Source organism: Peribacillus simplex, assembly GCF_001578185.1.
Taxonomy (GTDB): domain Bacteria; phylum Bacillota; class Bacilli; order Bacillales; family DSM-1321; genus Peribacillus; species Peribacillus simplex_A.
On the sequence record NZ_CP011008.1, the window covers coordinates 376,030 to 433,700 of the forward strand.

At 43.9% G+C, this 57,671-nt stretch carries 35 protein-coding genes, 9 rRNA genes and 4 riboswitches (2 of these 48 only partly in view); of the genes, 41 read left to right on the forward strand and 3 right to left on the reverse strand.

Features of this window, described 5'->3' with window-relative positions; translation table 11 throughout:
- Window positions 1–1,912 carry the 3' portion of a type VII secretion protein EsaA gene (gene esaA / locus UP17_RS01845; protein ID WP_061461253.1) on the forward strand. 1,016 nt of this gene lie to the left of the window's left edge, so only the last 1,912 of its 2,928 coding nucleotides appear in the window; its start codon lies off the left edge, out of view; the stop codon is at window positions 1,910–1,912.
- On the forward strand, window positions 1,899–2,381 hold the full coding sequence (gene essA, locus UP17_RS01850; protein WP_061461254.1) for a type VII secretion protein EssA: 483 nt from the start codon (window positions 1,899–1,901) through the stop codon (window positions 2,379–2,381). Before esaA ends, essA begins: the two co-directional genes overlap by 14 nt.
- A 242-nt stretch (window positions 2,382–2,623) precedes the next feature.
- On the opposite strand, the gene UP17_RS27250 is transcribed toward essA, so the two are convergent.
- A complete protein-coding gene (locus tag UP17_RS27250; protein WP_155727178.1) occupies window positions 2,624–2,776 on the reverse strand; it encodes a hypothetical protein in 153 nt (50 codons plus the stop codon).
- 327 nt (window positions 2,777–3,103) lie between these two features.
- Window positions 3,104–3,324, reverse strand: a riboswitch (cobalamin riboswitch).
- Between the two features lie 169 nt (window positions 3,325–3,493).
- Between UP17_RS27250 and UP17_RS01855 the strand changes: the two genes are divergently transcribed.
- The 14 genes from UP17_RS01855 to UP17_RS01920 all read left to right on the forward strand — a co-directional run bounded on the left by UP17_RS01855 (window position 3,494) and on the right by UP17_RS01920 (window position 26,249).
- Window positions 3,494–4,450, forward strand: coding sequence for an AAA family ATPase (locus UP17_RS01855; protein WP_061461255.1), 957 nt, complete (start codon window positions 3,494–3,496; stop codon window positions 4,448–4,450).
- Entirely contained in the window at window positions 4,450–5,643 is a 1,194-nt protein-coding gene (locus tag UP17_RS01860) for a DUF58 domain-containing protein (protein ID WP_061461256.1), read from the forward strand. The genes UP17_RS01855 and UP17_RS01860 overlap by 1 nt, the downstream gene beginning before the upstream one ends.
- The gene (locus UP17_RS01865) at window positions 5,640–7,844 is read left to right on the forward strand and encodes a DUF4129 domain-containing transglutaminase family protein (RefSeq protein WP_061461257.1); all 2,205 of its coding nucleotides are present in this window, start codon (window positions 5,640–5,642) and stop codon (window positions 7,842–7,844) included. Before UP17_RS01860 ends, UP17_RS01865 begins: the two co-directional genes overlap by 4 nt.
- A gap of 36 nt (window positions 7,845–7,880) precedes the next feature.
- Window positions 7,881–7,982: riboswitch (purine riboswitch) on the forward strand.
- 142 nt (window positions 7,983–8,124) lie between these two features.
- Window positions 8,125–9,681, forward strand: coding sequence for a glutamine-hydrolyzing GMP synthase (gene guaA, locus UP17_RS01870; RefSeq protein ID WP_061461258.1), 1,557 nt, complete (start codon window positions 8,125–8,127; stop codon window positions 9,679–9,681).
- A 224-nt stretch (window positions 9,682–9,905) separates the two neighbouring features.
- A riboswitch (purine riboswitch) is annotated at window positions 9,906–10,007 on the forward strand.
- Window positions 10,008–10,114: 107 nt separating this feature from the next.
- Entirely contained in the window at window positions 10,115–11,446 is a 1,332-nt protein-coding gene (locus UP17_RS01875; protein WP_061461259.1) for an NCS2 family permease, read from the forward strand.
- Between the two features lie 153 nt (window positions 11,447–11,599).
- Window positions 11,600–12,442 carry a glucose PTS transporter transcription antiterminator GlcT gene (gene glcT / locus UP17_RS01880; RefSeq protein ID WP_061461260.1) on the forward strand — a complete coding sequence of 281 codons (843 nt, stop codon included), beginning with the start codon at window positions 11,600–11,602 and terminating at the stop codon, window positions 12,440–12,442.
- A 214-nt stretch (window positions 12,443–12,656) separates the two neighbouring features.
- A complete protein-coding gene (gene ptsG, locus UP17_RS01885) occupies window positions 12,657–14,726 on the forward strand; it encodes a glucose-specific PTS transporter subunit IIBC (protein WP_061461261.1) in 2,070 nt (689 codons plus the stop codon).
- Window positions 14,727–15,137: 411 nt separating this feature from the next.
- Window positions 15,138–16,688 (forward strand): 16S ribosomal RNA (locus UP17_RS01890).
- 176 nt (window positions 16,689–16,864) lie between these two features.
- Window positions 16,865–19,798: ribosomal RNA gene (locus UP17_RS01895) — 23S ribosomal RNA — on the forward strand.
- A gap of 64 nt (window positions 19,799–19,862) precedes the next feature.
- Window positions 19,863–19,978: ribosomal RNA gene (rrf, locus tag UP17_RS01900) — 5S ribosomal RNA — on the forward strand.
- Window positions 19,979–20,524: 546 nt separating this feature from the next.
- A 16S ribosomal RNA gene (locus UP17_RS01905) occupies window positions 20,525–22,075 on the forward strand.
- A gap of 176 nt (window positions 22,076–22,251) precedes the next feature.
- Window positions 22,252–25,185 (forward strand): 23S ribosomal RNA (locus UP17_RS01910).
- A gap of 66 nt (window positions 25,186–25,251) precedes the next feature.
- A 5S ribosomal RNA gene (gene rrf / locus UP17_RS01915) occupies window positions 25,252–25,367 on the forward strand.
- Together the 16S, 23S and 5S rRNA genes form the textbook arrangement of a ribosomal RNA operon.
- A gap of 711 nt (window positions 25,368–26,078) precedes the next feature.
- Window positions 26,079–26,249, forward strand: coding sequence for a hypothetical protein (locus UP17_RS01920; RefSeq protein WP_155727180.1), 171 nt, complete (start codon window positions 26,079–26,081; stop codon window positions 26,247–26,249).
- A gap of 244 nt (window positions 26,250–26,493) precedes the next feature.
- On the opposite strand, the gene UP17_RS01925 is transcribed toward UP17_RS01920, so the two are convergent.
- The gene (locus UP17_RS01925) at window positions 26,494–27,051 is read right to left on the reverse strand and encodes a shikimate kinase (RefSeq protein ID WP_061461263.1); all 558 of its coding nucleotides are present in this window, start codon (window positions 27,049–27,051) and stop codon (window positions 26,494–26,496) included.
- A 1,056-nt stretch (window positions 27,052–28,107) separates the two neighbouring features.
- Between UP17_RS01925 and UP17_RS01930 the strand changes: the two genes are divergently transcribed.
- From UP17_RS01930 to purD, 16 genes are all read left to right on the forward strand, one after another.
- Window positions 28,108–29,658 (forward strand): 16S ribosomal RNA (locus UP17_RS01930).
- Window positions 29,659–29,833: 175 nt separating this feature from the next.
- A 23S ribosomal RNA gene (locus UP17_RS01935) occupies window positions 29,834–32,767 on the forward strand.
- Window positions 32,768–32,831: 64 nt separating this feature from the next.
- A 5S ribosomal RNA gene (gene rrf, locus UP17_RS01940) occupies window positions 32,832–32,947 on the forward strand.
- 501 nt (window positions 32,948–33,448) lie between these two features.
- Window positions 33,449–33,649: an NETI motif-containing protein gene (locus UP17_RS01945; protein ID WP_061461264.1), complete on the forward strand. Its 201-nt coding sequence runs from the start codon at window positions 33,449–33,451 to the stop codon at window positions 33,647–33,649.
- 74 nt (window positions 33,650–33,723) lie between these two features.
- Window positions 33,724–33,825: riboswitch (purine riboswitch) on the forward strand.
- A 179-nt stretch (window positions 33,826–34,004) separates the two neighbouring features.
- A complete protein-coding gene (purE, locus tag UP17_RS01950; RefSeq protein WP_061461265.1) occupies window positions 34,005–34,493 on the forward strand; it encodes a 5-(carboxyamino)imidazole ribonucleotide mutase in 489 nt (162 codons plus the stop codon).
- Window positions 34,477–35,613: a 5-(carboxyamino)imidazole ribonucleotide synthase gene (gene purK / locus UP17_RS01955; protein WP_061461266.1), complete on the forward strand. Its 1,137-nt coding sequence runs from the start codon at window positions 34,477–34,479 to the stop codon at window positions 35,611–35,613. Before purE ends, purK begins: the two co-directional genes overlap by 17 nt.
- Window positions 35,614–35,633: 20 nt before the next feature.
- Window positions 35,634–36,926, forward strand: coding sequence for an adenylosuccinate lyase (purB, locus tag UP17_RS01960; protein ID WP_061461267.1), 1,293 nt, complete (start codon window positions 35,634–35,636; stop codon window positions 36,924–36,926).
- A gap of 102 nt (window positions 36,927–37,028) precedes the next feature.
- Complete coding sequence (purC, locus tag UP17_RS01965) at window positions 37,029–37,748, forward strand: phosphoribosylaminoimidazolesuccinocarboxamide synthase (protein ID WP_061461268.1); 720 nt, start codon at window positions 37,029–37,031, stop codon at window positions 37,746–37,748.
- The gene (gene purS / locus UP17_RS01970; RefSeq protein WP_034306118.1) at window positions 37,741–37,995 is read left to right on the forward strand and encodes a phosphoribosylformylglycinamidine synthase subunit PurS; all 255 of its coding nucleotides are present in this window, start codon (window positions 37,741–37,743) and stop codon (window positions 37,993–37,995) included. The genes purC and purS overlap by 8 nt, the downstream gene beginning before the upstream one ends.
- Complete coding sequence (purQ, locus tag UP17_RS01975) at window positions 37,992–38,678, forward strand: phosphoribosylformylglycinamidine synthase subunit PurQ (protein WP_061461269.1); 687 nt, start codon at window positions 37,992–37,994, stop codon at window positions 38,676–38,678. The genes purS and purQ overlap by 4 nt, the downstream gene beginning before the upstream one ends.
- Complete coding sequence (gene purL, locus UP17_RS01980; protein WP_061461270.1) at window positions 38,662–40,884, forward strand: phosphoribosylformylglycinamidine synthase subunit PurL; 2,223 nt, start codon at window positions 38,662–38,664, stop codon at window positions 40,882–40,884. The genes purQ and purL overlap by 17 nt, the downstream gene beginning before the upstream one ends.
- Window positions 40,869–42,284 (forward strand): amidophosphoribosyltransferase, encoded by a 1,416-nt coding sequence (gene purF / locus UP17_RS01985; protein WP_061461271.1) that lies wholly within the window; start codon window positions 40,869–40,871, stop codon window positions 42,282–42,284. Before purL ends, purF begins: the two co-directional genes overlap by 16 nt.
- A gap of 42 nt (window positions 42,285–42,326) precedes the next feature.
- Window positions 42,327–43,352, forward strand: coding sequence for a phosphoribosylformylglycinamidine cyclo-ligase (purM, locus tag UP17_RS01990; RefSeq protein ID WP_061461272.1), 1,026 nt, complete (start codon window positions 42,327–42,329; stop codon window positions 43,350–43,352).
- Complete coding sequence (gene purN, locus UP17_RS01995; protein WP_061461273.1) at window positions 43,352–43,927, forward strand: phosphoribosylglycinamide formyltransferase; 576 nt, start codon at window positions 43,352–43,354, stop codon at window positions 43,925–43,927. The genes purM and purN overlap by 1 nt, the downstream gene beginning before the upstream one ends.
- Before the next feature lie 18 nt (window positions 43,928–43,945).
- On the forward strand, window positions 43,946–45,481 hold the full coding sequence (purH, locus tag UP17_RS02000) for a bifunctional phosphoribosylaminoimidazolecarboxamide formyltransferase/IMP cyclohydrolase (RefSeq protein WP_061461274.1): 1,536 nt from the start codon (window positions 43,946–43,948) through the stop codon (window positions 45,479–45,481).
- A 20-nt stretch (window positions 45,482–45,501) separates the two neighbouring features.
- The gene (purD, locus tag UP17_RS02005) at window positions 45,502–46,758 is read left to right on the forward strand and encodes a phosphoribosylamine--glycine ligase (protein ID WP_061461275.1); all 1,257 of its coding nucleotides are present in this window, start codon (window positions 45,502–45,504) and stop codon (window positions 46,756–46,758) included.
- A 67-nt stretch (window positions 46,759–46,825) separates the two neighbouring features.
- On the opposite strand, the gene UP17_RS02010 is transcribed toward purD, so the two are convergent.
- Window positions 46,826–47,092, reverse strand: coding sequence for a YgaP-like transmembrane domain (locus UP17_RS02010; protein ID WP_061461276.1), 267 nt, complete (start codon window positions 47,090–47,092; stop codon window positions 46,826–46,828).
- Window positions 47,093–47,237: 145 nt separating this feature from the next.
- Here UP17_RS02010 and UP17_RS02015 point away from each other — a divergent pair, with 145 nt between their 5' ends.
- The 9 genes from UP17_RS02015 to gatA all read left to right on the forward strand — a co-directional run.
- On the forward strand, window positions 47,238–48,983 hold the full coding sequence (locus UP17_RS02015) for an adenine deaminase C-terminal domain-containing protein (RefSeq protein WP_061461277.1): 1,746 nt from the start codon (window positions 47,238–47,240) through the stop codon (window positions 48,981–48,983).
- 43 nt (window positions 48,984–49,026) lie between these two features.
- Window positions 49,027–50,064, forward strand: a complete 1,038-nt coding sequence (locus UP17_RS02020; protein ID WP_061461278.1) for a DUF3048 domain-containing protein — start codon at window positions 49,027–49,029, stop codon at window positions 50,062–50,064.
- A gap of 25 nt (window positions 50,065–50,089) precedes the next feature.
- A complete protein-coding gene (locus UP17_RS02025; RefSeq protein WP_061461279.1) occupies window positions 50,090–50,404 on the forward strand; it encodes a YerC/YecD family TrpR-related protein in 315 nt (104 codons plus the stop codon).
- A 231-nt stretch (window positions 50,405–50,635) separates the two neighbouring features.
- Complete coding sequence (locus UP17_RS02030; RefSeq protein WP_061461280.1) at window positions 50,636–51,331, forward strand: heptaprenylglyceryl phosphate synthase; 696 nt, start codon at window positions 50,636–50,638, stop codon at window positions 51,329–51,331.
- Window positions 51,332–51,389: 58 nt separating this feature from the next.
- On the forward strand, window positions 51,390–53,636 hold the full coding sequence (gene pcrA, locus UP17_RS02035) for a DNA helicase PcrA (protein ID WP_061461281.1): 2,247 nt from the start codon (window positions 51,390–51,392) through the stop codon (window positions 53,634–53,636).
- 104 nt (window positions 53,637–53,740) lie between these two features.
- Window positions 53,741–55,747: an NAD-dependent DNA ligase LigA gene (gene ligA, locus UP17_RS02040; protein WP_061461282.1), complete on the forward strand. Its 2,007-nt coding sequence runs from the start codon at window positions 53,741–53,743 to the stop codon at window positions 55,745–55,747.
- 11 nt (window positions 55,748–55,758) lie between these two features.
- A complete protein-coding gene (locus UP17_RS02045) occupies window positions 55,759–56,928 on the forward strand; it encodes a CamS family sex pheromone protein (protein ID WP_061461283.1) in 1,170 nt (389 codons plus the stop codon).
- A gap of 387 nt (window positions 56,929–57,315) precedes the next feature.
- On the forward strand, window positions 57,316–57,606 hold the full coding sequence (gatC, locus tag UP17_RS02050; protein WP_061461284.1) for an Asp-tRNA(Asn)/Glu-tRNA(Gln) amidotransferase subunit GatC: 291 nt from the start codon (window positions 57,316–57,318) through the stop codon (window positions 57,604–57,606).
- 12 nt (window positions 57,607–57,618) lie between these two features.
- Window positions 57,619–57,671, forward strand: the 5' portion of a protein-coding gene (gatA, locus tag UP17_RS02055) for an Asp-tRNA(Asn)/Glu-tRNA(Gln) amidotransferase subunit GatA (RefSeq protein ID WP_061461285.1). The gene runs 1,408 nt beyond the window's last position; the window shows 53 of its 1,461 coding nt (coding positions 1–53); it begins with the start codon at window positions 57,619–57,621; its stop codon lies off the right edge, out of view.

Sequence of the window (57,671 nt, forward strand, 5' to 3'; positions counted from 1 at the left end):
CACCCAAGATCAACAAAGCTCGATTGAACAATTCAAACAATCTGAAGAGGCGGGTCTTGAAAACCTTCAGTCTACCTTGCTTATGCAAAGAGGAAATCTTGCAAGCGGCTCTGGTGATGGGGGAATTATTGGTGACGGAACGACATCTATAGAAGATATTGAAACGGAAACGGGTAAAGGTGAATCGGAGGCTGCTCCTTCAAAGAAGGACCCGATTGATGAACTGTCGCTACAGGGACTGCTGGATCAAATAAATGGCATCAACACGGCACTTGAAAGTTTGGTGCCGGCAGAGGGGAGTGAAGGAACTGCTGAACAAATCAATATTCTTACAGCAGAACTCCAAACTGAAATCAATAATCTTAGCGGAACGGTAAACGGCAGAACGGGAAATTATAATGAAGTGATAACGGAATTTAATACACTGGTAGATTCATATAATGATCTGCTTGCACAGTTTACGCAATTACAGACTGATTATAATGATCTTGGCACGAATTATAAGGATTTAGGTGATCAGTGGAAGAAGTCACAGGAAGATATTCAAAAATTACAGGATATCCAGAGTATGACAATTGACGAGACCATCACAGAGATCAAGAATCTCGAACAGGCACTCCTTGAAAAAGTGGGGGGAGAAAGGCGGGCAATGTTGGTGAAGGCCTTTGAAAAACCTATCACTAACCGGGATTCAACTACCCTCCTTGCCTATTATGGTTCACTCTCATCTTATGGAGAATTGGCTCAAAGAGTCACGGAAGCAAATGTAGAAAAGGTTTTTGCAGCCAATATAAAAGAATTGGAAAACTTGAAAATTGGGGTTTCCGGAAATGTAGATGAAGAAGCAAAACTCGTCAAAGCAAGTTTGGCAGGAGTCAATGAAAACTTTCGGATGTTCTCCGACTCCATTATGGGTTATATGAAGGAATATGATGCAAACGTCGAATCAGGGCAGAAAGCAACTTTAGCTGAATTGGCGGCAATTACCGAACGGGCTCAAGGAGTATCTGCCAATTTATCAGATCATATGGGAGATCCTGAAATAGGGACGGAACCTCCAGTGAACCTTGATGGTGAAATGTTTGTCTCACTTCAAGACAATACGGCAACAACTGTCGGCTTCATTTCCGCCCTTGTCAATTCTGTAGCGGAACGACAAGACACGGTTACGAAGGAAACGGCAGACCTGCAAGCGAAAGTGGGGTCCGTACAGGAAAGGGCCGATCAGCTTAATGATAATTGGTCCCAAAATGTAGACTCAACCGTAAAAATCAAGACGGACGTATATAGTGTCTTGAACAACACTCTAGTCGATGATCAGCAGAACGGGTATGTGTATGAATATTTAGCGAATCCCGTTCAAATCAGCGGGGAAGTCCTTCATCAGGAAAAGGTCAATATCCCGCCAATTGTCATGTTGGTGATCATACTCATTTCTGGGTTATTGATCGGTTTCTTCCTGCATCATTATGAAACCATGCCAATGATGGTCCATGCGGCTTTGTTTACCTTATTGAATCTGAGCGTAGGTTTAATAATCAGCATATATGGTTTGAAGATTTATCCACTGGGCGATATGCAGGAGATTAAATGGACCGTTTTCACTGTCCTGCTTTTATTCTTCTGTTCAGCGTTTACCCGGCTTGCCTTCTCAATTGGTCCGTTTGTCGGTTCTATCCTTGTGATTGGTTTAATCAGTTTCTTTACCATTCCATTATTGGATTTAATCATGCCTAATTTCAATGTCGATCACCCGGTTGCAGACGCATACATGTCCATTCAATTCGGTAATCAGTCGGCATTCATTCCGGCTATTATCATTTTGATTGTACTGACGCTTATCGGAACGGTCATTCCATATATAGTGAAGCGTCTTACAGAAAGAAGAGAAATGGCCCATGAAGTGGATTAAATACGTAATGGCAGTCTTATTCTTCATGTTCTTTAGCCATACACCGCATGGCGGGGCAGAAGAGGAACCCATGGTGGAGCCCAATGAATATCAAGAAAATGATATTGATATTCAAACGGAATATTTCCATGAGGAAGGATTGTTGGAGCAGAAGCGGAGATTGCCTGAAGAACAAAAGGACCTTACTTTTGAAAGAGGGAAATATGATGTCATGGATTCGGTGAAGGATTCACTGTTTCTTTCTCCGGTAACGAAGAATCAAAATAATACCATCGCTTCAAAATCAGAACAGCTTGGATTATTCTCGGAAGTCAGCATTCGAACGAGAAGCGAAGAAGAAACAGAGCCTTCCCTTAATTTTGACCTGACGATATTGCTCGGCATCGTTTTGGCACTTTCTGTTGTTTGTTTGTTTTTTATCCTTATCCCGAAAATGGGTAAGTTTAATGGAGAGGTTAAACGAAAATGAAAACAGCCCGAGTCCTGACTAATGTCAGGACTCGGGCTGTTTTTGCTACATATCCGTAATGGTTTTAATAAGCCCTAAAAGAAGGGCGGCTGCGAAGATCAAAATGAAGAATTTTTTATACATGTTCATCAGTTCCTCTTATATCTTATGAGTGGATTGCATTTATTTTAGCATAAACAAGAAAGAAAGGAAGTTGGTGCATTTTTAATTCCTTAAGATAAATAGATCATGTGAGGGTAGATTTATTGCCTAATGACCGGAGTATCCTTTCTTTCTGAGTTATTTGACCAGGTCGGGATAAGCGGTTTTTGCTCCGGGTTCAGCAGCTTCCCCGATCCTTGGTCCAGGACGGGATATGATATTTCATCAAGTAAATGGGTGTCATCATTTTTCACGGCCCTCCTGGTGTATGGATTTCCGGAGCAGGACTAATTTCAAATTATGTTTGTTCCTTTTCATTTAAAGTTTCCGCTTTTTCCTCGACACTTGCAATTTGGATTTGATATCCTTCACTAATTTACCCCCTTCCTCGGTAACGCCCATGACTTTTGCGATCTGCCCGATATCTCCATACACATCATCGTAGTTGGGTGAATGACCTCCGTATCGCTTTTTGCAGCAAAACAAAAAGCCGACCAAGAGGTTTGGCCGGCATCGGGCATCTATGTATCTGTAGTAGAAAAAAGGTGAAGGAGCCGTAGATCTCCTATCTTCCGAAGAGCATAATACGATAAAAAAAGGCAGGTCTCCTGGCTCGTGCGTCATTTTACTCTAAGAACCTTCCCGTTTGGGCTATGTGGCCGGCAATCGGCGTGTGATTACATCCTCGAATATGTGGTACGCATCTTATATCAGTAGCACTTACAGTTGCGGAAACAGCTTCGGTTTTAAACCGAATTCCCTAATAAGCTGACAAGGCAGCACCTATTAGCAACAGTTTGCCATACCTTATTCATTAAGCGGTATTAATATATTTAGAGAAATTCGTTTATGGATTACTGAATATCTAGTAAACTTACAATGTAAGGTTTAATTGGATCTTAATGTAAACAGCGTGTTGGCATTGATATAGAAAAGATATGAAATGAAAGGGAAATCTCAGGAGGTAGAGAATGAGTTATAAGCAGGTCAATCAGAAACTTGAAATGGTTCTGGGTAATATCGAAAAGGTGATTGTCGGAAAACGGGATATAGCAGAACTAAGCATCGTGGCACTTCTTTCCGGTGGACATGTCTTATTGGAGGATGTTCCGGGTGTGGGAAAGACAGTCATGGTAAGGGCGCTGGCAAAATCAATTGGTGCAAGCTTTAAGCGTATACAATTCACGCCTGATTTACTGCCTTCTGATGTAACGGGTGTTTCAATCTTTAATCCTAAGGAACAAGAATTCGTTTTTAGGCCAGGACCGATAATGGGCCATATTATTTTAGCCGATGAAATTAACCGGACCTCGCCTAAAACGCAGTCTGCCTTGCTTGAAGCCATGGAAGAGGCAAGTGTGACGATTGATGGTATCACAAGAGGATTGGATAAGCCCTTTTTCGTAATGGCGACACAAAACCCCAGTGAGTATGAGGGAACATATCCGCTTCCAGAGGCTCAATTGGATAGATTCCTATTAAAAATGAACATTGGCTATCCAGATGTGGAAGAAGAGATAGAGGTACTTCATAGGGCTCAATATATGGCACCGCTTGAAGAGCTGGAATCCGTCATCACCATAGTTGAATTGATATCATTACAGGCAGAGGTAAAAGCGGTGATAGTGGATGATACAATAAAACGTTATATTGTTGAATTGGCGAATCAAACCCGTACGCATGAAGGGGTTTATTTAGGGGTAAGCCCGCGTGGATCGATAGCGTTGATGAAGGCAGCCCAAGCATACGCTTTGATCCAGGGCAGGGACTATGTTTTACCGGACGATGTTCAATATTTAGTTCCATTCGTATTCTCCCACCGGCTTATTTTGAAACCCGAAGCGGATTATGATGGATTCGATACCGGGATGGTGATACATGAAATTGTCGCGATGACTCAAGTGCCTGTAAAGCGGGTTGTGACTTAATGGGCAAATTCATCAGCATTTCAAGGGGAAATATGAGTGTGATCGGACTGGTATCACTCATGGTCGTTACCTTTTGCTTTGCAATGTTTCAAGGTGGTTTTGTCAGTTGGTTTATTTTTTATTCGTTTTTGCCATTTTCTACTTACGCTGCGATCCTGCTGTTTTATCCGCTGCATGCCTTTACCGTTGAGAGAAAGAGCAATAAACGGGAATGCTATCCAGGCGATTCTGTTGAAATAGTCTTGACATTTACCCGTAAAAACCTAATGCCCCTATTATTTATGTTGGTGGAGGAGGAATTGCCTCAGAGGATGGAAGATAGCGGATTCCAAAGGAAAATAATGATCTTTCCCGGGTTCAAGCGTACCTTCAGTATGTCATATACATTGGAAAACTTGCCCCGCGGAGAACATTCGTTTCAATCGATCCGCTTCAGGATAGGGGATTTTTTCGGGCTCTTTGAAAAGGAGGCGATATATAGCTCACCTTTGAAAATAACTGTTTTCCCTCCATATCATGAGCTTGCCTACAGTGATCTTGATCGAGTGTTCAATCAGGGGGCGGTGGGTTCAACAAAGAAAACACAACGGGAACATTCAGTGGTCTCCGGGGTAAGGAAGTATCAGCCAGGCGATCAATTGTCATGGATTAACTGGAAGGCGACGGCTAGAACGAGTGAAATCATGACGAAGGAATTCGAAGTGCAGAAAAACCGGGATTTATTCATCGTGCTTGATAATAAGCCTTCGGATTTATTAGAAGAATCCATTGTAATGACGGCTTCCATCGCACATGCCATGTTAAAAAAAGGCATGGAGATCGGGTATGCAAGTATGGGATCGAGGGTAATTATACCGACAGGAGCAGGCAATAACCATAGACGAAAGATTTTTTACCGACTTGCTAAAGAAGAACCAAGTGAGGTAAACGCATTGGACGAAAAGATATGGAAGGGGATCCTTCCGGCAAACGCTGCTGTGATATTCATTGTTTCAGACTTAACCTTAGAAAAGGTGGACATGTTGAGTGCTTCCCTTGCTAATAATGGATTGATGTTATGTGTGAAGAAACCGGAAGATCTTACTGATGAGGAAAAAATGTCAAGATCTACAGCAGTCTCGAGGGGGATAAAGGTTAGCTTTTTTGAACATGGCCAACTAAAATGTGATTTATCAGAGGTGATGGCGGAATGAAAGTCACTACCGAAAAGTTGGAAAGGTTCATGCATGTCCTCCTATATATCTTTGGTCTGTTGTTGATCACTGAGTGGTTAAGGCCTGTCGATAAACTCACCGATACAGGGAATATCATCATTTTTGTTCTATTTTTGATTTTTTCCTTACTGCTGCACTATTTCCGCGTGCATTGGTCAATCCGGTTTATTCTCATTAGTGCTTATATAATGATTTCTTTACAGTTCCTTCATTCGAAAACCGCTTTATTTCAATTATCATGGTTGAAAGGATTTCTAGTGGATTTTTCGGGAAACCTAGGGTATATATACGATGGGAATTGGGAATTGATAACAAATCCATTTCGGACGTTTCTGTTTTTTACCCTTCTTTGGCTTGTATCGTATTTGATCCATTACTGGGTGATGGTGAGGCAAAGCATCTTTTTCTTTTTTATGTTAACGGTGATTTTCATTTCTGTACTAGATACATTCACTCCCTATGTGGGGGATAAGGCAATGATAAGAATCATCAGCATCGGGTTCTTGATGCTCGGTCTGCTGTCCCTGCTGCGTCTAACGATACAGGAGATGATTAGGTTTCCGATGGTTTCCATAAATAAATGGATCTTGATGCTGACCGGAATGATATCGGTAAGTGTCCTTGTTGGTTTCGGTGCCCCAAAACTCTCTCCGCAGTGGCCGGACCCAGTGCCTTATATTACTTCTTATTCTGATAAAGCCCTGAAAGAAGACGGTAGTTCGAAGGGGAAAAGTGTCGGATATGATGAAGACGATTCGGATCTTGGCGGTTCGATAGAGCCAGATAGTTCCACCGTTTTTTATAATAATGCACCTGCAGGACATTATTGGAAAGTGGAGAACAAGGATGTTTATACCGGGAAAGGATGGGTTTCCATACTGGAAAAGGACTTTCACTCTTTTTCCAACGGTCAGGATATGGCATCTTTAAATATTTATGACGTTCCTAAAGTGGTTAAAACAGAAGAAATGACAGCAAAACTGTCCATGACGGAATCATATTCCCATATAATTCATCCGCAGTCAGGGTATTTAAAAAAGATTGAGTCCAAAAGCGGAATCGATTTCAAATATTATCAGGGTATGGACAAGGTCATTTCTGAACGGGAAAATGGCGAAAGACTGGTCATGAAAGAGTATGAGCTGGTCTATGATATGCCGAGTTTTGATATAGCTGAGTTAAGGAAAACCACAGAACCTGACGAATCGATGGATTTGTTAATGGAAAAAAACACACAGCTTCCAGAGGGATTGCCAAACCGGATCTACGAATTGGGATCCCGACTTACAAAAAATGAATCGAATTGGTACGATAAAGCAAAAGCAATTGAGGATTATTTTGACGGACCTGAATTCATTTATTCAAAGGACGATATTCCGTATCCGGAGACAAATCAAGATTATGTCGATCAATTTTTATTCGAGACGCAGAAAGGGTATTGTGATAATTATTCAAGTGCAATGGTCGTTTTACTTCGTGCCGCCAATATACCTGCCAGGTGGGTAAAGGGTTATACGGAAGGGGAAAAATCAATCCATGATGGTGAATCTGTTTATAAGGTGACCAATAATAATGCACATTCCTGGGCCGAGGTTTATTTTTCAGGGATAGGCTGGGTCCCCTTCGAGCCGACAAAGGGTTTCGATGGGGAAGTTGAATTTTACGATTCGGAATTGAAACAGGAAGAGATCAAGAACTCTGGCCCAACTAAGGAAAGACAAACAAAGAAAGAGACCAGGGAACGCCAGAATACACCCGATAGGGAAACTCAAAGCTCAGGCAAAATGGGTATTGGGGGTATTGGGGGCATGGAAGGGCTCTTAAAATGGACTGCCATCACACTGTTAAGTGTAATGATTCTTGTTTCAATGGGTTATTTTTCCAGAAGGAAGTGGATTCCATATCTGCAGATTCTTCATTATAGAAACAAATCAGGTGCTCGTTTTACGACAGCATATTTAATATTACTGAAACAATTAAAGCGAGCAGGTTTAGTTCGTCCGGAGGGGCAAACTTTAAGGGAGTATGCCGCCTATGTGGATGTAGTGTACGATACAGATGAGATGAGTGAATTGACGGCTGCATACGAGTTAATGATATATCGTGGAGACGTGGAAGATCGCGAATGGAAACACTTTCAAAAGGGTTGGGAAAGCTTAATGAGAAAAACTAGCTCTTGACCAGGTTTTTATTATATTGATACAATAACAAAAACTAACTTAAACTAATATATCCTTCATATATCCTCGATAATATGGATCGAAAGTTTCTACCGAATCACCGTAAATGATTTGACTATGAAGGCGGATTTTAACAGGAAAGCTGAAAATCTGCCTTCGTCTATACTTTTTGTGTATTTTTGAGGGTGGATTTTTAGTTTTTCTTTTTTTATGATAATATTTTTTATAAGAAAGTATCACTCGATTTTATGAGTGAATTACATTAATAGAGGTGACGTTTGTGCCGGGGAAAACAGAATTGCAAAAGAACCAGGAAATGATCGTAGTACTTGATTTCGGAAGCCAATATAACCAATTGATCACTCGTCGTATCCGTGAATTTGGTGTGTACAGTGAGCTTCATCCTCATACAATTACTGTAGAGGAAATCGAGAAAATGAACCCAACGGGAATAATATTCTCAGGGGGCCCGAATAGTGTTTATGATGCAACTGCATTTGGTTGTGATGAACGCATATTCGAAATGGGCCTACCGATTTTCGGTATTTGTTATGGCATGCAGCTTATGACTAAACATTTTGGCGGAAAAGTGGAACCAGCGAAAAACCGTGAATACGGAAAAGCGGCACTTGCCATCCAAAATGAGTCCAAGTTATTCAGTGATCTGCCGAAAGAACAAATCGTCTGGATGAGCCATGGTGATTTAGTGGTGGAAACGCCTGAAGGTTTCAAGATTGATGGAACGAACCCATCTTGCCCAATTTCGGCCATGAGTGACGAGTCACGTAAATTGTATGCCGTACAATTCCATCCGGAAGTCCGTCATTCAGTTTATGGAAATGACATTTTGAAAAATTTCGTATTCGGCGTTTGTGGTTGCAAAGGTGACTGGTCAATGGAGAACTTCATTGAAGTCGAGATGGAGAAAATCCGTCAAACTGTCGGAAATAAAAAAGTGTTATGCGCATTGAGCGGCGGAGTGGATTCATCCGTTGTTGCTGTTTTGATTCATAAAGCGATTGGCGATCAGTTAACATGTATTTTCGTTGATCATGGATTACTACGTAAAGGAGAAGCCGAAGGTGTAATGGAAACATTCAGTGAGGGCTTCAATATGAACGTAATCAAGGTCGATGCATCAGAACGTTTCCTATCGAAACTTGCTGGCGTTTCAGATCCGGAACAAAAACGGAAAATCATCGGCAACGAATTCATCTACGTATTCGATGACGAAGCAACGAAGCTCGAAGGCATTGATTTCCTTGCTCAGGGAACACTTTACACAGACATTATTGAAAGTGGGACGGCTACTGCACAAACAATTAAATCGCATCACAACGTTGGCGGTTTGCCGGAAGATATGCAATTTAAATTGATCGAGCCATTGAACACTTTATTCAAGGATGAAGTGCGTGCACTTGGAAGTGAAATGGGCATTCCAGATGAAATCGTTTGGCGTCAACCATTCCCAGGTCCTGGTTTAGGCATTCGTGTATTAGGCGAAATTTCAGATGAAAAACTTGAAATCGTTCGTGAGTCTGACCATATCTTACGTGAAGAAATTAAAAAGAATGGTTTGGAACGTGAAATTTGGCAGTACTTTACAGTGCTTCCTAACATCCGTAGTGTAGGGGTAATGGGCGACGCCCGTACGTACGATTACACAATCGGGATCCGAGCGGTTACATCCATTGACGGAATGACTTCCGATTGGGCGAGAATCCCATGGGATGTACTTGAAATCATCTCGACGAGAATCGTTAATGAAGTAAACCATGTAAATCGCGTCGTGTATGACATTACGTCTAAGCCGCCTGCAACTATCGAGTGGGAATAGAAGATTGATCATCCAATCAGTGAAGGAATTTTCCTTCACTGATTTTTTTTGGTGAAAATAATTTTTGAATATGTAGATTAATTACATTTCCCGTATGTTGGCGAATATATAGCCATAATAAGTAAGGGATATATAGCGAAAAGCGAACATTGCCTAAAATTACATAAAAAATATTCGTTTGGTATATTGACGATTATTTTAGTGATTGGTACACTATACCTATAATAATAAAAAAACATAATTGTCGTATAATATTGGGGATATGGCCCAAAAGTTTCTACCAAGCTGCCGTGAACGGCTTGACTACGATGTGTATGGATTGGCGAGTTATGGATAAACCGCCACTTCTTTACATGACCGCAGTCAAGCCCCGTTCAAAAGTGAATGGGGCATTTTCTGTTGGCTTATGATTTTATGATAGGGGAGAGTCATAATGAAAAACTATTTTCGGTTTAATGAGCTGGGAACTAATTATCGCCGTGAAATACTTGGGGGACTAACTACGTTCCTTTCAATGGCATATATCCTGGTTGTTAACCCTGTGATGCTGACTTTACAAAGTATCGAGGACTATCCGGATGAATTGAGAATGGACTACGGAGCGGTTTTTGCCGCTACCGCCTTAGCAGCCGCAATTGGCTCGATATTGATGGGACTTATAGCCAGGTATCCAATCTCGCTTGCCCCTGGCATGGGATTGAATGCTTTCTTCGCTTTTACCGTTGTACTTGGTTTTGGGATTCCTTGGCAGACAGCTTTAACGGGGGTATTGATTTCAGGTATAATCTTCGTTTTGCTTTCCCTATCGGGGATACGTGAGAAAATCATTAATGCAATTCCGGTCGAATTGAAATACGCTGTCGGAGCCGGTATCGGTTTATTCATTACCTTTGTAGGGTTTCAGAATGCTGGAATCATCACGAATGATGATAGTGTACTTGTCGGACTGGGCGACTTGACATCAGGAAATACTTTATTGGCTGTGTTCGGAATTGTCGTAACCGTCATTTTGATGACGAGAGGCGTCAAAAGCGGCGTGTTCATAGGAATGGTCATTACGGCCATTGCAGGAATGATCTTTGGACAAGTTCCGGTGCCGGAGAAAATAATCGGTGCCGTTCCTAGCATAGCGCCAACATTCGGGGTTGCGTTCGATGCCCTCGGAAATCCCGGTGATCTTTTCACTGGTCAAATGTTAATCGTGATATTGACTTTCTTGTTCGTAGCTTTCTTTGATACAGCCGGTACGTTAGTGGCTGTTGCGCAACAAGCTGGACTGATGAAGGATAATGTACTTCCTAGAGTGGGAAAAGGATTACTAGCTGATTCATTATCCATCGTTTCAGGTGCAATTCTTGGTACATCCACCACTACATCATATGTAGAGTCTACATCAGGTGTTGCTGCTGGTGCTCGAAGTGGATTTGCTGCTGTAGTAACAGGTTTACTGTTTGTCCTATCCCTTTTCTTCTTCCCGCTTCTTTCAGTGGTGACATCTGCGGTGACTGCGCCGGCATTGGTTATAGTCGGAGTATTAATGGCATCTTCACTTAAAAACATTGACTGGCAGAAGTTTGAAATTGCGGTTCCAGCCTTCTTTACCGTTATCATGATGCCTATGACATATTCAATTGCGACAGGGATAGCTTGTGGATTCATCTTCTATCCGATCACTATGTCGATGAAAGGAAGGGCTAAAGAAGTTCACCCAATCATGTGGGGACTTGGAGTCGTCTTCCTTCTATATTTCATTTTCTTGAAGTAATAATGCGAGTAAGTTAGAAGAGCCCTGATTTTGGGGCTCTTCTTTCGTGTTGTAAGAGAAAGGTCTTATCGTGTATAGTAAAAGGACTAAGTACTAAGTACTTTATCCTGTATGGGGCATTGGGATGACTTTGGGAAAAAATGAGGGAGAAAAATGAATGGTTTTATCGTTGAAAAGGTTTTGAACAATAATGTGGTGATTGCCACGCATCCGTCGTATGGTGAAGTAGTTTCTATTGGAAAGGGCTTAGGCTTTAACCGAAAGAAAGGCGAAGAATTAAGTCCGGAACTTGCGGAAAAAACATTCGTTCTAAAAAATGTTAAGGAACAGGAAAGTTATAAAAAACTTTTACCGCAGATCGATCAAAGTCTTCAAGCTGCCATCATAGAATCCATTCATCTCATTAACGATCGAGTAACTGGAAAACTCAATGAACATATACATGTCGGTTTAACTGATCATTTACTGTTCGCCCTTCAGCGTGTTTCACAAGGAATGACTATCAAAAATCCATTCTTGAAAGAAACGATAACCCTTTATCCGTTTGAACATGATATTGCTGTTGATGTAATCGACTTAATTCAGGATAAGACAGGCATAGGCCTTCCCCAAGGGGAAATCGGTTTTATTACGCTTCATATTCATAGTGCAATAGCAAATAAAGACTTATCGGAAGTCAATCAACACTCACAATTAATCCACCATCTTATCCAAGTCGTTGAGGAACAGCTCAACGTACAAATTAATAAGGAAAGCATTGACTATACACGTTTGGTCCGTCATTTAAGATTCATGATAGACAGGGTGTTGGCTGGGGAAAAAGTAGATGAACCTGAAAAAATTGCATTGCTATTGAAAGAAGAATATCCCTTGTGTTACAATATCTCATGGAAGCTAATAAAAATTATGCAACAGAAATTAGGCAAACCGGTTTGTGATGCGGAAGCTGTCTATCTAACGATGCATATCCAACGATTACAAAAGAAAATAAAATAAAAATACATTAACTTACGTGTTACTGATTCGATCAGGCATAAGTGAGGAGAATGATTGTTATGAAAGAGGGTATTATATACCTGAATTTTCATTTCAATCCTATCTTTGCTTATGCCTTTTTTGTATTAGAACTCTGTTGCGTGGGAAGATGAATTCCATCATTAAATGTAACCGTTTTATTAGCATGGAAAAACAGTAAAGAGGAGGAAAACCTATGTTTAAGAAGTTGTTTGGCGTTTTGCAAAAAATCGGAAAAGCCTTGATGCTTCCAGTAGCCATTTTACCAGCGGCCGGAATATTGCTTGCGTTTGGTAATGCATTGCAAAACGAGACTTTATTGGATATCGCCCCGTTTCTTGCGAGTGGCGGAGTTGAAATGATCGCATCGGTCATGGAGAATGCCGGAAATATTATTTTTGGGAATCTTCCCTTGTTGTTTGCTGTGGGGGTCGCGATTGGGCTAGCTGGTGGAGAGGGTGTTGCCGGGCTGGCGGCGATTATCGGGTTCTTGATTATGAATGTGACGATGGGAACTGTCCTTGGAATTGACGCTGCCGACATTGAGAATAATGGTGCGGTGTACAGCAATGTTCTGGGTATCCCGACGTTGGGAACTGGCGTGTTCGGCGGTATTATTGTCGGTGTCATGGCTGCTGTTATGTATAATAAATTTTATGAAATTGAACTGCCTTCATATTTAGGATTTTTTGCAGGTAAACGTTTTGTACCCATTGTAACAGCTGCAAGCGCAGTTATTCTTGGGTTGTTGATGATTTTGATTTGGCCAACGATTCAATCGGGATTAAATGCATTTTCCGAAAATATGTTAGGTGCTAACCTGACACTGGGAGCTTTCGTGTTCGGGGTTGTGGAACGTGCGTTAATTCCGTTTGGGTTGCATCATATCTTCTATTCGCCATTCTGGTTTGAATTTGGCAGCTATATCCCTCAAGGCGGGGGAACGCCAGTCAGAGGTGACCAGGCCATCTTCATGGCGCAAATTAAAGATGGTGTACAGAATTTAACGGCAGGTACTTTCATGACTGGTAAGTATCCATTCATGATGTTCGGGTTGCCGGCTGCAGCTTTGGCCATTTATCATGAAGCAAGACCGGAACGAAAGAAAATAGTCGGAGGCCTGATGGCTTCGGCGGCACTTACATCTTTCTTGACTGGGATTACTGAGCCACTTGAATTTGCTTTCTTATTTGTTGCACCTGTACTTTTCGGAATCCACTGTCTGTTTGCAGGTCTATCTTTCATGACCATGCATTTACTGAATGTGAAAATCGGGATGACGTTCTCGGGTGGTTTGATCGATTACGTACTGTTTGGTTTAATTAATCCTCAAACCAATGCTTGGATTGTTATCCCGGTTGGTTTAGTCTTTGCACTTATCTATTACTTTGGATTCAGATTTGCAATAAGGAAGTTTAACCTTAAAACTCCTGGTCGTGAAGTGGAAGAGGACGATGAAACGGGGGGATCTGCAAGTACAGCTGGAAGTCTGCCTGGGGATATCTTGGATGCTATGGGTGGGAAAGAAAATATTTCTCACTTAGATGCTTGCATTACCCGTCTTCGTGTATCGGTGAATGACATCGGTAACGTTGATAAAAATAGGTTGAAGAAACTTGGAGCCGCTGGAGTGCTGGAAGTTGGCAATAACATCCAAGCGATCTTCGGACCTCGTTCAGAAACGATCAAAGGGCAAATGAAGGATATTATCGATGGAAAAAGGCCTCGTAAAGTAGAAACGTCTCCTGAAGAGGGCGTGGAAAAACAAATCGAGGATATCGTCCCGAAACCTTTACGGACGGAAGAAGTTTCCGAGCGCTTTATTTCACCTATTAAAGGCGAATTAAAACCGATTACGGAAGTGCCTGATGCAGTCTTTGCTGAAAAAATGATGGGTGATGGGTTTGCCATTTTGCCGGAGGAAGGATTGGTTGTTTCTCCTGTTGATGGCACGATCGTTAACCTATTCCCGACCATGCACGCAATAGGTATCGTTTCCGATGTTGGACGTGAAATCTTAATACATGTCGGGATCGATACAGTTAAGTTGGAAGGCAAAGGCTTCGAAGCACTTGTCGCTCAAGGAGACAAAGTGACAAGCGGACAGCCGTTGCTTAAAGTTGATTTAGAATATGTCAAAAACAATGCAGTTTCTATAATTACGCCAATCGTCTTTACCAACCTTTCGGAGGGTGAAAGTGTGAAGATTGAAAAGGCGGGGAATGTAGACAGGGAAGAAGCGGACGTAATTTCTATCGGCAAATAAACATTCAAGAACAGGAGGGTGGCTATAATTAGCTGCCCTTCTGTTTTTGTTTATTCATTAGCAGGGCTGGGCATTTGGGATATTAAAATCTTTATGCTTCAAAATAAAATGAAACAGTGTTTATATAGAAGGAGGTGGTAGTTCTTGAAAAAACAAAGAATTTTTAAAGATTTAATTGACTTGTCTACATGCAGGTGCTAATATATTAAATACACCGCTTGAGACAGTGAAGGCAAGCAAGAGAAATTAAAACTTGTTGTTGACATGAAGTTCGAAAGGTGTTACACTAATTAAGTCGCCGAATAAGTGATGGAAAATATTGCTCTTTGAAAACTGAACAAAACAAAGCGCCAACGTTAAATTTTAAGTGAGCACACACTATCAAAAAAGCAAATGAGCAAGTCAAACATTTCTTCGGAGAGTTTGATCCTGGCTCAGGACGAACGCTGGCGGCGTGCCTAATACATGCAAGTCGAGCGAATCGATGGGAGCTTGCTCCCTGAGATTAGCGGCGGACGGGTGAGTAACACGTGGGCAACCTGCCTATAAGACTGGGATAACTTCGGGAAACCGGAGCTAATACCGGATACGTTCTTTTCTCGCATGAGAGAAGATGGAAAGACGGTTTACGCTGTCACTTATAGATGGGCCCGCGGCGCATTAGCTAGTTGGTGAGGTAATGGCTCACCAAGGCGACGATGCGTAGCCGACCTGAGAGGGTGATCGGCCACACTGGGACTGAGACACGGCCCAGACTCCTACGGGAGGCAGCAGTAGGGAATCTTCCGCAATGGACGAAAGTCTGACGGAGCAACGCCGCGTGAACGAAGAAGGCCTTCGGGTCGTAAAGTTCTGTTGTTAGGGAAGAACAAGTACCAGAGTAACTGCTGGTACCTTGACGGTACCTAACCAGAAAGCCACGGCTAACTACGTGCCAGCAGCCGCGGTAATACGTAGGTGGCAAGCGTTGTCCGGAATTATTGGGCGTAAAGCGCGCGCAGGTGGTTCCTTAAGTCTGATGTGAAAGCCCACGGCTCAACCGTGGAGGGTCATTGGAAACTGGGGAACTTGAGTGCAGAAGAGGAAAGTGGAATTCCAAGTGTAGCGGTGAAATGCGTAGAGATTTGGAGGAACACCAGTGGCGAAGGCGACTTTCTGGTCTGTAACTGACACTGAGGCGCGAAAGCGTGGGGAGCAAACAGGATTAGATACCCTGGTAGTCCACGCCGTAAACGATGAGTGCTAAGTGTTAGAGGGTTTCCGCCCTTTAGTGCTGCAGCTAACGCATTAAGCACTCCGCCTGGGGAGTACGGCCGCAAGGCTGAAACTCAAAGGAATTGACGGGGGCCCGCACAAGCGGTGGAGCATGTGGTTTAATTCGAAGCAACGCGAAGAACCTTACCAGGTCTTGACATCCTCTGACAACCCTAGAGATAGGGCTTTCCCCTTCGGGGGACAGAGTGACAGGTGGTGCATGGTTGTCGTCAGCTCGTGTCGTGAGATGTTGGGTTAAGTCCCGCAACGAGCGCAACCCTTGATCTTAGTTGCCAGCATTCAGTTGGGCACTCTAAGGTGACTGCCGGTGACAAACCGGAGGAAGGTGGGGATGACGTCAAATCATCATGCCCCTTATGACCTGGGCTACACACGTGCTACAATGGATGGTACAAAGGGCTGCAAACCTGCGAAGGTAAGCGAATCCCATAAAGCCATTCTCAGTTCGGATTGTAGGCTGCAACTCGCCTACATGAAGCCGGAATCGCTAGTAATCGCGGATCAGCATGCCGCGGTGAATACGTTCCCGGGCCTTGTACACACCGCCCGTCACACCACGAGAGTTTGTAACACCCGAAGTCGGTGAGGTAACCTTTATGGAGCCAGCCGCCTAAGGTGGGACAGATGATTGGGGTGAAGTCGTAACAAGGTAGCCGTATCGGAAGGTGCGGCTGGATCACCTCCTTTCTAAGGATAATTACGAGAGCGCTTTTGTTTTGTTCAGTTTTGAATGAGTAATTCATTCAGATACGAAAGATAAACATCACGATGTGATGGATTCTTTCTACTTTGTTCCTTGAAAACTAGATAATAGATAGAAGGCAATTAATTTTTTTCAAAGCATCAGTAAGATCTTTTTTAACGGTTAAGTTAGAAAGGGCGCACGGTGGATGCCTTGGCACTAGGAGCCGATGAAGGACGGGACTAACACCGATATGCTTCGGGGAGCTGTAAGTAAGCTTTGATCCGGAGATTTCCGAATGGGGAAACCCACTGTTCGTAATGGAACAGTATCTTTACCTGAATACATAGGGTACTGAAGGCAGACCCGGGGAACTGAAACATCTAAGTACCCGGAGGAAGAGAAAGCAAATGCGATTTCCTGAGTAGCGGCGAGCGAAACGGAATTAGCCCAAACCAAGAGGCTTGCCTCTTGGGGTTGTAGGACACTCAACATGGAGTTACAAAGGAACGGGGTAAATGAAGTGATCTGGAAAGGTCCGTCAAAGAAGGTAAAAACCCTGTAGTTGAAACTTCGTTCCCTCCTGAGTGGATCCTGAGTACGGCGGGACACGAGAAATCCCGTCGGAAGCAGGGAGGACCATCTCCCAAGGCTAAATACTCCCTAGTGACCGATAGTGAACCAGTACCGTGAGGGAAAGGTGAAAAGCACCCCGGAAGGGGAGTGAAATAGATCCTGAAACCGTGTGCCTACAAGTAGTCAAAGCCCGTTAATGGGTAATGGCGTGCCTTTTGTAGAATGAACCGGCGAGTTACGATTTCATGCGAGGTTAAGTTGATAAGACGGAGCCGCAGCGAAAGCGAGTCTGAATAGGGCGAATGAGTATGAGGTCGTAGACCCGAAACCAGGTGATCTACCCATGTCCAGGGTGAAGTTCAGGTAACACTGAATGGAGGCCCGAACCCACGCACGTTGAAAAGTGCGGGGATGAGGTGTGGGTAGCGGAGAAATTCCAATCGAACCTGGAGATAGCTGGTTCTCTCCGAAATAGCTTTAGGGCTAGCCTCAAGATGAGAGTATTGGAGGTAGAGCACTGATTGGACTAGGGGCCCCCAACGGGTTACCGAATTCAGTCAAACTCCGAATGCCAAATACTTATTCTTGGGAGTCAGACTGCGAGTGATAAGATCCGTAGTCGAAAGGGAAACAGCCCAGACCACCAGCTAAGGTCCCAAAGTATACGTTAAGTGGAAAAGGATGTGGAGTTGCTTAGACAACCAGGATGTTGGCTCAGAAGCAGCCACCATTTAAAGAGTGCGTAATAGCTCACTGGTCGAGTGACTCCGCGCCGAAAATGTACCGGGGCTAAACGTATCACCGAAGCTGTGGATTGACACCATTTTGGTGTCGATGGTAGGAGAGCGTTCTAAGGGCGTTGAAGTCAGACCGGAAGGACTGGTGGAGCGCTTAGAAGTGAGAATGCCGGTATGAGTAGCGAAAGAAGGGTGAGAATCCCTTCCACCGAATGCCTAAGGTTTCCTGAGGAAGGCTCGTCCGCTCAGGGTTAGTCGGGACCTAAGCCGAGGCCGAAAGGCGTAGGCGATGGACAACAGGTTGATATTCCTGTACCACCTATACATCGTTTGAACGATGGGGGGACGCAGAAGGATAGGGTAAGCGCGCTGTTGGATATGCGCGTCCAAGCAGTTAGGCCGGAAACGAGGCAAATCCCGTTTCCATTAAGGCGGAGCTGTGATGGCGAGGGAAATATAGTACCGAAGTTCCTGATTCCACGCTGCCAAGAAAAGCCTCTAGTGAGATGTAAGGTGCCCGTACCGCAAACCGACACAGGTAGGCGAGGAGAGAATCCTAAGGTGTGCGAGAGAACTCTCGTTAAGGAACTCGGCAAAATGACCCCGTAACTTCGGGAGAAGGGGTGCTTTTTAGGGTGAATAGCCCGGAAAAGCCGCAGTGAATAGGCCCAGGCGACTGTTTAGCAAAAACACAGGTCTCTGCGAAGCCGCAAGGCGAAGTATAGGGGCTGACACCTGCCCGGTGCTGGAAGGTTAAGGGGAGAGGTTAGCGCAAGCGAAGCTTTGAACCGAAGCCCCAGTAAACGGCGGCCGTAACTATAACGGTCCTAAGGTAGCGAAATTCCTTGTCGGGTAAGTTCCGACCCGCACGAAAGGTGTAACGATCTGGGCACTGTCTCAACGAGAGACTCGGTGAAATTATAGTACCTGTGAAGATGCAGGTTACCCGCGACAGGACGGAAAGACCCCGTGGAGCTTTACTGCAGCCTGATATTGAATTTTGGTACAGCTTGTACAGGATAGGTAGGAGCCTGAGAAGCCGGAGCGCTAGCTTCGGTGGAGGCGTTGGTGGGATACTACCCTGGCTGTATTGAAATTCTAACCCGCGCCCCTTATCGGGGTGGGAGACAGTGTCAGGTGGGCAGTTTGACTGGGGCGGTCGCCTCCTAAAGAGTAACGGAGGCGCCCAAAGGTTCCCTCAGAATGGTTGGAAATCATTCGTAGAGTGTAAAGGCACAAGGGAGCTTGACTGCGAGACCTACAAGTCGAGCAGGGACGAAAGTCGGGCTTAGTGATCCGGTGGTTCCGCATGGAAGGGCCATCGCTCAACGGATAAAAGCTACCCCGGGGATAACAGGCTTATCTCCCCCAAGAGTCCACATCGACGGGGAGGTTTGGCACCTCGATGTCGGCTCATCGCATCCTGGGGCTGTAGTCGGTCCCAAGGGTTGGGCTGTTCGCCCATTAAAGCGGTACGCGAGCTGGGTTCAGAACGTCGTGAGACAGTTCGGTCCCTATCCGTCGCGGGCGCAGGAAATTTGAGAGGAGCTGTCCTTAGTACGAGAGGACCGGGATGGACGCACCGCTGGTGTACCAGTTGTCTTGCCAAAGGCATAGCTGGGTAGCTACGTGCGGACGGGATAAGTGCTGAAAGCATCTAAGCATGAAGCCCCCCTCAAGATGAGATTTCCCATGGCGCAAGCTAGTAAGATCCCTGAAAGATGATCAGGTTGATAGGTCAGAGGTGGAAGCGTGGCGACATGTGGAGCTGACTGATACTAATAGATCGAGGACTTAACCAACGCTTTTTAAAAAATGAAATACCTTCTTATTATCTAGTTTTGAAGGAACAACGTTCCTGATATGTTTGGTGGCGATAGCGAAGAGGTCACACCCGTTCCCATTCCGAACACGGCAGTTAAGCTCTTCAGCGCCGATGGTAGTTGGGGGTTTCCCCCTGTGAGAGTAGGACGCCGCCAAGCCATTTAAAAAGATCAGCCATCCGGCTGGTCTTTTTTTGCGTTATTTAGGGTTCTTTGCAGGAGACCTTAGCTTTGTCTTAATTATATTTTTAAACATGAATGTATGTTTTTCATTTTCAAGCCACGGGAACCGTGCAGATTTGCCCTGGAAGTCTATTCTTATCCTAAGATTGGGAAAGGAAATTATTTATTGTGAAATGTGTTGACTTTAAAGTGAAATAGGATTAATATAAATAAGCACCAACTAAGACAAACGAAAAACTTCATCCGCTTTTGGCAGATTGCTAGAAGAAAATAATAACTATTGACTTCTTACTATGAAAATGATAAGATGAAATGGTCGCTGAAAAACACAGCGATTTAAAATAAGTTAAAAACTTCGCAGAAGTTGACAACTAATCAATAAAGTGTTATGATGAATAAACAAGCCGTTCGAAAGAACGATTGTGAAAATTGCTCTTTGAAAACTGAACAAAACAAAGCGCCAACGTTAAATTTTAAGTGAGCACACACTATCAAAAAAGCAAAATGAGCAAGTCAAACATTTCTTCGGAGAGTTTGATCCTGGCTCAGGACGAACGCTGGCGGCGTGCCTAATACATGCAAGTCGAGCGAATCGATGGGAGCTTGCTCCCTGAGATTAGCGGCGGACGGGTGAGTAACACGTGGGCAACCTGCCTATAAGACTGGGATAACTTCGGGAAACCGGAGCTAATACCGGATACGTTCTTTTCTCGCATGAGAGAAGATGGAAAGACGGTTTACGCTGTCACTTATAGATGGGCCCGCGGCGCATTAGCTAGTTGGTGAGGTAATGGCTCACCAAGGCGACGATGCGTAGCCGACCTGAGAGGGTGATCGGCCACACTGGGACTGAGACACGGCCCAGACTCCTACGGGAGGCAGCAGTAGGGAATCTTCCGCAATGGACGAAAGTCTGACGGAGCAACGCCGCGTGAACGAAGAAGGCCTTCGGGTCGTAAAGTTCTGTTGTTAGGGAAGAACAAGTACCAGAGTAACTGCTGGTACCTTGACGGTACCTAACCAGAAAGCCACGGCTAACTACGTGCCAGCAGCCGCGGTAATACGTAGGTGGCAAGCGTTGTCCGGAATTATTGGGCGTAAAGCGCGCGCAGGTGGTTCCTTAAGTCTGATGTGAAAGCCCACGGCTCAACCGTGGAGGGTCATTGGAAACTGGGGAACTTGAGTGCAGAAGAGGAAAGTGGAATTCCAAGTGTAGCGGTGAAATGCGTAGAGATTTGGAGGAACACCAGTGGCGAAGGCGACTTTCTGGTCTGTAACTGACACTGAGGCGCGAAAGCGTGGGGAGCAAACAGGATTAGATACCCTGGTAGTCCACGCCGTAAACGATGAGTGCTAAGTGTTAGAGGGTTTCCGCCCTTTAGTGCTGCAGCTAACGCATTAAGCACTCCGCCTGGGGAGTACGGCCGCAAGGCTGAAACTCAAAGGAATTGACGGGGGCCCGCACAAGCGGTGGAGCATGTGGTTTAATTCGAAGCAACGCGAAGAACCTTACCAGGTCTTGACATCCTCTGACAACCCTAGAGATAGGGCTTTCCCCTTCGGGGGACAGAGTGACAGGTGGTGCATGGTTGTCGTCAGCTCGTGTCGTGAGATGTTGGGTTAAGTCCCGCAACGAGCGCAACCCTTGATCTTAGTTGCCAGCATTCAGTTGGGCACTCTAAGGTGACTGCCGGTGACAAACCGGAGGAAGGTGGGGATGACGTCAAATCATCATGCCCCTTATGACCTGGGCTACACACGTGCTACAATGGATGGTACAAAGGGCTGCAAACCTGCGAAGGTAAGCGAATCCCATAAAGCCATTCTCAGTTCGGATTGTAGGCTGCAACTCGCCTACATGAAGCCGGAATCGCTAGTAATCGCGGATCAGCATGCCGCGGTGAATACGTTCCCGGGCCTTGTACACACCGCCCGTCACACCACGAGAGTTTGTAACACCCGAAGTCGGTGAGGTAACCTTTATGGAGCCAGCCGCCTAAGGTGGGACAGATGATTGGGGTGAAGTCGTAACAAGGTAGCCGTATCGGAAGGTGCGGCTGGATCACCTCCTTTCTAAGGATAATTACGAGAGCGCTTTTGTTTTGTTCAGTTTTGAATGAGTAATTCATTCAGATACGAAAGATAAACATCACGATGTGATGGATTCTTTCTACTTTGTTCCTTGAAAACTAGATAATAGATAGAAGGCAATTAATTTTTTTCAAAGCATCAGTAAGATCTTTTTTAACGGTTAAGTTAGAAAGGGCGCACGGTGGATGCCTTGGCACTAGGAGCCGATGAAGGACGGGACTAACACCGATATGCTTCGGGGAGCTGTAAGTAAGCTTTGATCCGGAGATTTCCGAATGGGGAAACCCACTGTTCGTAATGGAACAGTATCTTTACCTGAATACATAGGGTACTGAAGGCAGACCCGGGGAACTGAAACATCTAAGTACCCGGAGGAAGAGAAAGCAAATGCGATTTCCTGAGTAGCGGCGAGCGAAACGGAATTAGCCCAAACCAAGAGGCTTGCCTCTTGGGGTTGTAGGACACTCATCATGGAGTTACAAAGGAACGGGGTAAATGAAGTGATCTGGAAAGGTCCGTCAAAGAAGGTAAAAACCCTGTAGTTGAAACTTCGTTCCCTCCTGAGTGGATCCTGAGTACGGCGGGACACGAGAAATCCCGTCGGAAGCAGGGAGGACCATCTCCCAAGGCTAAATACTCCCTAGTGACCGATAGTGAACCAGTACCGTGAGGGAAAGGTGAAAAGCACCCCGGAAGGGGAGTGAAATAGATCCTGAAACCGTGTGCCTACAAGTAGTCAAAGCCCGTTAATGGGTAATGGCGTGCCTTTTGTAGAATGAACCGGCGAGTTACGATTTCATGCGAGGTTAAGTTGATAAGACGGAGCCGCAGCGAAAGCGAGTCTGAATAGGGCGAATGAGTATGAGGTCGTAGACCCGAAACCAGGTGATCTACCCATGTCCAGGGTGAAGTTCAGGTAACACTGAATGGAGGCCCGAACCCACGCACGTTGAAAAGTGCGGGGATGAGGTGTGGGTAGCGGAGAAATTCCAATCGAACCTGGAGATAGCTGGTTCTCTCCGAAATAGCTTTAGGGCTAGCCTCAAGATGAGAGTATTGGAGGTAGAGCACTGATTGGACTAGGGGCCCCCAACGGGTTACCGAATTCAGTCAAACTCCGAATGCCAAATACTTATTCTTGGGAGTCAGACTGCGAGTGATAAGATCCGTAGTCGAAAGGGAAACAGCCCAGACCACCAGCTAAGGTCCCAAAGTATACGTTAAGTGGAAAAGGATGTGGAGTTGCTTAGACAACCAGGATGTTGGCTCAGAAGCAGCCACCATTTAAAGAGTGCGTAATAGCTCACTGGTCGAGTGACTCCGCGCCGAAAATGTACCGGGGCTAAACGTATCACCGAAGCTGTGGATTGACACCATTTTGGTGTCGATGGTAGGAGAGCGTTCTAAGGGCGTTGAAGTCAGACCGGAAGGACTGGTGGAGCGCTTAGAAGTGAGAATGCCGGTATGAGTAGCGAAAGAAGGGTGAGAATCCCTTCCACCGAATGCCTAAGGTTTCCTGAGGAAGGCTCGTCCGCTCAGGGTTAGTCGGGACCTAAGCCGAGGCCGAAAGGCGTAGGCGATGGACAACAGGTTGATATTCCTGTACCACCTATACATCGTTTGAACGATGGGGGGACGCAGAAGGATAGGGTAAGCGCGCTGTTGGATATGCGCGTCCAAGCAGTTAGGCCGGAAACGAGGCAAATCCCGTTTCCATTAAGGCGGAGCTGTGATGGCGAGGGAAATATAGTACCGAAGTTCCTGATTCCACGCTGCCAAGAAAAGCCTCTAGTGAGATGTAAGGTGCCCGTACCGCAAACCGACACAGGTAGGCGAGGAGAGAATCCTAAGGTGTGCGAGAGAACTCTCGTTAAGGAACTCGGCAAAATGACCCCGTAACTTCGGGAGAAGGGGTGCTTTTTAGGGTGAATAGCCCGGAAAAGCCGCAGTGAATAGGCCCAGGCGACTGTTTAGCAAAAACACAGGTCTCTGCGAAGCCGCAAGGCGAAGTATAGGGGCTGACACCTGCCCGGTGCTGGAAGGTTAAGGGGAGAGGTTAGCGCAAGCGAAGCTTTGAACCGAAGCCCCAGTAAACGGCGGCCGTAACTATAACGGTCCTAAGGTAGCGAAATTCCTTGTCGGGTAAGTTCCGACCCGCACGAAAGGTGTAACGATCTGGGCACTGTCTCAACGAGAGACTCGGTGAAATTATAGTACCTGTGAAGATGCAGGTTACCCGCGACAGGACGGAAAGACCCCGTGGAGCTTTACTGCAGCCTGATATTGAATTTTGGTACAGCTTGTACAGGATAGGTAGGAGCCTGAGAAGCCGGAGCGCTAGCTTCGGTGGAGGCGTTGGTGGGATACTACCCTGGCTGTATTGAAATTCTAACCCGCGCCCCTTATCGGGGTGGGAGACAGTGTCAGGTGGGCAGTTTGACTGGGGCGGTCGCCTCCTAAAGAGTAACGGAGGCGCCCAAAGGTTCCCTCAGAATGGTTGGAAATCATTCGTAGAGTGTAAAGGCACAAGGGAGCTTGACTGCGAGACCTACAAGTCGAGCAGGGACGAAAGTCGGGCTTAGTGATCCGGTGGTTCCGCATGGAAGGGCCATCGCTCAACGGATAAAAGCTACCCCGGGGATAACAGGCTTATCTCCCCCAAGAGTCCACATCGACGGGGAGGTTTGGCACCTCGATGTCGGCTCATCGCATCCTGGGGCTGTAGTCGGTCCCAAGGGTTGGGCTGTTCGCCCATTAAAGCGGTACGCGAGCTGGGTTCAGAACGTCGTGAGACAGTTCGGTCCCTATCCGTCGCGGGCGCAGGAAATTTGAGAGGAGCTGTCCTTAGTACGAGAGGACCGGGATGGACGCACCGCTGGTGTACCAGTTGTCTTGCCAAAGGCATAGCTGGGTAGCTACGTGCGGACGGGATAAGTGCTGAAAGCATCTAAGCATGAAGCCCCCCTCAAGATGAGATTTCCCATGGCGCAAGCTAGTAAGATCCCTGAAAGATGATCAGGTTGATAGGTCAGAGGTGGAAGCGTGGCGACATGTGGAGCTGACTGATACTAATAGATCGAGGACTTAACCAACGCTTTTTAAAAAATGAAATACCTTCTTATATTATCTAGTTTTGAAGGAACAACGTTCCTGATATGTTTGGTGGCGATAGCGAAGAGGTCACACCCGTTCCCATTCCGAACACGGCAGTTAAGCTCTTCAGCGCCGATGGTAGTTGGGGGTTTCCCCCTGTGAGAGTAGGACGCCGCCAAGCCATTTAAAAGATCAGCCATCCGGCTGGTCTTTTTTTGCGTCTTTTAATGATAAAAGTATCGAAAAAAGTAATGAAGCCATTAAAAGTGGAAATAATTCTACTCTTTTCTTCTATTATTATATTGTTAGAATTTAGGGGCGCCTGATCTTTGAATTGTTGTGACATAAGGGGAGAGCCAAGATAGAAGGTGTCAGAATTAGAAAAAACACAAATGATAAATAGTTTCAGGAGGCAATAGTAGAATTAGCCCCATTAATTACCTCAGAAGAGAATAAAGAAATACGGAAGGCCAAAAATCCCAGTTCATCATTGTCCATGGGATACGAAAAAAACTTTAGATAGTCTTAACTGAAGACGCTCAAGTTACTTGAAAGAAAAGGCTTGAAAGTCCTTAGGTCTTTATGGGTATACTCCATATCTTTAAAACGTGGGACAACGAGCATTACGCAAGCACATATCAGCAATACCACAGACTGCTTTTACTTCTGTCTATAGTTTGTTTTTGGGCACTCGACAAGCGGTACTGGCGGATACAAGTAGATATCCCATTCTTGATACAATTGAAAAAACAAACAAAAATGCATGCTGGATTGATATCCAATATTTTTGAATGCTGTATAAAGGACTATTTTATAAGTTTGACACTTGGAAGTTGACGAATCGTTAATGATAGATAATACTCCGACACGAGAGGGAGGGTTAGAGGCTGTATTGAAGTCTTTAATTATCCTGATCCCGCTAAAGCAATTTTTTGCTTTAGGCGGCTTAATTGCTTTCGGCGTTATGCAAGGGTTAAGGATGAAAGGATTGATTCCTGATCAAGATATAGACATCGTAGGATTCGATAATTTCCAGTCGCAGAAATCAATGATCCTCCATTAACAACTGTTTCTTCATTTCCTCAACGTATGGGGAAAGAAGCTGCGAATCTTTTGTAACAAAAAATGGTGAATATTAATCATGAACAACAGCGTATTATATTAAATCCTGAACGGATTATAAAATCCTCCTAAAAAGAAAAAAAGGTGATTAGTTTACAGGAAGAGGGAGTATCTCTTATCGCTGTATTCTTTTCATCTTTTTTATTATTCTTTTCTAGGTTTTATTGGGCAATTAACTAATGGAATTACTTAAGTGGTTCGTAAATATCCCAGGCGACTTTCAATGAATCAACAATATAATCTGCTACCTCTTCGACATCAAGGTCATTCATATTCACTTTTGAATGATGATAGGAGTATATTTCCTGTCTGGTATTAAAAAGTTCTTCTATTTCTTCAAGGCTTCGACTTTGTAACACTGGTCTACTATCAATAAGCAGCCCTATTCTCTCTTTCCAATAATCCCAAGATAAGTCAAGGTAGAAGACAATGCAATTAGATAAACAGATATTCCGTATATCCTCTTGTAAAAATGCTCCTCCTCCGACTGAAATGATTTTCAATTGTTGTTGACTAAAGCTTTCAATCACACTTTTTTCTTTTTCGCGAAAAGTTTTTTCCCCAAACTTCTTGAATATTTCCGTGGTGGGCATATTGAATTCCTTTTCAATTTCTTGATCTATATCAATAAAGTCCCTATATAATTTCCTCGCTACTTTCTGTCCGATCGTCGTCTTTCCTACACCCATAAAGCCAATAAAAACGATGCTTTGCATCCTTAAAGATGTGTTTTTATTAATCATTTATAAATTCCTCCTTTTATAATGATTAAAAGTCTATCCTGAAATTTTTAAAATATATTTATTATAGTATAAGGAAGTAAAATTGTAAAAAATTATTTAATATTTGGACAACGGTAGTGCGTGATATAAGCGGTTATTTCTAAAATCGTTAACCAGTGTTAAAGGAACAACATTTTAGTATTCGATAAACATCTCATTATTCATTTACCTTCATTTATTTAGATTATCATTTCCATACCTTGTTAGGTTGATTGGTCTTTTGGAAAGGCTGTTTTTACATAATTTGTTGCTATTTCCAAGGTAGTGAGTTGTGGTTGATTTCCCCTCCAGATGCTCGCTTTCCGCGGGGCGGGCGGTGAGCCTCTTCGGCGTAAACGCCTGTGGGGTCTCACCTGTCCCGCTGCTCCCGCAGGAGTCTCGCACTTTCGCTCCAATCAACCTTAAATAGTTTCGTTTTAAAACAACAATCTTTACGAAAAGAGCCTTTGGAAAAGCAGAGAGTAATCGATTTGGATAATTTATAAGGTTTTAAGGATATTGAAGAGGTGTGTTTTCAAATGGGTCTTTTTATTTTAATAAAATGGTTGTTGATCTAGGGGAATCTACAAGGATCAAGTAGGGTTTTGGTGTAGAAGAAACCATGTTATGACTGGTACATTTAGTACTCCTATATAATTGAGTAAATCATTTATCAAGGAATTGCATGAAATTGGTTGACTTTATGGTACGAAAGGATTAATATAAATAAGCACCAACTAAGAAAAACAAAAAACTTCATCCGCTTTTGGCAGATTGCTAAAAGAAATAATAACTATTGACTTCTTATAATGAAAATGATAAGATGAAATGGTCGCTGAAAAACATAGCGATTTAAAATAAGTTAAAAACTTCGCAGAAGTTGACAACTAATCAATAAAGTGTTATGATGAATAAACAAGCCGTTCGAAAGAACGATTGTGAAAATTGCTCTTTGAAAACTGAACAAAACAAAGCGCCAACGTTAAATTTTAAGTGAGCACACACTATCAAAAAAGCAAAATGAGCAAGTCAAACATTTCTTCGGAGAGTTTGATCCTGGCTCAGGACGAACGCTGGCGGCGTGCCTAATACATGCAAGTCGAGCGAATCGATGGGAGCTTGCTCCCTGAGATTAGCGGCGGACGGGTGAGTAACACGTGGGCAACCTGCCTATAAGACTGGGATAACTTCGGGAAACCGGAGCTAATACCGGATACGTTCTTTTCTCGCATGAGAGAAGATGGAAAGACGGTTTACGCTGTCACTTATAGATGGGCCCGCGGCGCATTAGCTAGTTGGTGAGGTAATGGCTCACCAAGGCGACGATGCGTAGCCGACCTGAGAGGGTGATCGGCCACACTGGGACTGAGACACGGCCCAGACTCCTACGGGAGGCAGCAGTAGGGAATCTTCCGCAATGGACGAAAGTCTGACGGAGCAACGCCGCGTGAACGAAGAAGGCCTTCGGGTCGTAAAGTTCTGTTGTTAGGGAAGAACAAGTACCAGAGTAACTGCTGGTACCTTGACGGTACCTAACCAGAAAGCCACGGCTAACTACGTGCCAGCAGCCGCGGTAATACGTAGGTGGCAAGCGTTGTCCGGAATTATTGGGCGTAAAGCGCGCGCAGGTGGTTCCTTAAGTCTGATGTGAAAGCCCACGGCTCAACCGTGGAGGGTCATTGGAAACTGGGGAACTTGAGTGCAGAAGAGGAAAGTGGAATTCCAAGTGTAGCGGTGAAATGCGTAGAGATTTGGAGGAACACCAGTGGCGAAGGCGACTTTCTGGTCTGTAACTGACACTGAGGCGCGAAAGCGTGGGGAGCAAACAGGATTAGATACCCTGGTAGTCCACGCCGTAAACGATGAGTGCTAAGTGTTAGAGGGTTTCCGCCCTTTAGTGCTGCAGCTAACGCATTAAGCACTCCGCCTGGGGAGTACGGCCGCAAGGCTGAAACTCAAAGGAATTGACGGGGGCCCGCACAAGCGGTGGAGCATGTGGTTTAATTCGAAGCAACGCGAAGAACCTTACCAGGTCTTGACATCCTCTGACAACCCTAGAGATAGGGCTTTCCCCTTCGGGGGACAGAGTGACAGGTGGTGCATGGTTGTCGTCAGCTCGTGTCGTGAGATGTTGGGTTAAGTCCCGCAACGAGCGCAACCCTTGATCTTAGTTGCCAGCATTCAGTTGGGCACTCTAAGGTGACTGCCGGTGACAAACCGGAGGAAGGTGGGGATGACGTCAAATCATCATGCCCCTTATGACCTGGGCTACACACGTGCTACAATGGATGGTACAAAGGGCTGCAAACCTGCGAAGGTAAGCGAATCCCATAAAGCCATTCTCAGTTCGGATTGTAGGCTGCAACTCGCCTACATGAAGCCGGAATCGCTAGTAATCGCGGATCAGCATGCCGCGGTGAATACGTTCCCGGGCCTTGTACACACCGCCCGTCACACCACGAGAGTTTGTAACACCCGAAGTCGGTGAGGTAACCTTTATGGAGCCAGCCGCCTAAGGTGGGACAGATGATTGGGGTGAAGTCGTAACAAGGTAGCCGTATCGGAAGGTGCGGCTGGATCACCTCCTTTCTAAGGATAATTACGAGAGCGCTTTTGTTTTGTTCAGTTTTGAATGAGTAATTCATTCAGATACGAAAGATAAACATCACGATGTGATGGATTCTTTCTACTTTGTTCCTTGAAAACTAGATAATAGATAGAAGGCAATTAATTTTTTCAAAGCATCAGTAAGATCTTTTTTAACGGTTAAGTTAGAAAGGGCGCACGGTGGATGCCTTGGCACTAGGAGCCGATGAAGGACGGGACTAACACCGATATGCTTCGGGGAGCTGTAAGTAAGCTTTGATCCGGAGATTTCCGAATGGGGAAACCCACTGTTCGTAATGGAACAGTATCTTTACCTGAATACATAGGGTACTGAAGGCAGACCCGGGGAACTGAAACATCTAAGTACCCGGAGGAAGAGAAAGCAAATGCGATTTCCTGAGTAGCGGCGAGCGAAACGGAATTAGCCCAAACCAAGAGGCTTGCCTCTTGGGGTTGTAGGACACTCAACATGGAGTTACAAAGGAACGGGGTAAATGAAGTGATCTGGAAAGGTCCGTCAAAGAAGGTAAAAACCCTGTAGTTGAAACTTCGTTCCCTCCTGAGTGGATCCTGAGTACGGCGGGACACGAGAAATCCCGTCGGAAGCAGGGAGGACCATCTCCCAAGGCTAAATACTCCCTAGTGACCGATAGTGAACCAGTACCGTGAGGGAAAGGTGAAAAGCACCCCGGAAGGGGAGTGAAATAGATCCTGAAACCGTGTGCCTACAAGTAGTCAAAGCCCGTTAATGGGTAATGGCGTGCCTTTTGTAGAATGAACCGGCGAGTTACGATTTCATGCGAGGTTAAGTTGATAAGACGGAGCCGCAGCGAAAGCGAGTCTGAATAGGGCGAATGAGTATGAGGTCGTAGACCCGAAACCAGGTGATCTACCCATGTCCAGGGTGAAGTTCAGGTAACACTGAATGGAGGCCCGAACCCACGCACGTTGAAAAGTGCGGGGATGAGGTGTGGGTAGCGGAGAAATTCCAATCGAACCTGGAGATAGCTGGTTCTCTCCGAAATAGCTTTAGGGCTAGCCTCAAGATGAGAGTATTGGAGGTAGAGCACTGATTGGACTAGGGGCCCCCAACGGGTTACCGAATTCAGTCAAACTCCGAATGCCAAATACTTATTCTTGGGAGTCAGACTGCGAGTGATAAGATCCGTAGTCGAAAGGGAAACAGCCCAGACCACCAGCTAAGGTCCCAAAGTATACGTTAAGTGGAAAAGGATGTGGAGTTGCTTAGACAACCAGGATGTTGGCTCAGAAGCAGCCACCATTTAAAGAGTGCGTAATAGCTCACTGGTCGAGTGACTCCGCGCCGAAAATGTACCGGGGCTAAACGTATCACCGAAGCTGTGGATTGACACCATTTTGGTGTCGATGGTAGGAGAGCGTTCTAAGGGCGTTGAAGTCAGACCGGAAGGACTGGTGGAGCGCTTAGAAGTGAGAATGCCGGTATGAGTAGCGAAAGAAGGGTGAGAATCCCTTCCACCGAATGCCTAAGGTTTCCTGAGGAAGGCTCGTCCGCTCAGGGTTAGTCGGGACCTAAGCCGAGGCCGAAAGGCGTAGGCGATGGACAACAGGTTGATATTCCTGTACCACCTATACATCGTTTGAACGATGGGGGGACGCAGAAGGATAGGGTAAGCGCGCTGTTGGATATGCGCGTCCAAGCAGTTAGGCCGGAAACGAGGCAAATCCCGTTTCCATTAAGGCGGAGCTGTGATGGCGAGGGAAATATAGTACCGAAGTTCCTGATTCCACGCTGCCAAGAAAAGCCTCTAGTGAGATGTAAGGTGCCCGTACCGCAAACCGACACAGGTAGGCGAGGAGAGAATCCTAAGGTGTGCGAGAGAACTCTCGTTAAGGAACTCGGCAAAATGACCCCGTAACTTCGGGAGAAGGGGTGCTTTTTAGGGTGAATAGCCCGGAAAAGCCGCAGTGAATAGGCCCAGGCGACTGTTTAGCAAAAACACAGGTCTCTGCGAAGCCGCAAGGCGAAGTATAGGGGCTGACACCTGCCCGGTGCTGGAAGGTTAAGGGGAGAGGTTAGCGCAAGCGAAGCTTTGAACCGAAGCCCCAGTAAACGGCGGCCGTAACTATAACGGTCCTAAGGTAGCGAAATTCCTTGTCGGGTAAGTTCCGACCCGCACGAAAGGTGTAACGATCTGGGCACTGTCTCAACGAGAGACTCGGTGAAATTATAGTACCTGTGAAGATGCAGGTTACCCGCGACAGGACGGAAAGACCCCGTGGAGCTTTACTGCAGCCTGATATTGAATTTTGGTACAGCTTGTACAGGATAGGTAGGAGCCTGAGAAGCCGGAGCGCTAGCTTCGGTGGAGGCGTTGGTGGGATACTACCCTGGCTGTATTGAAATTCTAACCCGCGCCCCTTATCGGGGTGGGAGACAGTGTCAGGTGGGCAGTTTGACTGGGGCGGTCGCCTCCTAAAGAGTAACGGAGGCGCCCAAAGGTTCCCTCAGAATGGTTGGAAATCATTCGTAGAGTGTAAAGGCACAAGGGAGCTTGACTGCGAGACCTACAAGTCGAGCAGGGACGAAAGTCGGGCTTAGTGATCCGGTGGTTCCGCATGGAAGGGCCATCGCTCAACGGATAAAAGCTACCCCGGGGATAACAGGCTTATCTCCCCCAAGAGTCCACATCGACGGGGAGGTTTGGCACCTCGATGTCGGCTCATCGCATCCTGGGGCTGTAGTCGGTCCCAAGGGTTGGGCTGTTCGCCCATTAAAGCGGTACGCGAGCTGGGTTCAGAACGTCGTGAGACAGTTCGGTCCCTATCCGTCGCGGGCGCAGGAAATTTGAGAGGAGCTGTCCTTAGTACGAGAGGACCGGGATGGACGCACCGCTGGTGTACCAGTTGTCTTGCCAAAGGCATAGCTGGGTAGCTACGTGCGGACGGGATAAGTGCTGAAAGCATCTAAGCATGAAGCCCCCCTCAAGATGAGATTTCCCATGGCGCAAGCTAGTAAGATCCCTGAAAGATGATCAGGTTGATAGGTCAGAGGTGGAAGCGTGGCGACATGTGGAGCTGACTGATACTAATAGATCGAGGACTTAACCAACGCTTTTCAAAAAATGAAATACCTTCTTATTATCTAGTTTTGAAGGAACAACGTTCCTGATATGTTTGGTGGCGATAGCGAAGAGGTCACACCCGTTCCCATTCCGAACACGGCAGTTAAGCTCTTCAGCGCCGATGGTAGTTGGGGGTTTCCCCCTGTGAGAGTAGGACGCCGCCAAGCCATTTAAAAAGATCAGCCATCCGGCTGGTCTTTTTTTGCGTCTCAATGATTTAAAAGAAATCGTTTTTATGATATCTCCATCTTTCAAATTGAATTGAATTCGACCTAAAGGGATAATGTTGCCTCTCTTCAATGCCCTCAAATTATAGAGATTTGAATTGAAATAATTCATGGGTGCAAGATACGAATAACTGTACTGTTCATGGAGCAGGGGGATTACTTGAGTCTGGCTATAGTATTAGGAAGGGAAGAAGGTTAGGATATTGAATGGATGTATAAATTATGAAGATAGGGTCTTTTTTAGACAGACGGAAAATTCGGAGAAGACATTAACTAAGGCATTATGGAATCCCTGTAATACTGTAATGAATACTAAAATGGATTTCTTGTCTTACTTGTTCTTTTTCATTATACTAGGAGGAATTTATTAAGATAATAATTCAAGTTGGATGTTAAGGAAGAAGGCAAATAAAATGGAATTATGGAAGGGATTTTGGTATTGTGGGTAAAAAAAGTAAGGAAAAGTTTGAAGTTGTTGAGGGTGAGACAATCGATGCTTGTTTAGATCGAATTAAAGCGGCAGGCTACTTTCCTGTAAGGCGGACGGAAGAACCCATCTTTGCCGAGAAAATCGAGAATGGCAAAGTCCAATATGTGCCAGTTGATCGAAAAATTGTATTCGAAGTAAAATTAATCGAGTAAAACACGAACGATTCATTAATATCATGTAAAAATATTCGATTTTAACTTGACATTAAAATGGCCGAAAGGTAAGATGTAGTTACATTAATACATCTCATATAATCATGGGGATATGGCCCAAAAGTTTCTACCTGATGACCGTAAATCATCGGACTATGAGAAAAGCATCTGACTAATTCGGAAACTAGCCAAGTCTTTTTGTTTTTTTTCAAAAGGGCTTTCTATTCCGGGCAGTTTGCTTTCTCGATGAGGAAGCAAACTGCCCGGTTTTTTTAATTTACATGTTATAGATAATGATAAGCGTCCATCTGCATACTCGGGACGCCAAAATATGAGTGTTGGAGGGAAAGATGATATGAAACCACAAGTTGGAGTTATTATGGGAAGTGTCTCGGATTGGGAAACGATGAAATACGCTTGTGAATCATTGGAACAGCTTGAGATTCCCTATGAAAAAAGAGTCGTTTCCGCCCACAGGACGCCGGATTTACTATTTGAATATGCAGAGAGTGCAAAAGATAGAGATATTAAGGTGATTATTGCCGGAGCTGGCGGGGCGGCGCATCTTCCAGGTATGACGGCAGCCAAAACGATTGTCCCTGTGATTGGCGTACCGATACAATCTAAGGCATTAAATGGGATGGATTCGTTATTATCGATTGTTCAAATGCCTGGCGGCGTACCGGTTGCAACGGTTGCAATCGGAAAAGCTGGCGCAGTCAATGCCGGATTGTTAGCGGCTCAAATATTAGCAGCTTTCGATTCCAACATTGCTGATAGGTTAGAATCTTTACGAGACGAAACCAGAGAAAAGGTGTTACAGAGCAGTGAACAACTTAAATAATACAATCATTTTACCGGGACAGACCATTGGAATTATTGGCGGTGGGCAATTGGGCAGGATGATGGCCTTGTCGGCTAAGGCATCGGGCTTTAAGATAGCGGTCCTTGAGCCGACTGCAGAAGGTCCATGTGCGCAGGTAGCGGATATTGAAATCATTGGTGCTTATGATGATATCGAAGCATTGAAAAGGTTGGCTGAGGTTAGTGACGTCATAACATATGAGTTTGAAAATATCAGTTCAGAAGCACTGGATTGGTTAAAGCAACATGCATTTCTTCCACAGGGCTCAGAATTATTAAAGATGACCCAGGATAGACTTACTGAAAAAAAGGCCATATCTGATGCAGGAGCTTCGGTTGCTCCCTATCGGGAAATACAGGATATTTCAGAAATTCACCTTCATATAGAAAAATTAGGGTACCCTAGTGTGTTAAAAACGACGCGGGGCGGTTATGATGGAAAAGGGCAGTTGGTCATTAAGGAAGAAGCCGATATCAAAAAGGCAGAATCCCTGCTCAAAACAGGTGTATGTGTGCTGGAAGCCTGGATACCTTTCGTAAAAGAAATCTCGATTATCGTGACGCGTAAGGCAAATGGCGAGGCAAGTCATTTTCCGATAGCGGAAAATATTCATATTGAAAATATTCTTCATAAAAGCATTGTTCCCGCACGTATTAGTCAACAAGCTGAACGGAAGGCTATTAATGAAGCCTTGCAGCTTGCAGAAAAACTTGATTTGGTAGGGACATTGGCGGTCGAGATGTTTTTAACCGCTCAGGATGAGATCATCATTAATGAATTAGCGCCAAGACCTCATAACTCAGGCCATTATACAATGGAAGCGTGTGAGACTTCACAATTCGAACAGCATATAAGGGCTGTTTGCAATTGGCCGCTCGGTAATACGGCGTTATTGAAGCCGGTCGTAATGTTAAACATCCTTGGTGAGCATATTGGACCCTTAATGGATGAAATTCCAACGATTTCTGATTGGAAGGTTCATCTTTACGGCAAGAAAGAGGCCAAGTTTAAGCGGAAAATGGGGCATGTGAATATTTTACGTCCAACGATTGAGGAAGCTCTTTTGGAAAGTGATCGAAGCAAAATATGGAATCAATAGGTTGAAACGGAGGAAGTAAAATGATTGAACGTTATACCCGCCCAGAGATGGGAAACATTTGGACAGAGAAAAACCGCTTTAATGCGTGGTTGGAAGTAGAAATTCTAGCTTGTGAAGCATGGTCTGAACTTGGAATAATTCCAAAGGAAGATGTGAAGCTTCTTCGTGAAAATGCTACGTTCGATGTGGAGCGTATCAATGAAATCGAAAAAGATACACGCCACGATGTTGTTGCTTTTACACGTGCGGTTTCTGAAACATTGGGTGAAGAACGGAAATGGGTCCATTACGGACTGACTTCTACTGATGTGGTCGATACAGCTCTTTCATATATGATTAAGCAAGCGAATGATATCATCTCCAAGGATTTAAATAACTTTGTGGAGATCCTGAAAAATAAAGCGAAAGAACATAAATATACGGTTCAAATGGGACGTACACATGGAGTTCATGCGGAACCGACCACTTTTGGGTTGAAATTGGCACTTTGGTATCAAGAAATGAAACGCAATGTCGAACGTTTTGAAGAAGCCAGAAAGAACATAGAGGTTGGGAAAATCTCTGGAGCTGTCGGAACCTACGCAAACATCGACCCGTTCGTTGAAAAATTCGTTTGTGAAAAGCTTGGCCTTGAAGCAGCACCTATTTCAACACAAACATTGCAACGGGATCGCCACGCACATTATATGAGCACATTGGCTTTAATTGCGACATCAATTGAAAAGTTCGCAGTGGAAATTCGTGGATTGCAAAAAAGTGAAACGCGTGAAGTGGAAGAATTCTTTGCAAAAGGACAAAAGGGATCTTCGGCAATGCCTCATAAACGGAATCCAATCGGTTCTGAAAATATGACAGGTATAGCTCGTGTAATCCGCGGTTACATGATGACAGCATATGAGAATGTGCCATTATGGCATGAACGTGACATTTCACATTCTTCTGCTGAGCGCATCATCTTGCCGGATGCAACGATCGCATTAAACTACATGCTGAACCGTTTCAGCAACATAGTGAAGAACTTGACCGTTTATCCAGAAAATATGAAACGCAATATGGACCGTACACTGGGATTGATTTTCTCACAACGTGTGCTGCTGTCCCTTATCGATAAAGGACTTGTCCGTGAAGAGGCTTATGATACGGTTCAGCCGAAAGCGATGGAAGCATGGGAGCTTCAGGTTCCATTCAGAAGCCTGATCGAAAAGGATGATAAAATCACAAGCTTGCTTACGAAAGAAGAACTTGATGATTGTTTCGATCCTACACATCACTTGAAAAATGTTGATGTAATCTTTGATCGTTTAGGTTTATAGAAGTGAAGGCGGCAAACATAGCACCTCTAAACGGTGATATGTTTGCCTAGCCTGATCAATACAGGATGATTCGAAATATTCACAATGTGGGGGTCTGGACAGATGGAAAAACGAGAATTGTTGTATGAAGGAAAAGCGAAACAGATTTTTGCAACGGACAACAGTGAAATAGTATGGGTGGAATACAAGGATTCGGCAACAGCGTTTAATGGTGAGAAAAAGTCAGAAATCGCCGGAAAAGGTAAGTTGAATAATCAAATTACAAGCCTATTATTTTCAAAGCTTGCCCAAGAAAATATACCGTCCCATTTTATTGAACAGCTTTCCGACCGGGAGCAGTTAGTTAAGAGAGTATCCATCATTCCGCTTGAAGTCGTTGTACGAAATACGGCTGCCGGCAGTTTTTCTAAAAGAACTGGCATTGAAGAAGGCCACCCGCTTAAGAAAACGCTGATTGAGTTTTACTATAAAGACGACGAGCTCGGCGATCCTCTGTTAACGGAAGACCATATTGAAGAATTGGAACTTGCAAGCAAGGAAGATGTAGCCATTTTAAAAGAAAAGGCACAAGAGATCAGTATCGTCTTAACTTCCTTCTTTAAAGAATTGGACATTAAATTGATTGATTTTAAATTAGAGTTCGGTAAAACCCCGAATGGAGACATTCTGCTGGCAGATGAAATTTCACCTGATACCTGCCGATTATGGGATGTTAACACGAACGAAAAGTTAGACAAAGATGTATTCCGCCGTAATTTAGGCAGTTTAACAGATGCTTACGAAAAAATACTAGCAAAGTTGGAGGGTACTCAACATGTATAAGGTTAAGGTATATATCACACTACGCGAAAGTGTATTAGATCCACAGGGAGCTGCAGTGCAACAATCACTTCATAGCTTGACATATAACGAAGTTAGTGATGTTCGAGTGGGGAAATACATTGAACTTACAATTAAGGATACGGATCGTGATTTAGATCAACTTGTGAAGGAAATGTGTGAAAAACTATTGGCCAACACGGTAATTGAAGCTTACCGCTATGATGTTGAGGAGGTTATCACCCAATGAAATTTGCTGTCATAGTTTTCCCTGGTTCCAATTGTGATGTCGATATGTTCCATGCGATAAAGGATGCTCTAGGGGAAGAAGTGGAGTATGTTTGGCACTCTACAGACAATCTAGATCAGTATGATGGGATTCTCCTTCCAGGAGGTTTCTCTTATGGGGACTATTTACGCTCTGGAGCGATTGCACGATTTTCGAATGTAATGGCCGAAATCGTAAAAGCGGCACAAGCAGGAAAGCCTGTTTTGGGTGTCTGCAATGGTTTTCAGATTTTACTTGAAGCAGGACTTTTACCTGGAGCGATGCGCCGTAATGAAGGCTTGAAATTCATTTGCCGCAATGTAGGATTAAAGGTTGAAAATAATCAATCGATGTTCACGACAGGATATGAAATAAATGAAACGATTACGATCCCGGTTGCCCATGGTGAAGGGAATTACTACTGTGATGATGAAACATTGGCTGAATTAAAACGAAATAACCGTATTTTATTCACTTATGACGGTGAAAATCCAAACGGAAGCTTGGAACAAATAGCGGGAATTACAAATGAACAAGGAAATGTCCTCGGAATGATGCCTCATCCCGAACGTGCTGTTGATTCACTGCTTGGCAGTAAAGACGGCTTAAAGATTTTTCAATCCATCGTAAAAAACTGGAGGGAATCACATGTTATTACAGCTTGAACCAAGTCCGGAAAAAATTAAATCGGAGCGATTGTACGCAAGTATGGGACTATCCGATAAAGAATTTGCCATGGTCGAGAAAATCTTAGGCAGACTGCCGAATTATACGGAAACTGGATTGTTTTCGGTTATGTGGTCAGAGCATTGTTCCTACAAAAATTCAAAACCCATCTTAAGAAAATTCCCGATTACTGGGGAGAAGGTCCTTCAAGGACCTGGTGAAGGAGCTGGTATCGTTGATATCGGTGACGATCAGGCTGTCGTTTTTAAAATAGAAAGTCATAACCACCCATCTGCTATCGAGCCTTACCAAGGTGCCGCTACTGGTGTCGGCGGTATTATCCGTGATGTCTTCTCCATGGGGGCGCGTCCGATTGCGATGCTGAATTCGCTTCGCTTCGGTGAGTTAGACAATGATCGCGTGAAATATTTATTTAAAGAAGTGGTTGCAGGGATTGCAGGATACGGAAATTGTATCGGAATTCCAACTGTCGGCGGAGAAATTCAATTCGATCCATCATATGAAGGAAATCCTTTAGTCAATGCTATGTGTGTCGGTTTGATTGATCATAAGGACATTAAAAAAGGCCAAGCACATGGAGTGGGCAACACAGTCATGTATGTCGGTGCCAAAACTGGACGTGATGGTATTCATGGAGCAACATTTGCATCCGAGGAGCTGTCAGAGTCATCAGAAGAAAAACGCCCAGCCGTACAAGTAGGAGATCCATTCATGGAGAAACTGCTTTTGGAAGCATGCCTTGAATTGATTCAAAATGATGCCCTTGTTGGCATTCAAGATATGGGAGCAGCGGGTCTTACAAGTTCATCTGCCGAGATGGCGAGTAAAGCTGGATCAGGAATAAAAATGAATCTTGATTTAGTACCTCAGCGTGAAACAGGAATGACAGCATATGAAATGATGCTTTCTGAATCACAAGAGCGGATGCTGATCGTTGTAACTAAAGGACGCGAACAGGAAATCGTTGACTTGTTTACGAAATATGATCTAGAGGCTGTTTCCGTCGGTGAAGTGACGGATGACAAAAACCTAACATTATCGCATCAAGGTGAAATTGTTGCAGAGGTTCCAGTTGATGCATTGGCTGAAGAAGCTCCGATTTATCATAAGCCATCTGCAGAACCGCAATATTTCCGTGATTTCCAAAGCATGAAGGCTGAAGTGCCAGTCATAGAAGATTATAAAGAAACACTGATATCACTATTGAAGCAACCGACGATTTCGAGCAAGGAATGGGTTTATGATCAATATGATTACATGGTCCGCACGAATACAGTCGTCTCACCTGGATCGGATGCGGCGGTAGTACGAGTTCGGGGCACAAATAAGGCCCTTGCTATGACGACGGATTGTAACTCCCGCTATATATATTTAGATCCAGAAACGGGAGGTAAAATCGCAGTCGCTGAAGCAGCACGTAACATTATTTGCTCGGGTGCGGAACCTTTAGCGATTACGGATTGCCTGAATTTTGGGAATCCTGAAAAACCTGAAATATTTTGGCAATTGGAAAAAGCAGCAGACGGTATGAGTGAAGCTTGCAGAAGCTTAAGTACCCCTGTAATTGGCGGAAATGTCTCCCTTTACAATGAAACGAATGGTGAAGCGATTTATCCGACACCTGTAGTTGGGATGGTTGGTCTTGTCAGTGACCTTCAGCACATCACTACACAATCGTTTAAAAATGAATCCGATTTGATTTATGTGGTCGGCGAAGCGAAAGTTGAATTTGGAGGCAGTGAATTACAGAAAATGCTTGAAGGTAAAATCTTTGGACGCGCTCCAGAACTTGATTTGGCCGTTGAACAAAAACGTCAGCAGCAAATCCTCACTGCAATCCAAAACGGACTTGTCGCATCAGCCCATGATCTTTCGGAAGGCGGTTTGGCAGTGGCTTTAGCTGAATCTTTATTCGGGGCTAGCAGACTTGGTGCAAAAGTGAATATATCCGGCGAACCGGTATCAGAATTATTCAGTGAAACACAATCACGATTCTTACTATCCATCAATCCTGAAAACCAAACGGCATTTGAAGCACTTGTTGAAGATGCGATATGCATAGGCTCAGTAACAGAGGATAATAAATTAGTCGTGACGGCAGACAGTGATAGCAAAGTATTGGAAGCGGACGTTGAAGTTTTACGAACAGCTTGGAAGGGAGCTATACCATGCTTGCTGAAATAAGAAGCCTAAACGAAGAGTGTGGCGTTGTTGGAGTCTGGGGACATCCCGATGCAGCACAGCTTGCTTACTACGGTTTGCATAGCTTACAACATCGTGGTCAAGAGGGAGCTGGCATCGTCGTGACGGACGGTGACCAGATGTCCATCACTAAGGGTGAAGGTCTTGTCACAGAAATATTCACGGCTGATAAAATGCAGGCACTTTCCGGTTCAGGAAAAGCTGCGATCGGCCATGTCCGTTATACAACGGCAGGTGGCGGCGGGTATCAAAATGTTCAGCCTTTCCTGTTCAATTCACATACAGGAGGGCTGGCCCTTGCTCATAATGGGAACATCGTCAATGCCCATCAATTAAAAGCACAGCTTGAAGGACAGGGAAGCATTTTTCAAACGACATCGGATACGGAAGTTCTGGCCCATTTGATTAAACGGTCCGGCTACTCAGATGTCAGGGATTCCGTGAAAAACAGTTTAAGCATGCTGAAGGGAGCTTATGCCTTTGTCATCATGACAGAAAACCAAATGATCATGGCAAGAGATCCGCATGGCTTCCGTCCACTTTCCTTAGGGAAAATAGGCGATGCATATTTCGCTGCATCCGAAACATGTGCCCTTGATATTGTAGGTGCAGAATTCATCCGCGATATTGAACCGGGTGAACTCGTTGTCATTAATGATGAGGGAATCACTTCCGAGTACTTTTCGCTTTCTAGTCAGCAGGCAATGTGTACGATGGAATATGTGTACTTTTCCCGTCCGGATAGTAACATTGATGGGATCAATGTTCATACGGCACGAAAAAACCTTGGCAAGCAAATGGCACTGGAAGCTAAAATAGAAGCGGATGTAGTTACAGGTGTACCCGATTCCAGTATTTCCGCAGCGATAGGCTATGCTGAAGCGGCCGGAATTCCCTATGAAATGGGCTTAATAAAAAATCGTTATGTTGGACGGACGTTCATTCAGCCATCACAGAGTCTGCGTGAACAAGGCGTGAAGATGAAACTTTCACCTGTAAGAGGGGTCGTAGAAGGTAAGCGGGTTATAATGGTTGATGATTCAATCGTCCGTGGGACCACGAGCAGAAGGATTGTCCGCATGTTAAAAGATGCAGGAGCCAAAGAAGTGCATGTTGTAATCAGCTCGCCACCGATCAAGAATCCATGTTTTTATGGAATAGACACGTCTAAAAAGGAAGAACTGATTGCGAGCTCTAAATCGGTGGAGGAAATAAGGGAAATCATTGGTGCTGATTCATTAACTTTTTTAAGTGTCGAAGGTATGGTCGAAGCAATTGGCCGACCATTTCCTGGAGAAACGCGCGGTTCATGCCTAGCTTGTTTCACCGGAAATTATCCGACTGAAATTTTTGAGTACGAACGAGAAAAAACAAAATGTTAATCAAGTCGGCAATGAAGATTGATTTTCGGAGGAGGATTTCAAATGGCTAATGCATATAAACAGGCTGGTGTGGATATTGAGGCTGGTTATGAAGCGGTAAATCGAATGAAAAAACATGTAAAGCGCACATTTCGTCCAGAAGTAATGAATGGTCTTGGCGGTTTTGGAGGCATGTTTGACTTATCTTCCTTGAACCTTAAAGAACCTGTGCTCATTTCAGGTACGGATGGAGTGGGTACGAAACTTTTGTTGGCGTTCATGATGGATAAACACGATACAATTGGTGTGGATTGTGTAGCTATGTGCGTCAATGATGTTGTCGTTCAAGGTGCTGCACCTTTATACTTTTTAGATTATATTGCCTGCGGTAAAGCTGATCCAGAACGAATAGAAATGATCGTCAAAGGAATTGCAGATGGCTGTGAGCAGGCAGGCTGTGCTTTAATCGGCGGAGAAACAGCGGAAATGCCGGGCATGTACGAAACGGAAGAATACGATGTTGCAGGCTTTACTGTAGGTGCAGTTGAAAAATCACGTCTAATTACGGGTGAGGCAATCTCGGCGGGTGATGTCGTTATTGGACTTGCTTCAAGCGGCATCCACAGTAATGGATATTCACTTGTTCGTAAAATCCTTCTTGAAGACTCAGGTATGGGGCTTCATGACTTCGTACCGGAATTGGGTTGCAAGTTGGGTGAGGAATTACTAAAACCGACAAAAATCTATGTAAAATCCATTTTATCGACATTAGAAAAATTTGATGTTAATGGTCTTGCCCATATTACGGGTGGCGGGTTCATCGAAAATATTCCCCGTATTCTACCTGAAGGATGCGGTGTGGAAATCGAGCTAGGAAGCTGGGAAATTCCATCTGTATTCGCGTTCCTTGAAGAAAAAGGGAACCTTGTAAAAGAGGAAATGTTCAATATTTTCAATATGGGTATTGGAATGACGGCTGTCGTGAAAAAAGAAGTGGCATCTGATGTGGTAGCCCATCTACGGTCTTGCGGCGAAGAAGCATCGGTTATTGGAACGATTGTGGACGGAAATGGAGTGTCGTTTAAATAATGAAGCGCCTTGCTGTCTTTGCATCAGGTAATGGTAGTAATTTCCAATCAATTTCTGAAGCAATAAAAAGTGGAAAATTGGCGGCGGAAATCTGTCTTGTCGTTTGTGATCGGGAAGACGCTTATGTACTTGAGAGAGCAAAGCTTGAGAATATTGATTCTTTCTCCTTTTCAGCGAAGAATTACTCTAACAAGACTGAGTATGAATCGGTAATCCTGGAGAAACTTCGCCAATATGAGATAGAGTTTATCATTCTGGCTGGTTATATGCGTTTGATTGGTCCGACATTATTACAAAAGTATACACAGAGAATTGTGAACATCCACCCTTCACTCTTGCCTAGTTTTCCAGGCAAGGATGCAATTGGCCAGGCTTTTGACGCTGGAGTGAAGGAAACGGGGGTAACCGTTCATTATGTTGATGATGGAATGGATACAGGACCGATCATTGCCCAAAATGCAGTGCCAATTCTTGAGGGGGATACGAAAGACATTCTTCAAAAAAGGATTCAGGCAATGGAGCATGACATGTATCCGTCAGTTTTGCAGGAGCTATGCCACAAGAAACTTACTTAATGGAGGGACCAACATAACATGAAGAAACGTGCTTTAATTAGTGTATCGGATAAAACAGGTATCGTAGAATTTGCTCAAGGTTTAATTGAGGCAGGTTTTGAAATTATTTCTACAGGCGGTACCAAAAAAACACTGCAGGATAATGGCGTTGATGTAATTGGAATCAGTGATGTCACCGGTTTTCCGGAAATCTTGGATGGACGTGTAAAAACACTTCACCCGAATGTCCATGGAGCAGTGTTGGCAAAACATGATGACAAGGATCACGCAGCACAGCTTGCAGAGCATAATATTGAACCAATTCAACTTGTCTGTGTAAACCTATATCCGTTCCAAGCGACTATTTCCAAACCAGAAGTCACTGTGGAAGATGCTATTGAAAACATCGATATCGGTGGACCGACAATGCTTCGTTCTTCTGCTAAAAACCACGAATATGTGACTGTTATCGTTGATTCAAATGATTATCCTACCGTATTGGCTGAGCTGAAACAAAACGACGGAGTATCAAAAACCACGAATCGCCGTTTGGCTGCAAAAGTCTTCCGCCATACAGCTGCATATGATGCTGTCATTTCGGAGTATATGACTGAACTTACCGATGAAGAGAATCCTGAATCATTGACTGTTACCTATGAATTGAAACAGTCCCTTCGTTATGGGGAAAATCCACATCAAAAAGCAGCATTCTATAAAAAACCGCTTGGTTCCGTTTTCTCAATTGCTGAAGCGCAGCAATTACATGGAAAAGAGCTTTCATACAACAACATTAATGACGCTGATGCAGCACTTCAAATCGTTAAGGAATTCAATGAGCCGGCTGCTGTTGCTGTTAAACATATGAATCCTTGCGGCGTCGGTGTAGGAGCGACCATTTTAGAAGCGTATGAAAAAGCTTATGAGGCAGATGCTACTTCCATTTTCGGTGGAATCATTGCTTTGAACCGTGAAGTTGATAAAGCGACTGCGGAAAGGCTTCATGAAATTTTCCTTGAAATCATCATTGCTCCTGGGTTTACAGATGAAGCAGTGGAAATATTAACAAGCAAGAAAAACCTTCGTTTATTAACGATCGATTTCGATGCGGCTAAAAAACCTGAGCGTAAATTGACTTCCATTGAAGGCGGATTACTTATTCAAGATCGAGATGCACATAGCTTAAAGGATGCAGAGGTAAAAGTTGCAACGAAACGTGAGCCCACTCCTGAAGAATGGAAAGCAATGGAACTTGGCTGGAAAATCGTAAAGCATGTAAAGTCGAATGCAATAGTGGTTAGTAACGGTCAAATGACCTTAGGTGTTGGCGCAGGTCAAATGAACCGTGTCGGTGCTGCAAAAATTGCTCTGGAACAAGCTGGGGAAAGAGCGACAGGTAGTGCATTGGCATCAGATGCTTTCTTCCCAATGGATGATACTGTAGAAGCGGCAGCAAAAGCGGGCGTCACGGCAATTATTCAGCCTGGTGGATCTGTAAAAGATCAAGATTCAATCAAGAAAGCTGATGAATATGGGATTGCAATGGTATTTACAGGAATTCGTCACTTTAAACATTAATCAAAAATAGAGGTGCGATAATGAATGTACTAGTAATTGGCCGGGGCGGCAGGGAGCATGCCATAGCCCGCAAATTATTTGAAAGTAAACGGGTTGGGACAGTTTTTGCAGCACCTGGAAATCCAGGTATGACAGATGTAGCGACTCTTGTTCCAATTGAAGAAAACAATCATGAGGAATTGGTTGCCTTCGCAAAGAAGAATGCAATTTCATTAACGGTGATTGGGCCCGAAACGCCATTGTTGAATGGACTTGCAGACGACTTTACGGATGCAGGCTTAAAGGTATTTGGCCCTAATGGCCGTGCTGCAGTCATTGAGGGAAGTAAATCCTTTGCTAAAGATTTAATGAAGAACTACAGCATTCCGACAGCGGAATATGAAACATTTTCTGATTATGATTCAGCAAAGGCATATATCGAAAAAATGGGTGCCCCTATTGTCATAAAAGCGGATGGCTTGGCTGCAGGAAAAGGTGTCGTTGTTGCAATGACGATGGAAGAGGCGTTAGACGCCATCCATGATATGCTAGTCGGGGCAAAGTTCGGCGAAGCTTCTGCCAAAGTCGTTATTGAGGAATTTCTCGATGGCGAGGAATTCTCATTGATGGCATTCGTGAATGGGGAAAAAGTGTATCCGATGGTCATTGCTCAAGATCACAAGCGAGTTTTTGATGGAGATCAGGGTCCGAACACAGGTGGAATGGGTGCATACTCACCAGTTCCGCAAATTTCCGATGAAATGATTCAGACTGCAGTCGAAACAATTCTTCAGCCTACAGTAAATGCGATGATTTCGGAAAATCGGCGTTTTACAGGTATATTATATGCCGGGTTGATTGCTACTGAAAAGGGCACAAAAGTCATTGAGTTCAATGCACGTTTTGGCGATCCGGAAACGCAAGTTGTTTTACCACGCCTAAAAACCGATTTCGTAGATACGCTTGAAGCGGTTCTTTCTGGGGAGGATTTACAACTTGAATGGCATGAAGAAGCTGTTCTTGGAGTGGTTGTGGCAGCTGATGGATATCCAGGGGATTATAAGAAGGGTTCAATCATTAAAGGCTTGGAAAAGATTGATCCGAATGCCCATGTTTATCATGCTGGAACGGCTAAAAATGTTGAGGGGAATTTCATCTCAAACGGCGGACGTGTACTTCTGGTTGCTGCAAAAGGGAATGATTTGGCCTCAGCCCAAGCTGAAGTATATAAAGAGTTGGGGCATATTGAGAAAGACGGCTTATTCTGGCGAACGGATATTGGATACCGTGCAATTTAATGCGATGTTTCATTATAATACAAAGAAGCTGACTCTAAACGGAGTCAGCTTCTTCTTTAGAAAAAACTTAATATGAATCTGATGAATTAGACTCTCTATCCTGTTTTGGTTCATTTTTCATTAAGGTTTGTCCATTTTCCATTGCATCCGTAAGGGGGCAATAGCGGAGAATGCCTTCGCCTATTTTCATTGCAGAAAGCATGACCACAATAATATAAGATTGGTTTTTCCAGGGTTTCTTTACCATTCTAGCCATTGCCCATGTTAGAAAGGTAAAACCACACGTAATTCGCATTAAGGCATTTATTATACTGATATTTTGTTTAAACTTCATATTTTGTCCATCCCTTCACAAAAATTTAACAATATTCTGGATAACGATACTGTTCTAATGAGGTAAGTATGTTACTATGAAATAAAATTGGATTGAAAATGGTTTTTTCATACATCTGTTTCTAAAAAATTATGGGGGAATGTTTATGCTTGAACAGCGCTATAGATGGAAAAATAAACATCTAAGAGAACATATAGATGTGCTGGATGGCAATAGGGCACCACACATTCTGCTTAAAAATACGACTTATTTAAATCAGGCTTTACGAAAATGGGTGAAAGCGAATATATGGATATATGATGATCGCATCATATATGTCGGCGATAAGCTTCCGGATAATATAGACCGCTGTGAAATGGTTGACTGCACAAACCAGTATTTAGTCCCGGGTTATATTGAGCCGCATTCACATCCTTCTCAATTATATAATCCCCTTTCTTTTTCACGTTATGCATCTCATTTTGGGACAACGACATTGATCAATGATAACTTGCCGTTTCTATTGCAGTTGGATAAAAAGAAAGCGTTTTCTCTTTTGAAAGAATTACGCAACATTCCTGTAACGATGTATTGGTGGAGCCGTTTTGACGGACAGACGGAATTGATCGATGAAGATACGGTATTTTCCCATGGGGCAGTTAAATCCTGGCTGGAGCATGATGCCGTATTACAGGGCGGGGAGCTAACAGGATGGCCGAAGCTTCTCGATGGGGATGACATGATGCTGCACTGGATTCAGGAAGCCAAGCGGATGAGGAAGAAAATAGAAGGACACTTTCCAGGTGCTTCAGAGAAGACCTTAGCAAAAATGACCCTGTTCGGCGCCGATTGTGATCATGAGGCAATGACAGGCGATGAAGTCATGGCGCGCTTGCTGCAGGGGTATTATGTATCACTAAGACATTCTTCGATCCGGCCTGATCTTCCAAAGATGATAAAGGAAATCCATGAACTGGGCATCGATCATTATGACAAATTCTTTTATACGACAGATGGTTCGCCGCCGTCTTTTTATGAGGGTGGTCTAATAGACTGCTTGATCAAAATAGCGATAGAGCATGGCGTTCCGGTCATCGATGCTTACAATATGGCAACTATCAACATTGCACGATATTATAATATTGAATACCTTCATGGCAATATTGCCACTGGAAGGGTAGCGAACATTAACTTCCTGACCGATGTAAAGGAACCCGCACCGGTTTCGGTAATGGCAAAAGGGAAATGGGTGAAAAGGGATGGTGAGATCATTCCTGATTTACAGGAAATCGAATGGAGTGATTTTGATTTTAAACCACTTGATCTTGATTGGGATCTTAGTTTAAAGGAAGATTTTGAATTTTCCATGCCGTTTGGGATTGAATTGGTCAATAATGTAATTACGAAACCGTACTCCCTTTCCAATGATGTAGGGTATGAAGAGCTGAACTTCGATGATGATGAATGCTTTTTCATGCTTATTGATCGGGAAGGGAAATGGCGCATCAATACAATATTAAAAGGGTTTGCGGATAAATTGTGTGGCTTTGCTGGCTCTTATACCAATACCGGTGATATCATACTAATCGGTAAAAGGAAAAAGGATATGCATTTGGCATTTAACCGGCTGAAGGAAATTGGCGGTGGAATCATTTTAACGGAACATGGAAAGGTGATCCATGAACTTCCTCTTAAACTAATGGGAGTCATGTCCACCAAAGAGGTTCCTGAATTGATAAAAGAAGAAAATGAATTGAAACATTTGCTGCGTGAGAGGGGATATCGCTTCGATGATCCTGTTTACACCCTTTCATTCTTTTCGACAACCCATCTGCCATATATAAGGCTAACCCAGCGAGGAGTATATGATGTTATGAATAAAACTATACTCTTTCCCACTATAATGCGTTAAAATATAAGAGAAGAAATGGCTAATAATTCAGAGGAGTGGAATGATGAAATTAAAGAGAGTTCTTTTCATCGTTATTGCTATTTTATTGCTGGCAGGCTGTTCGGCGAAAGAGGATCCTGCATCGGATGACAGTAAGCCAAAAGATCCGGATGTCATCAAAAATAGAAATGTGAAAAATGAACCTTCCAATGAGTTTCCACTTACAGGTATAGCCACCGATGAAGGCAGTGAGCAAAGGGCTGTAGCAGTGATGATTAATAATCATCCGAAAGCACGCCCGCAATCGGGCCTCTCAGAAGCCGATATGGTCTACGAAATGCTCGCAGAAGGTGACATAACCAGATTTTTAGCTATCTTCCAAAGTGAAACGCCAAGCCGAATCGGTCCGATTCGGAGTGCAAGGGACTATTATATCGAATTGGCAAAAGGCCTGGATTGCATCTATGTGTGTCATGGGAATAGCCCCGAGGCAAAAACCATGCTGGACAAAGGGTATATTGATAACTTGAACGGATTATATTATGATGGTACTTTGTTTCATCGTTCGGCAGATAGAAAAGCACCGCACAATTCCTACATCTCTTTTGAGGATATCCGAAAAGGCGTGAAGGAAAAGGGATATGAGATGAATGGTGCACCGGAACCTTATACTTTCCTTTCAAAAGAAGAGGCGGCTGGCCTTCAAGGGGAACAGGCACTGAAAACCGAGATATCCTACGGATCAGACGAGTATGATGTAAAGTATGAATACGACGCCACGGAAGAGAAATATAAACGTTATTCGAATGGTGAGCAAACAGTCGAATATAAATCGAATAAACCTATTTTACTGGATAATATATTGATCATTGAGGCCACTCATCAAGTGATCGACGATAAAGGTCGCCGTAAAATTGACTTGAAAAGTGGTGGAAAAGGTTATTTACTTCAAAAAGGAACAGCGAATGAAGTAGAATGGGTTAATAAGGATGGTCGGATTATACCAGTGAAAAACGATAACGAAGTAGGGTTGATTCCAGGGAAAACTTGGATCAATATTATTCCGAATGAACCTGGTTTAGTAGGAGACGTCTCATTTTGATACCCATGAATTGAGGGGGAGTAACATGCAAATTGATAAGTTAAGAGGAAAAGAAACGGATCAGCTGTTTAAGTCGATCCTTTCCTTGCGTGATTTGGACGAATGTTATCGATTTTTTGATGATTTATGTACAGTTAATGAAATTTCATCATTAGCACAGCGTCTTGAAGTAGCCCGGATGCTTGAAGAAGGTAAAACCTATCATAAAATCGAAACGGAAACAGGTGCAAGCACGGCTACGATTTCCAGGGTCAAACGCTGCTTGAATTACGGAAATGACGCTTATTCAATGGCTCTTAACCGTATTAAAGAAAACGTTGAGGAAACAACTGAATCTTAATGCATTCGATTTTTTATATGGTGAATCAGAAAAAGCCGAGGAATTCATTCCCGGCTTTTTATTTTGAGTTTGGCCTTTCTTTTGTCAGCTGTCTTTCTGCCGTATCCGTGTTATATTGGTTTTTAGATTCAGAGGTTTCCATTTGGTAAACATTTTATCGATACTTCTCTTTTTTAATGAAAAATCTTAATGCTATAATGGTGTAATGGGAAGTGTGAATGGAGGATTATTATGTACGATTTTCGCGAGTGGAAACATGTTTTCAAACTCGATCCAAATAAAGAAATAAGTGATGAGGCTCTTGAAAAAGTCTGTGAATCCGGTACGGATGCAATCATGGTCGGGGGAACGGATGGAATCACGCTTGAGAATGTGCTTCATTTAATGGCACGGGTCAGACGATATACCGTCCCATGTGTAATGGAGATTTCTTCTGTTGAAACGGTGACGCCAGGGTTTGATTTATATTTCATTCCAAGTGTCCTGAATAGCACCAACCCGGATTGGATGATGAAACTGCATCAGCAAGCAGTCAAAGAATACGGATACCTTTTGAATTGGGATGAAATTTTCGTTGAAGGGTACTGTATTCTGAATGCCGAGTGTAAGGCTGCTCAATTGACGAAAGCCAATACCCAACTGGATATGGATGATGTGGGAGCATACGCGATGATGGCAGAAAAGATGTTCAACCTGCCGATTTTTTATCTGGAATACAGCGGTGATTATGGCGATATCCAGATGGTGGAAGCAGCCAAAGAGAGCTTGGAGAATACCGTACTTTTCTACGGCGGTGGGATAAAATCAGTTGAACAGGCCAAAGAGATGTCTAAGTTTGCGGATGTCATCGTTGTTGGCAATGTGATTTATGAAGATTTGAAAGCGGCACTTGCAACAGTTACGGCAGTTAATGAAAACATGAAATAAATATAGTATACTAAAACATAAAAAAACAGAAACGAATGTTCGTATAGGTGGTGTGATAATGCAATATTTAGCGGAAAAATTACTAATAGGTTTGAATGAACAGCAACAAAAAGCAGTAAAGTCAACTGATGGCCCACTTTTAATCATGGCTGGGGCAGGAAGTGGAAAGACGCGTGTGCTGACTCACCGAATAGCTTACTTGATGGTCGAGAAGGAAATAGCACCTTGGAATATCCTTGCAATCACGTTCACTAACAAAGCTGCACGTGAAATGAAGGAGAGGATCCGTGCCATACTTGGCGGTGCGTCAGAGGATATCTGGATTTCGACCTTCCACTCGATGTGTGTCCGCATTTTACGAAGAGATATCGATCGTATCGGTTTTAATAGGAACTTTTCGATATTGGATACGACGGATCAGCAATCGGTCATTAAGCAAATCATGAAAGATCGTAATATGGATACAAAGAAATATGATTACCGGGCGATTTTGGGTAGCATCAGTTCAGCGAAAAATGAATTGGTCGGGCCGGAAGAGTACCTGAAGACAGCGTCGGATTACTTTACTAAGGTAACTGCCGATGTATATACGGAATACCAAAAACGGTTGAGGAAAAATTCAGCGCTCGATTTCGATGATTTGATCATGATGACGATTCAATTGTTCCAACTGGTACCGGAAGTACTTGAATACTATCAGCGCAAGTTTCAATACATTCATGTTGATGAGTACCAAGATACGAACAGGGCTCAATATATGCTGGTTAAACTACTTGCTTCACGTTTCCGTAATCTCTGCGTTGTCGGGGATTCTGATCAATCGATTTATCGCTGGCGCGGTGCGGATATTGCGAACATCCTTTCATTTGAAAAAGATTATCCGAATGCCAACATGATTTTCCTTGAACAGAATTACCGCTCGACAAAAAAGATTCTTGCAGCGGCGAATAAGGTCATCGATAACAATCAAAACCGGAAGCCGAAAAATCTTTGGACCGAGAATGCAGATGGTAATAAGCTATTCTATTACCGTGCAGACAATGAACAAGGGGAAGCGCAATTTGTAGCCGGAAAGATAAATGAGTTAGTTCGGGACGGCAGTAGGAAGTATTCCGATATAGCAATCCTTTACAGAACAAATGCACAATCACGTGTCATGGAGGAAGTTCTGCTTAAATCAAATATTAACTATGCTATAGTCGGGGGCACTAAGTTCTATGACCGTAAAGAGATTAAGGACTTGCTTGCCTATCTTCGCCTTATTGCGAATCCTGACGATGACATCAGTCTCCGCCGTGTAATCAATGTACCAAAACGCGGAATTGGTGCAACTTCAATGGACAAAGTGGCAGATTATGCAGATCAGTATGATGTTTCCATTTATAAAGCACTTGAATCTGTGGAAATGGTCGGGATTAGCGGGAAGGCTACCAAAGCGGCTAGGGAATTCCATACGCTGATCACTAACTATACAAATCAGCAGGAGTACTTATCCGTAACGGAACTGGTGGAGGAAGTCATTAAGAAAACCGGTTATCGTGAGATGCTGCAGGCTGAAAAAACGATTGAATCGCAAAGCAGGCTTGAAAATATAGATGAGTTTTTATCTGTTACGAAAGCATTCGAAAGTAACAGCGAGGACAAATCATTGGTTGGCTTTTTAACTGACCTGGCGTTGGTTGCCGATATAGACCAACTTGATGAGAACTCCGAAGAAGTTACTAATACTGTAACGTTGATGACCCTGCATTCAGCGAAGGGACTTGAATATCCGGTGGTCTTTTTATTGGGCCTTGAAGAAGGGGTTTTCCCTCACAGCCGCTCGCTCATGGATGAAGAGGAGATGGAAGAAGAACGCCGTCTGGCCTATGTGGGAATTACAAGGGCTGAAAATGAGCTATTCATAAGCAATGCCCAAATGCGGACATTGTATGGACGGACCAGTATGAATCCAGTTTCACGTTTCATCAGTGAAATACCAGAGGAACTCCTTGAAGATCTTAAACCGAAACCTGCTCCTAGAGCTAGGCAAACACCTTTCAGTTCTTCGAGAACTGGATCTCCTTCAACAGCTTCCACAAGAAAAGTTCCTGCCTTTGGTAGAGCCGTTTCTGCACCATCCGCAACCGGTGGTGAAGAGATCGGCTGGGCTGTCGGTGACCGTGCATCCCACAAAAAGTGGGGTATAGGAACCGTGGTGAGCGTAAAAGGGGAAGGCGAAGGGAAGGAACTGGATATCGCATTCCCAAGTCCAATCGGTATCAAACGCCTACTGGCTAAATTTGCACCAGTTGAAAAAGCTTAAGCTATTAATATGAATCTTACTGGTAAAGAATAGGGATATCTGACTTTAGACACCGCTCTTCTATAAGAAGTGCGGTGGAGTCTTCTTTAGAAAGGATTGAACGTATGGACTTACAAGCTGCAGAGAAGAAAGTTCTAGAACTGCAAACGTTATTGAACCAATACAGCTACGAATATTATGTGATGGACCAGCCATCAGTACCTGATGCTGAATATGATCGCATACTCCGTGAGCTTATCGAGTATGAGGAGAAATTCCCGGAACTGCAAACGCCTGATTCTCCGACACAACGGGTCGGTGGCGCCACTTTAGATATGTTTGAAAAAGTGGAGCATACCACACCGATGCTTAGTTTAAGCAATGCATTCAATGAAAGTGACTTACGGGATTTCGACAGAAAGGTCAGACAATCTGTAGGTGACGATTTTACCTATGTATGTGAATTGAAAATTGATGGACTTGCCGTCACTCTTCAATATGAGAATGGATATTTCGTAAGAGGGGCAACACGTGGAGATGGAACGATCGGTGAAGATATTACAGCAAACCTGAAAACGATCAAGTCGATTCCATTGAAGATGCGTGAGCCGGTTGCCATAGAAGTACGCGGTGAGGCATTCATGCCAAAAAAATCATTTGAATCTTTAAATAAGGCTAAGGAAGAACGTGGTGAGGAACCATTTGCAAACCCACGGAATGCAGCTGCTGGCTCGTTAAGGCAGCTTGACCCAAAACTTGCTGCGAAACGGAACTTGGATATTTTCCTTTATGCGATTGCCGATTTAGGAGAAACAGGGGTCCAATCCCACAGTGAAGGTCTGGATTTGTTGGATCGATTGGGGTTTAAGACGAATCGGGAAAGAAAAACATGCTTGAATATAGAGGAAGTACTAGCCTATATAGTAGAATGGACAGAACAACGTCCAAACTTAGCCTATGATATTGATGGAATTGTCGTAAAGGTGGATTCCCTTGAACAGCAGGATGAATTAGGTTTTACTGCAAAAAGTCCGCGTTGGGCCATCGCTTATAAATTCCCAGCTGAAGAAGTCATTACAACCCTACGGGATATCGAGCTGAATGTTGGACGTACGGGTGTATTAACCCCAACAGCTGTGTTGGATCCCGTTCGGGTAGCGGGTACGACTGTGCAGCGGGCATCTCTTCATAACGAAGACTTAATCCGTGAAAAGGACATTAGAATCGGAGATCAAGTGGTCGTGAAAAAAGCGGGCGATATCATTCCAGAGGTGGTCAATGTACTGGCAGAACGCCGTATAGGGGAAGAGGTCGAGTTTCAGATGCCGACTGAGTGCCCGGAATGCGGCAGTGAACTTGTTCGGCTGGATGGTGAGGTTGCTTTACGTTGCATCAACCCGAAGTGTCCTGCACAAATACGGGAAGGCTTGATTCACTTTGTATCCCGGACAGCTATGAACATAGACAGTCTTGGTGAAAAAGTGATTAGCTTGTTGTTTAAAGAGGAACTCATACAAGATGTGGCTGATATTTATAAGCTTACATATGATCAACTCATTGCATTGGAACGGATGGGGGATAAATCCGTCAATAAACTCCTTCAAGCAATCGAAGCTTCGAAAAGCAATTCGTTGGAAAAATTACTATTCGGGTTAGGCATTCGCCATGTTGGTTCGAAAGCGGCCAAGACACTTGCACGGGAGTTCGTGACGATGGAAGCCTTAAGCAAGGCGAGTCGTGAAGAATTAACATCCATTAATGAAATAGGGGATAAGATGGCCGATTCCATCGTAGCTTATTTTGAATTGGAAGAGGTCCATGCGCTATTGAACGAGTTGGAAGCAGCCGGTGTGAATCTTACTTTTAAAGGACCAAGAGCTGTTCCTATTGAAGATATCGATTCCGCTTTTGCAGGTAAAACAGTCGTTTTAACGGGTAAATTGCATCAGCTAACACGTAATGAAGCAAAAGAAAAATTAGAGGCGCTAGGAGCTAACGTTGCTGGAAGTGTCAGCAAGAAAACCGATTTGGTCGTAGCTGGCGAAGATGCCGGTTCCAAACTGGAAAAAGCGGAAAGCCTAGGCATCATGGTATGGGATGAAGAGAGACTGATTGAGGAACTAAAAAAATAAGAGGTGTAGATATGAAGAAACACTCTATTTTGGGGATGATTCTTATACTGCTTCTTGCTGGATGTGCGCCTAGTTTTGAGGATAAGCAAGAGGTAGTTCAAGACTCCAAAGACAAAAAAGAGACGGCAATTATTCCGAAGTATAAAATTTCGGATGAATATTATCAAACGATCCTACCGTTTGAACCATCAAAAGCACGCGGTTTGGTCGTATCTAATTTAAATACCCGATATGATATTGAAGAATTCGAAAATGGATTGATGCGGTTGGCCCAAACCCAATTCGACCCGGAAGATTACCTGTTTCAAGAGGGGCAAATGCTTGATAGTGCAAAGATATCTTCCTGGCTGAACAGAAAATATACCAAAAGTCAGTTGAAAGAAAAGGGTATGGATGCATCAAAGAACGTTGGCTTGAATCCGGTTGACCCAGGTAAAGGTGACATTGATAAGCGAAATGAAGAAAATCCAATCTATCTTGCTCATATTCTAGAACATAATTACTTAGTCAAAACAAAAGATAATTCAGTGAGTCTAGGCGGGGTTGTAATAGGTCTTGCGCTGAATTCAGTGCATTACTATCAAAAAGAGGCATACGGTGCCACCTATGAACAGAAAATCGATAGTAAAAAGCTAAAGCAAGAAGGGGAGAAAATTGCTGCAGAAGTCTTAAAAAGGCTGCGTAAAATGGACAAGCTGAAAAATGTCCCGATTACGATTGCCTTATTCGAGCAAAAGGAAAAATCTTCAGTAGTCCCTGGGAATTTCATTGCCTATACCAATATTGATAAGAACTCTGACAATATTGGAAAATGGACAAACTTGGACGAAAAGTATTTCCTATTTCCTTCTGCTAGTGCAGAAAAAAAATATCGTGATGACGTCAAGACTTTCACGAACTTTAAAGAAGATGTCGAAGAATATTTCCCTAACTTTAACGGAGTCATCGGTAGGGCGTTCTATATGGATGATCAATTACAAAGTCTGAACATCGATATCCCTATTCAATTTTATGGGAACTCGGAAGCGATTGGTTTTACCCAATATGTTGCTGGGCTTGTAATGGAACGTTTCCCTAAATATATTGCCGTACAAGTATCCATTACCTCCGTAAATGGACCTGAAGCGCTCATTGTCCGTGAAGCAAATCAGGACGAACCAACCGTGCATATATATGAATGAAAAAAGATGAAGCTTAACGGCTTCATTTTTTTTGCGGCAATTTCTGAAGTCCACTCTTTCATTTAAAACGGGAGGCGAATTTCAAAATAACCTTTAGCAAGGAACATAATAATAGTAAGTAAACCCTTCCATTTTAGGAAGCGAATACTTGGAAAAAGGAGAGCATTTGTCGAATTTTAAAGGTCTTCTTGTCATTTCCCCGGAAATTCCGGCAACTTTCCCATATTTCCCGGAAAATATCGCTTTTTCCTTGTGAAATAATTGAATTTCGACATTGTATCTCTTGTTGCTTTACTGTGTAATAGTTTGATATGATTTAAACGATGATTTTATGGAGAAAAGCGACGAATTTCAGTCGATTTGGATATTTTTTCGGAGGTGAAGAGAATGTCACGTATTTCTATGGAACAAGTTAAACACGTTGCCCATTTGGCTCGTTTGGCAATTACGGAAGAGGAAGCACAACAGTTTCAACATCAGCTTGACCAAATGATTTCATTTGCGGAGCAGTTGAATGAGCTTGATACGGATCAAGTAGACCCGACTTCTCACGTTTTGGATATGAAAAATGTAATGCGCGAAGATATTGCAAAACCAGGATTGCCAGTAGAAGAAGTAGTTAAAAATGCACCGGATAGCAAAGAAGGATATATCCGTGTACCATCTATAATTGAATAAGGAGGGACAATGATGTCGTTGTTCGAACAAAAGGTTTCTGAGCTTCATGAACGCTTACATAAGAA

Coding starts and splice junctions, on each gene's coding strand:
- purH (WP_061461274.1), top strand. CDS start 43,946: ATGAAGAAACGTGCTTTAATTAGTGTATCGGATAAAACAGGTATCGTA.
- UP17_RS02045 (WP_061461283.1), top strand. CDS start 55,759: ATGAAGAAACACTCTATTTTGGGGATGATTCTTATACTGCTTCTTGCT.
- glcT (WP_061461260.1), top strand. CDS start 11,600: ATGAATGGTTTTATCGTTGAAAAGGTTTTGAACAATAATGTGGTGATT.
- purN (WP_061461273.1), top strand. CDS start 43,352: ATGAAGCGCCTTGCTGTCTTTGCATCAGGTAATGGTAGTAATTTCCAA.
- UP17_RS02015 (WP_061461277.1), top strand. CDS start 47,238: ATGCTTGAACAGCGCTATAGATGGAAAAATAAACATCTAAGAGAACAT.
- gatC (WP_061461284.1), top strand. CDS start 57,316: ATGTCACGTATTTCTATGGAACAAGTTAAACACGTTGCCCATTTGGCT.
- purF (WP_061461271.1), top strand. CDS start 40,869: ATGCTTGCTGAAATAAGAAGCCTAAACGAAGAGTGTGGCGTTGTTGGA.
- purQ (WP_061461269.1), top strand. CDS start 37,992: ATGAAATTTGCTGTCATAGTTTTCCCTGGTTCCAATTGTGATGTCGAT.
- ptsG (WP_061461261.1), top strand. CDS start 12,657: ATGTTTAAGAAGTTGTTTGGCGTTTTGCAAAAAATCGGAAAAGCCTTG.
- UP17_RS02030 (WP_061461280.1), top strand. CDS start 50,636: ATGTACGATTTTCGCGAGTGGAAACATGTTTTCAAACTCGATCCAAAT.
- purB (WP_061461267.1), top strand. CDS start 35,634: ATGATTGAACGTTATACCCGCCCAGAGATGGGAAACATTTGGACAGAG.
- purE (WP_061461265.1), top strand. CDS start 34,005: ATGAAACCACAAGTTGGAGTTATTATGGGAAGTGTCTCGGATTGGGAA.
- purM (WP_061461272.1), top strand. CDS start 42,327: ATGGCTAATGCATATAAACAGGCTGGTGTGGATATTGAGGCTGGTTAT.
- UP17_RS01875 (WP_061461259.1), top strand. CDS start 10,115: ATGAAAAACTATTTTCGGTTTAATGAGCTGGGAACTAATTATCGCCGT.
- purC (WP_061461268.1), top strand. CDS start 37,029: ATGGAAAAACGAGAATTGTTGTATGAAGGAAAAGCGAAACAGATTTTT.
- purD (WP_061461275.1), top strand. CDS start 45,502: ATGAATGTACTAGTAATTGGCCGGGGCGGCAGGGAGCATGCCATAGCC.
- UP17_RS02020 (WP_061461278.1), top strand. CDS start 49,027: ATGAAATTAAAGAGAGTTCTTTTCATCGTTATTGCTATTTTATTGCTG.
- purL (WP_061461270.1), top strand. CDS start 38,662: ATGTTATTACAGCTTGAACCAAGTCCGGAAAAAATTAAATCGGAGCGA.
- UP17_RS01860 (WP_061461256.1), top strand. CDS start 4,450: ATGGGCAAATTCATCAGCATTTCAAGGGGAAATATGAGTGTGATCGGA.
- UP17_RS02025 (WP_061461279.1), top strand. CDS start 50,090: ATGCAAATTGATAAGTTAAGAGGAAAAGAAACGGATCAGCTGTTTAAG.
- UP17_RS01865 (WP_061461257.1), top strand. CDS start 5,640: ATGAAAGTCACTACCGAAAAGTTGGAAAGGTTCATGCATGTCCTCCTA.
- purS (WP_034306118.1), top strand. CDS start 37,741: ATGTATAAGGTTAAGGTATATATCACACTACGCGAAAGTGTATTAGAT.
- UP17_RS01925 (WP_061461263.1), bottom strand. CDS start 27,051: ATGATTAATAAAAACACATCTTTAAGGATGCAAAGCATCGTTTTTATT.
- UP17_RS02010 (WP_061461276.1), bottom strand. CDS start 47,092: ATGAAGTTTAAACAAAATATCAGTATAATAAATGCCTTAATGCGAATT.
- ligA (WP_061461282.1), top strand. CDS start 53,741: ATGGACTTACAAGCTGCAGAGAAGAAAGTTCTAGAACTGCAAACGTTA.
- UP17_RS01855 (WP_061461255.1), top strand. CDS start 3,494: ATGAGTTATAAGCAGGTCAATCAGAAACTTGAAATGGTTCTGGGTAAT.
- essA (WP_061461254.1), top strand. CDS start 1,899: ATGAAGTGGATTAAATACGTAATGGCAGTCTTATTCTTCATGTTCTTT.
- pcrA (WP_061461281.1), top strand. CDS start 51,390: ATGCAATATTTAGCGGAAAAATTACTAATAGGTTTGAATGAACAGCAA.